Annotated in this window: 46 protein-coding genes (2 of these 46 running past the window's edge); 17 read left to right on the forward strand and 29 right to left on the reverse strand. The window is 50.5% G+C overall.

The window, feature by feature from the left end:
* The 5 genes from ACJJJA_RS17335 to ACJJJA_RS17355 form a co-directional block, all read right to left on the reverse strand.
* Nucleotides 1-81: the start of a DUF4389 domain-containing protein gene (locus ACJJJA_RS17335; RefSeq protein WP_444902884.1), read on the reverse strand. 438 nt of this gene lie to the left of the window's left edge; only the first 81 of its 519 coding nucleotides appear in the window; it begins with the start codon at nucleotides 79-81; its stop codon lies beyond the left edge, outside the window.
* Nucleotides 82-93: 12 nt separating this feature from the next.
* A complete protein-coding gene (locus tag ACJJJA_RS17340) occupies nucleotides 94-1,125 on the reverse strand; it encodes an NAD(P)H-dependent glycerol-3-phosphate dehydrogenase (RefSeq protein WP_252082853.1) in 1,032 nt (343 codons plus the stop codon).
* 252 nt (nucleotides 1,126-1,377) lie between these two features.
* The gene (gene htpG, locus ACJJJA_RS17345) at nucleotides 1,378-3,294 is read right to left on the reverse strand and encodes a molecular chaperone HtpG (protein ID WP_252082854.1); all 1,917 of its coding nucleotides are present in this window, start codon (nucleotides 3,292-3,294) and stop codon (nucleotides 1,378-1,380) included.
* Between the two features lie 261 nt (nucleotides 3,295-3,555).
* Nucleotides 3,556-4,767 (reverse strand): serine hydrolase domain-containing protein, encoded by a 1,212-nt coding sequence (locus tag ACJJJA_RS17350; RefSeq protein WP_252082855.1) that lies wholly within the window; start codon nucleotides 4,765-4,767, stop codon nucleotides 3,556-3,558.
* Between the two features lie 246 nt (nucleotides 4,768-5,013).
* On the reverse strand, nucleotides 5,014-5,616 hold the full coding sequence (locus tag ACJJJA_RS17355; protein ID WP_252082857.1) for a peroxiredoxin: 603 nt from the start codon (nucleotides 5,614-5,616) through the stop codon (nucleotides 5,014-5,016).
* A gap of 305 nt (nucleotides 5,617-5,921) precedes the next feature.
* On the opposite strand from ACJJJA_RS17355, the gene ACJJJA_RS17360 reads away from it, so the two are divergent.
* The 3 genes from ACJJJA_RS17360 to bfr all read left to right on the forward strand — a co-directional run bounded on the left by ACJJJA_RS17360 (nucleotide 5,922) and on the right by bfr (nucleotide 8,433).
* Nucleotides 5,922-6,164 (forward strand): bacterioferritin-associated ferredoxin, encoded by a 243-nt coding sequence (locus ACJJJA_RS17360; protein ID WP_435583619.1) that lies wholly within the window; start codon nucleotides 5,922-5,924, stop codon nucleotides 6,162-6,164.
* A 149-nt stretch (nucleotides 6,165-6,313) separates the two neighbouring features.
* Nucleotides 6,314-7,642, forward strand: a complete 1,329-nt coding sequence (locus tag ACJJJA_RS17365) for a DUF2254 domain-containing protein (RefSeq protein ID WP_444902885.1) — start codon at nucleotides 6,314-6,316, stop codon at nucleotides 7,640-7,642.
* Nucleotides 7,643-7,941: 299 nt separating this feature from the next.
* Complete coding sequence (bfr, locus tag ACJJJA_RS17370) at nucleotides 7,942-8,433, forward strand: bacterioferritin (protein WP_252082861.1); 492 nt, start codon at nucleotides 7,942-7,944, stop codon at nucleotides 8,431-8,433.
* A 112-nt stretch (nucleotides 8,434-8,545) separates the two neighbouring features.
* Here the strand turns inward: bfr and grxD are convergent, their stop codons facing one another.
* Nucleotides 8,546-8,878: a Grx4 family monothiol glutaredoxin gene (gene grxD, locus ACJJJA_RS17375; protein ID WP_444884108.1), complete on the reverse strand. Its 333-nt coding sequence runs from the start codon at nucleotides 8,876-8,878 to the stop codon at nucleotides 8,546-8,548.
* A 322-nt stretch (nucleotides 8,879-9,200) separates the two neighbouring features.
* Here grxD and ACJJJA_RS17380 point away from each other — a divergent pair, with 322 nt between their 5' ends.
* Together ACJJJA_RS17380 and argF are read left to right on the forward strand one after the other, a co-directional pair.
* A complete protein-coding gene (locus ACJJJA_RS17380) occupies nucleotides 9,201-10,385 on the forward strand; it encodes an acetylornithine transaminase (protein WP_444902886.1) in 1,185 nt (394 codons plus the stop codon).
* Nucleotides 10,386-10,407: 22 nt separating this feature from the next.
* Nucleotides 10,408-11,322: an ornithine carbamoyltransferase gene (gene argF / locus ACJJJA_RS17385; protein ID WP_444886903.1), complete on the forward strand. Its 915-nt coding sequence runs from the start codon at nucleotides 10,408-10,410 to the stop codon at nucleotides 11,320-11,322.
* A gap of 528 nt (nucleotides 11,323-11,850) precedes the next feature.
* Here the strand turns inward: argF and ACJJJA_RS17390 are convergent.
* The gene (locus ACJJJA_RS17390) at nucleotides 11,851-12,105 is read right to left on the reverse strand and encodes a hypothetical protein (RefSeq protein ID WP_444884105.1); all 255 of its coding nucleotides are present in this window, start codon (nucleotides 12,103-12,105) and stop codon (nucleotides 11,851-11,853) included.
* Nucleotides 12,106-12,144: 39 nt separating this feature from the next.
* Between ACJJJA_RS17390 and ACJJJA_RS17395 the strand changes: the two genes are divergently transcribed.
* The 4 genes from ACJJJA_RS17395 to ACJJJA_RS17410 all read left to right on the forward strand — a co-directional run bounded on the left by ACJJJA_RS17395 (nucleotide 12,145) and on the right by ACJJJA_RS17410 (nucleotide 21,340).
* A complete protein-coding gene (locus ACJJJA_RS17395; protein ID WP_444902887.1) occupies nucleotides 12,145-15,084 on the forward strand; it encodes a ribonucleoside-diphosphate reductase subunit alpha in 2,940 nt (979 codons plus the stop codon).
* Nucleotides 15,085-15,537: 453 nt separating this feature from the next.
* Nucleotides 15,538-16,785: a ribonucleotide-diphosphate reductase subunit beta gene (locus ACJJJA_RS17400; protein ID WP_444889675.1), complete on the forward strand. Its 1,248-nt coding sequence runs from the start codon at nucleotides 15,538-15,540 to the stop codon at nucleotides 16,783-16,785.
* A 1,800-nt stretch (nucleotides 16,786-18,585) separates the two neighbouring features.
* Complete coding sequence (locus ACJJJA_RS17405) at nucleotides 18,586-20,082, forward strand: hypothetical protein (RefSeq protein ID WP_444902888.1); 1,497 nt, start codon at nucleotides 18,586-18,588, stop codon at nucleotides 20,080-20,082.
* An 871-nt stretch (nucleotides 20,083-20,953) separates the two neighbouring features.
* Nucleotides 20,954-21,340, forward strand: coding sequence for a DUF2750 domain-containing protein (locus tag ACJJJA_RS17410; protein ID WP_252082877.1), 387 nt, complete (start codon nucleotides 20,954-20,956; stop codon nucleotides 21,338-21,340).
* A gap of 160 nt (nucleotides 21,341-21,500) precedes the next feature.
* On the opposite strand, the gene ACJJJA_RS17415 is transcribed toward ACJJJA_RS17410, so the two are convergent.
* From ACJJJA_RS17415 to ACJJJA_RS17425, 3 genes are all read right to left on the reverse strand, one after another.
* Nucleotides 21,501-22,031, reverse strand: a complete 531-nt coding sequence (locus tag ACJJJA_RS17415) for a redoxin domain-containing protein (RefSeq protein WP_444902889.1) — start codon at nucleotides 22,029-22,031, stop codon at nucleotides 21,501-21,503.
* 543 nt (nucleotides 22,032-22,574) lie between these two features.
* Nucleotides 22,575-23,792 (reverse strand): hypothetical protein, encoded by a 1,218-nt coding sequence (locus tag ACJJJA_RS17420; RefSeq protein ID WP_444902890.1) that lies wholly within the window; start codon nucleotides 23,790-23,792, stop codon nucleotides 22,575-22,577.
* A 1,015-nt stretch (nucleotides 23,793-24,807) separates the two neighbouring features.
* Nucleotides 24,808-25,383: a hypothetical protein gene (locus ACJJJA_RS17425; protein ID WP_444902891.1), complete on the reverse strand. Its 576-nt coding sequence runs from the start codon at nucleotides 25,381-25,383 to the stop codon at nucleotides 24,808-24,810.
* A 729-nt stretch (nucleotides 25,384-26,112) separates the two neighbouring features.
* Between ACJJJA_RS17425 and ACJJJA_RS17430 the strand changes: the two genes are divergently transcribed.
* Nucleotides 26,113-26,883, forward strand: coding sequence for an SIMPL domain-containing protein (locus tag ACJJJA_RS17430; protein WP_444902892.1), 771 nt, complete (start codon nucleotides 26,113-26,115; stop codon nucleotides 26,881-26,883).
* A gap of 93 nt (nucleotides 26,884-26,976) precedes the next feature.
* Here the strand turns inward: ACJJJA_RS17430 and ACJJJA_RS17435 are convergent, their stop codons facing one another.
* The 3 genes from ACJJJA_RS17435 to ACJJJA_RS17445 form a co-directional block, all read right to left on the reverse strand.
* Entirely contained in the window at nucleotides 26,977-27,645 is a 669-nt protein-coding gene (locus tag ACJJJA_RS17435; protein WP_444902893.1) for a DNA-3-methyladenine glycosylase I, read from the reverse strand.
* A 241-nt stretch (nucleotides 27,646-27,886) separates the two neighbouring features.
* Complete coding sequence (locus tag ACJJJA_RS17440; RefSeq protein WP_444902894.1) at nucleotides 27,887-28,162, reverse strand: hypothetical protein; 276 nt, start codon at nucleotides 28,160-28,162, stop codon at nucleotides 27,887-27,889.
* 149 nt (nucleotides 28,163-28,311) lie between these two features.
* Complete coding sequence (locus tag ACJJJA_RS17445) at nucleotides 28,312-29,691, reverse strand: SLC13 family permease (RefSeq protein ID WP_444902895.1); 1,380 nt, start codon at nucleotides 29,689-29,691, stop codon at nucleotides 28,312-28,314.
* Between the two features lie 400 nt (nucleotides 29,692-30,091).
* On the opposite strand from ACJJJA_RS17445, the gene ACJJJA_RS17450 reads away from it, so the two are divergent.
* The 3 genes from ACJJJA_RS17450 (at nucleotide 30,092) to ACJJJA_RS17460 (ending at nucleotide 32,115) form a co-directional block, all read left to right on the forward strand.
* Entirely contained in the window at nucleotides 30,092-30,763 is a 672-nt protein-coding gene (locus ACJJJA_RS17450) for an outer membrane beta-barrel protein (protein ID WP_444902896.1), read from the forward strand.
* A 209-nt stretch (nucleotides 30,764-30,972) separates the two neighbouring features.
* On the forward strand, nucleotides 30,973-31,572 hold the full coding sequence (locus ACJJJA_RS17455) for an SLATT domain-containing protein (protein ID WP_252082895.1): 600 nt from the start codon (nucleotides 30,973-30,975) through the stop codon (nucleotides 31,570-31,572).
* A 24-nt stretch (nucleotides 31,573-31,596) separates the two neighbouring features.
* A complete protein-coding gene (locus ACJJJA_RS17460) occupies nucleotides 31,597-32,115 on the forward strand; it encodes a TrmH family RNA methyltransferase (protein ID WP_444902897.1) in 519 nt (172 codons plus the stop codon).
* Between the two features lie 80 nt (nucleotides 32,116-32,195).
* Here ACJJJA_RS17460 and ACJJJA_RS17465 read toward each other — a convergent pair whose 3' ends face one another.
* From ACJJJA_RS17465 to purL, 3 genes are all read right to left on the reverse strand, one after another.
* Complete coding sequence (locus tag ACJJJA_RS17465; protein WP_252082898.1) at nucleotides 32,196-33,077, reverse strand: aldo/keto reductase; 882 nt, start codon at nucleotides 33,075-33,077, stop codon at nucleotides 32,196-32,198.
* A 300-nt stretch (nucleotides 33,078-33,377) separates the two neighbouring features.
* The gene (locus tag ACJJJA_RS17470) at nucleotides 33,378-33,701 is read right to left on the reverse strand and encodes a TfoX/Sxy family protein (protein WP_252082900.1); all 324 of its coding nucleotides are present in this window, start codon (nucleotides 33,699-33,701) and stop codon (nucleotides 33,378-33,380) included.
* Between the two features lie 464 nt (nucleotides 33,702-34,165).
* Nucleotides 34,166-38,032, reverse strand: coding sequence for a phosphoribosylformylglycinamidine synthase (gene purL / locus ACJJJA_RS17475; RefSeq protein WP_444902898.1), 3,867 nt, complete (start codon nucleotides 38,030-38,032; stop codon nucleotides 34,166-34,168).
* A 413-nt stretch (nucleotides 38,033-38,445) separates the two neighbouring features.
* Here purL and mltF point away from each other — a divergent pair, with 413 nt between their 5' ends.
* Both mltF and ACJJJA_RS17485 read left to right on the forward strand, forming a co-directional pair.
* Nucleotides 38,446-39,921, forward strand: coding sequence for a membrane-bound lytic murein transglycosylase MltF (gene mltF / locus ACJJJA_RS17480; protein ID WP_444902899.1), 1,476 nt, complete (start codon nucleotides 38,446-38,448; stop codon nucleotides 39,919-39,921).
* An 18-nt stretch (nucleotides 39,922-39,939) separates the two neighbouring features.
* Nucleotides 39,940-40,332 (forward strand): hypothetical protein, encoded by a 393-nt coding sequence (locus ACJJJA_RS17485; protein ID WP_444902900.1) that lies wholly within the window; start codon nucleotides 39,940-39,942, stop codon nucleotides 40,330-40,332.
* 93 nt (nucleotides 40,333-40,425) lie between these two features.
* Here the strand turns inward: ACJJJA_RS17485 and ACJJJA_RS17490 are convergent, their stop codons facing one another.
* Genes ACJJJA_RS17490 through mtnP form a run of 6 tightly spaced genes read right to left on the reverse strand, consistent with a single transcriptional unit; the run spans nucleotide 40,426 to nucleotide 45,832 of the window.
* Nucleotides 40,426-41,067, reverse strand: a complete 642-nt coding sequence (locus ACJJJA_RS17490; RefSeq protein WP_444902901.1) for a TIGR04282 family arsenosugar biosynthesis glycosyltransferase — start codon at nucleotides 41,065-41,067, stop codon at nucleotides 40,426-40,428.
* On the reverse strand, nucleotides 41,060-41,734 hold the full coding sequence (locus ACJJJA_RS17495) for a TIGR04283 family arsenosugar biosynthesis glycosyltransferase (protein ID WP_444902902.1): 675 nt from the start codon (nucleotides 41,732-41,734) through the stop codon (nucleotides 41,060-41,062). Before ACJJJA_RS17495 ends, ACJJJA_RS17490 begins: the two co-directional genes overlap by 8 nt.
* A gap of 42 nt (nucleotides 41,735-41,776) precedes the next feature.
* Entirely contained in the window at nucleotides 41,777-43,252 is a 1,476-nt protein-coding gene (locus ACJJJA_RS17500) for a dihydrolipoyl dehydrogenase family protein (RefSeq protein ID WP_444902903.1), read from the reverse strand.
* A gap of 7 nt (nucleotides 43,253-43,259) precedes the next feature.
* Nucleotides 43,260-43,943, reverse strand: coding sequence for a TVP38/TMEM64 family protein (locus tag ACJJJA_RS17505; protein ID WP_444900097.1), 684 nt, complete (start codon nucleotides 43,941-43,943; stop codon nucleotides 43,260-43,262).
* A 36-nt stretch (nucleotides 43,944-43,979) separates the two neighbouring features.
* Nucleotides 43,980-44,927, reverse strand: a complete 948-nt coding sequence (gene arsS, locus ACJJJA_RS17510) for an arsenosugar biosynthesis radical SAM (seleno)protein ArsS (protein WP_444900096.1) — start codon at nucleotides 44,925-44,927, stop codon at nucleotides 43,980-43,982.
* A gap of 5 nt (nucleotides 44,928-44,932) precedes the next feature.
* Nucleotides 44,933-45,832, reverse strand: a complete 900-nt coding sequence (mtnP, locus tag ACJJJA_RS17515; protein WP_444902904.1) for an S-methyl-5'-thioadenosine phosphorylase — start codon at nucleotides 45,830-45,832, stop codon at nucleotides 44,933-44,935.
* 256 nt (nucleotides 45,833-46,088) lie between these two features.
* Here mtnP and ACJJJA_RS17520 point away from each other — a divergent pair, with 256 nt between their 5' ends.
* Both ACJJJA_RS17520 and ACJJJA_RS17525 read left to right on the forward strand, forming a co-directional pair.
* Nucleotides 46,089-46,652 carry a DUF2239 family protein gene (locus ACJJJA_RS17520; RefSeq protein ID WP_444902905.1) on the forward strand — a complete coding sequence of 188 codons (564 nt, stop codon included), beginning with the start codon at nucleotides 46,089-46,091 and terminating at the stop codon, nucleotides 46,650-46,652.
* Nucleotides 46,653-46,664: 12 nt separating this feature from the next.
* The gene (locus ACJJJA_RS17525; RefSeq protein WP_444902906.1) at nucleotides 46,665-48,038 is read left to right on the forward strand and encodes an MATE family efflux transporter; all 1,374 of its coding nucleotides are present in this window, start codon (nucleotides 46,665-46,667) and stop codon (nucleotides 48,036-48,038) included.
* A gap of 176 nt (nucleotides 48,039-48,214) precedes the next feature.
* Here ACJJJA_RS17525 and ACJJJA_RS17530 read toward each other — a convergent pair whose 3' ends face one another.
* From ACJJJA_RS17530 to ACJJJA_RS17560, 7 genes are all read right to left on the reverse strand, one after another.
* Entirely contained in the window at nucleotides 48,215-48,934 is a 720-nt protein-coding gene (locus ACJJJA_RS17530; RefSeq protein WP_444884077.1) for a M12 family metallopeptidase, read from the reverse strand.
* Between the two features lie 465 nt (nucleotides 48,935-49,399).
* Nucleotides 49,400-50,272: a succinate--CoA ligase subunit alpha gene (sucD, locus tag ACJJJA_RS17535; protein ID WP_020412684.1), complete on the reverse strand. Its 873-nt coding sequence runs from the start codon at nucleotides 50,270-50,272 to the stop codon at nucleotides 49,400-49,402.
* A 2-nt stretch (nucleotides 50,273-50,274) separates the two neighbouring features.
* Entirely contained in the window at nucleotides 50,275-51,441 is a 1,167-nt protein-coding gene (sucC, locus tag ACJJJA_RS17540) for an ADP-forming succinate--CoA ligase subunit beta (RefSeq protein WP_252082922.1), read from the reverse strand.
* Nucleotides 51,442-51,603: 162 nt separating this feature from the next.
* Nucleotides 51,604-53,046, reverse strand: coding sequence for a dihydrolipoyl dehydrogenase (gene lpdA, locus ACJJJA_RS17545; protein ID WP_252082924.1), 1,443 nt, complete (start codon nucleotides 53,044-53,046; stop codon nucleotides 51,604-51,606).
* A 64-nt stretch (nucleotides 53,047-53,110) separates the two neighbouring features.
* The gene (odhB, locus tag ACJJJA_RS17550) at nucleotides 53,111-54,304 is read right to left on the reverse strand and encodes a 2-oxoglutarate dehydrogenase complex dihydrolipoyllysine-residue succinyltransferase (RefSeq protein ID WP_444884076.1); all 1,194 of its coding nucleotides are present in this window, start codon (nucleotides 54,302-54,304) and stop codon (nucleotides 53,111-53,113) included.
* Between the two features lie 46 nt (nucleotides 54,305-54,350).
* Nucleotides 54,351-57,179 carry a 2-oxoglutarate dehydrogenase E1 component gene (locus ACJJJA_RS17555; RefSeq protein ID WP_252082927.1) on the reverse strand — a complete coding sequence of 943 codons (2,829 nt, stop codon included), beginning with the start codon at nucleotides 57,177-57,179 and terminating at the stop codon, nucleotides 54,351-54,353.
* Between the two features lie 207 nt (nucleotides 57,180-57,386).
* On the reverse strand, nucleotides 57,387-57,671 hold the 3' portion of the coding sequence (locus ACJJJA_RS17560; RefSeq protein WP_252082928.1) for a succinate dehydrogenase iron-sulfur subunit. 420 nt of this gene lie beyond the right edge of the window; the window shows 285 of its 705 coding nt (coding positions 421-705); its start codon lies beyond the right edge, outside the window; its stop codon occupies nucleotides 57,387-57,389.

Below are 57,671 nucleotides of genomic sequence, written 5' to 3' on the forward strand. Positions count from 1 at the left end.
GATCGCAAACAGCACCATATAGATCAGCCGCACCCACTGGTTCCCGGAAGTCAGGTTGCGCTTTAAATCATCATTTTTCATAAGAGGCTTCCATCAAGGCTTGGCCGAGTAGGCCACATCAAAAGTTTGCGCGCCCGACATTAAATTGCGAATTACCTCAGGAATCGGTCGCTCTTCAAATAATATGGCGTGAATTGCGGAAACCAAGGGCATGTAGACGCCCATTTCATCCGCTTTCTTTTTAATCAGACGAACCGTATTCACCCCTTCGGCAACCTGACCGATTTCCGCGACAGCACGATCCAAAGGCTTACCCTTGCCCACCAAATAACCTACCCGGTAGTTACGGCTGAGGTCGGAGGAGCAGGTCAGGATTAAATCGCCAACGCCGGCGAGGCCGATAAAAGTCATAGGATCTGCACCCATAGCCTCGGCAAAGCGCATCATCTCTGCGAGCGAACGGGTAATCAGCAGGCTGATGGTATTTTGCCCCCGGTCCAAGGCCGCCGCCATACCGGTGACAATGGCATAAATATTTTTCAGCGCCCCCGCCAGTTCCACACCAAACACATCGTTACTGGAGTAAACGCGGAAAGTCTCGGAATGCAGTGCGGATTGGATATCCTTGCACAGCGCTTCATCTTCACTGGCAACCACGGTTGCTGTGTAGTGACCCGCGACAATTTCCTTAGCGAAGTTGGGCCCGCTCAGCACCCCCACGCGCATACCCTGGGTCTCCTCGCGCAGGATATCGCTCATCAAATGAAAACTATCGTGCTCTATTCCCTTAGTGGTGGAAATCAACATGGTGCCCGGTTTTAGCAGCGGGGCCACCCGGCGGACCACTTCACGGAAAGATTTACTGGGGATAGCGACAAATACAATATTGCAGTTCCGTACCACTTCCTGCAGGTCGCTGCTGATACAAAGCTCTGGGTGCAGGGCCACTCCGGGCAAATACTTGCTGTTCTCACGGGTTTCCCGACAGGCTTCCGCGCTCTCCGAATCCCGCATCCACTGGCGGGTATCGTGACCATTACCCGCAATAATATTAGCAATGGCCGTACCGAAACTACCGCCGCCCAATACAGCGATGGAGAGAGGGTTGGAAGTTTCCTTTTGCATATTGATACCGATAAAGCTTCTCGAGGGCAGGGATTATAGAGGTATGACCCGCTCATCCCAAAGGGTTCAACTATCAGGATCTTGCGCGTAAAGTTACAAATTAACACGCCAAAAACGGAAAACGGCCCCAGCGGGACAAGCTACCGGTTGCACAACCGGGCTGTTCCGCTGAGGCCGCAGAAATAAAGCGCAAGAACTTCCGAAGAAATCACCGCGCCAGGCTCCTGAAAGCCAATAACAACTGATTAAAACTTAGTCGTGCATTTCCAGCAGCAGTGTATTCAGGCGACGCACATAGTCGGCCGGATCTGTTAGCTGGTTGCCCGCCGCCAAGTTGGCCTGATCCATCAGAATATTGGTGAGATCGGCAAAGCGATCCTCATCCTGCTCCTGATCCAGGCGCTGTACCAGCGGGTGCGATGGGTTAATTTCAAAAATTGGCTTGGCTTCAGGTACCGCCTGTCCGGCCTGTTCGAGGATACGGCGCATCTGCGGACCCATATCCTGCTCACTCACCACCAGACACGCCGGCGAGTCCACCAGGCGAGTGGTAGCGCGTACAGATTCCACACGGCTATCCAGAACAGACTGAACGCGCTCAACCAGCGCACCAGACTCATTCTCAACTTTCTCGCGTTCGGCTTTATCCTCTTCGCTCTCGGCTTCACCCAAATCCAGCGCGCCTTTGGCCACGTCCTGGAACGGCTTGCCATCAAACTCGTTCATATGGCCCACGAACCACTCGTCCACCTGATCGGTGAGCAGCAGCACCTCGATACCCTTCTTACGGAATACTTCCAGGTAGGGGCTGGATTTCGCTGTCGCGAAATTGTCTGCGCACACGTAGTAGATCGCCTTTTGGCCATCTTTCATACGGCTGACGTAGTCTTCCAGGGACTGATCTTGTTTGTCGGTATCGGTATGCGTGGTGGCGAAGCGCAGCAGCTTGGCCACTTTCTCTTTATTGGAGAAATCCTCGGCCGGCCCCTCTTTCAGCACATTGCCAAACAGGTCCCAGAATTTCTGGTACTCGTCACCGTCCTTCTTCGCCAGCTTATCCAGCATATCCAGCACACGCTTAGTCAGTGCGCTTTTGATCGCATCGGTATTGCGGTCTTTTTGCAGGATTTCACGGGAAACGTTTAGCGGCAGATCGTTGGAGTCCAGCACACCCTTCACAAAACGCAGGTACAGCGGCAGGAACTGCTCGGCGTCGTCCATGATAAAGGTGCGTTGTACATAAAGCTTGAGGCCGCGGGCGGCATCGCGCTGGTACAAGTCAAAAGGTGCACGCGCCGGAATATACAGCAGGCTGGTGTAATCCTGCTTGCCCTCAACACGATTGTGGCTCCAGCTGAGTGGATCATCAAAATCGTGGGAAATATGCTTATAGAATTCTTTGTACTCCTCGGCTTTCACTTCGGAGCGTGGGCGGGTCCACAACGCCTGGGCCGCATTGACCGCTTCAAACTCGGGCGCCTTCTCTTCTTTTTCTTCCTCACCCTCTGCCGCCGGCATTTCCTCTTTCAGCATCTCTACCGGAATAGCGATGTGGTCGGAGTACTTTTTAATAATGGAGCGCAGGCGCCAACCATCGGCAAACTCTTTGGCATCTTCTTTCAGGTGCAGAACGACACGGGTACCGCGCTGGGGCAACTCTGCATTTTCTACGGAATATTCCGCTTCGCCGTGACACTCCCAGTGCACACCCTGATCGGCTTCTGCACCTGCGCGACGAGTAAACACATCCACTTTATCGGCGACAATAAATGCTGAGTAAAAACCAACACCAAACTGACCGATCAGGTGCGCGTCTTTTTTCTGGTCACCGGTGAGTTGCTGCATAAAGGCGGAGGTACCGGAGCGAGCGATGGTACCGAGGTTTTCGATCACTTCGTCACGGCTCATACCAATACCGTTATCGGTAATGGTCAGGGTGCCCGCATCTTTATCGAACTCGATACGAATACGCAAATCCGTATCATCGGCAAATAATTCTGGTTTGGACAGTGCCTCAAAGCGCAGTTTGTCAGCGGCATCGGAGGCATTGGATACCAGCTCGCGCAGGAAAATCTCCTTATTGGAGTAGAGCGAGTGGATCATCAGGTGCAGCAGTTGCTTGGCTTCTGTCTGGAACCCGTGGCTCTCTTTGTGGGCCTCAACGGTCATCTGTAGGTCTCCCCATACACGTCAATCGGAACAGGGAGCAAATATTGGGACCTGCTGACAGGTTTCAAGGGCAAAGCTGGAAATAGAGGATATCTGCATGATGCCGTAACGCAAACGGCGCTGACAGTAATTCGCTATTCAGCTGGGACTTTACGGGAAACGGTGGGGTTTCAAGAAGACATTTTAGAGTTGGGACTTCCCCTTAAAGCCCCACCAGCTGGGGCTTTAAGGGGAGCGCATTATTGACTATTGCACAATCAACTAACGCTTGCGACTGGCCTTCGCCTTGAGCGTTGCGGCTTTGCCCTTGCTGCCTGTCACGTCGATCACAAAGTTGGCGGTCATATCGGAGATCACCCGGGATTCGGCATTCAGCAAAATGGCGATACCGATTTTTAGTTTCTCCGAGTAGGCAACTGCCGCACGGAAACCTGCCACCCAGCCACCGTGATAGATAATGCGGTCATCACCAATGGTGTAGAGACGCCAGCCGAGGCCATAACCGGCATGAGATAGGTAATCCCGCCAGATACGATGGCGCATATGGCGCTGAGTGGACACTCGCTCGGTGGTCATATCCTCAATCATTGCGGGAGAAAGTACCTTGGGGTAGTAACCCATTTGTGCTTTCAACCACTGGGCCATATCCGAAATACTGGCGTTGACACCCGCCGCTGGGGCAGCGAAATAGTACTCTTTTTCCACCTTCACCGGACGCCAGCCACTGCCTGTTTGCACATGGGGCGCGGCGCGGTTGTCCGAGGCCATAAAGCTCTCCCAACCTACCGAGGCATTCTGCATTTTCAGCGGTACAAAGATTCGCGTCTTGAGTTGTTTGGCAAAGGTGGTACCTGTCGCCTCAAGAATCACATCTTCAATCAGGCTGAACAGCACATTCTGGTAGCCATAGCATTTTCCCGGAGTACAGCGTGGGTCAATATTCGCGAATTTCGGCAATATTTTGCTGAGCGGTTTATTGTCCTCCAGATAATCATCGTAGGCATTGGGCGTTAAGCCGGAGGAGTGACTGAGTAAATGCTCTACCTGCAGCTGGCGAGACAGGGACGGCGTCTTGAAGCTAAGATCCGGCACATAATTGACTACCTTGTCATCCCAATTAAAGCGCTCCTCATGCTCCAACAGAGTGGCCATACTGGCGGCAAAGGTCTTTGAGACCGAGGCCAGGCGAAAAACGGTATCCGAATCCACCTTACCTTTCTTTCCGCGTGTGCGCACACCGTAAGTGTCCATGGCCACCACCCGGTTGCCATCAACAATGACATAGGCACCACCGGGGATCGACTTGCCAGCCATCATCTTGCGGAAGTATCGATCGAACTCCTTGGCCCTGGCGTCTATATCCATCGCCCGCACAGGTAGCGCCACAGCGCATAGGAGCAGTAGTGAAAGAATGGTACACGCCTTCCAGGCACGTAGGTGGTAGACGATATTTGAAAGAATTGCAGGTCTCATAAGCAAATCGAGCCGCCAAAGCAATCCGGTACATGCAGATAAGACTAGCAGCCAACGGACAAAAACTCTATTTAGGCGCCACGCAGGACTGACTGCTGAATTCTAGTCGCTTGCCATTAGTCTTGTGTGAATCCCCATGCCACCCGCATAGATCTGCGTATTGGCACTCATTAAAACGAAAAAACCGCCTTTCGGCGGTTTTTTCTGCATCGGGACTAGCTTCGAGCTAGCCCAGCGATCTTGAGCTTACAGCTTCTCAGCGTTCTCGCTCAGGTAAGCCGCTACGCCTTCCGGAGAAGCGTTCATACCTTTGTCGCCTTCCTGCCAACCGGCCGGGCAAACTTCGCCATGCTCCTGGTGGAACGCCAGAGCATCAACCATACGCAGCATTTCGTCAACGTTGCGGCCCAACGGCAGATCGTTCACAACCTGGTGACGAACCAAACCTTCCTCATCGATCAGGAAAGAGCCACGGAAAGCAACGCCAGCGTCAGCTTCTACGTCGTACGCCTGGCAGATTTCGTGCTTAACATCGGCAACCAGAGTGTATTTTACAGGGCCGATACCACCGTCGTTGACCGGGGTGTTACGCCATGCGTTGTGAGAGAACTGAGAGTCGATGGAAACACCGATTACCTCAACACCACGCTTTTCGAACTCGGCAAAGCGGTGGTCGAAAGCGATCAGCTCAGAAGGACATACGAAGGTGAAGTCCAGCGGATAGAAGAAAACTACTGCTTTCTTACCTTTAATCGCTTCTTTCAGGTTAAAGGTATCGACGATTTCGCCATTACCCAATACCGCTGCAGCGGTGAAGTCCGGAGCCGGCTTGCCTACCAGTACTGCCATGAAAACCTCCTCAATCCAATAATGGGTTGTTGATAAAGAGAGTGAAGTGTTCAATTTATACGCAACAGCTATAAATTGAATAGGAATTGATAGTGGGCCGCTATGATACACATCCACTTATTGCAGGCCCATAGATTTTTTTAATGAGCCTGATAGCGGAAAAGCTATGCGTGAACCAGACCTCAAAATAGGAAAAAACAACCGGTAATTCGCACAAAAAAGAAACACAGGGGTCGTTTTTTAATCTTTCTGGAATCTTATTGACACTCATTCTCAATTGCAATAGGATTCACATCAGTCTAGTATTGAACAGAAATCGAGCAGAGCCCACCACGATGTATGTATGTATCTGTAAAGGTATAACCGACCGCCAAATTAAAGAGGCTGTCTACGATGGCTCCACATCAGTGAAGGCCTTAAGACGCCAGCTCGGAGTTTCTTCCCAGTGCGGTCGCTGCGCCGAGCAGACCAAGGAAATTATCAGTGAAACCCTGGGTACCGGAATGATTTCCTCTGCCACCAGCGGACTGTTTTACTCCGCCAGCTAAGTTCTCATTTTGGCCGCCGCGCACGAATAGATTGCCATGAATGGCGGCCAGTTGTACCTCAAGCCCTACCCCTGCAGCTTTCCCTAGACTTCTGGCAATCACACTCGGTGCGCTAAGCTGGGTGCACATCAATGTGCTCAGCTTTGCCCATGAAGAAGCACCTCTTACACCTCTATGAACGGCTTCGCTCCAGCTTTTGGAGTGTGCCACTCGTGATGATTCTGTCGGCGTTGCTGCTCGCCTACCTGATGCGTCAGCTGGACGCCCTTTTAAGCGCACTGCCTGTATTTGAAACAGGCCATATCGCCACTCTCGACTGGCTGCATATGACCGACGTTAACAGCGCACGCGCCTTGCTCTCGGTAATTGCCGGTTCAACTATTACAGTTGCCGGTACTGTATTCTCAATTACTGTGGTGGCCCTAACCCTTGCCTCCAACCAGTTTGGCCCTCACCTGGTAAGAAATTTTATCCGCGATCGCAGTACCCAGGGGTCCCTCGGGATCTTTCTCTCAACTTATGTCTATGCACTGGTCACAATGCGCGGTATTGAGGGTAGCACTGGGGAAATCACTACCTATGGCTTTGCTATCCAAGTTGCATTACTGCTCACTCTAATCAGCGTCGGCTACCTCGTTTATTTCATCCACAATGTGGCGCAATCCATCCAAGTGGATAACATCGCCCACCAGATCAACCTGGAATTCCACCAGGCAATAAACCGTGAATACCCAAGCTCAACAGAGCCCAAAAGCGGCGAGCACTTCGATACTGAGCGCCTGGCATTGGGGCCTGGGTGGATCCCCTTACCCACTCCCCGCGGGGGCTATATACAAATCATCGATCGGGAAAAAATGATTGCCATTGCGGAAAAATTTAATTGCTGTGTGCAGGTCCATTGTCACCCAGGCTCCTATGTGCATCACTGGGGACACATCGGCAGAATTTATCAGGGCGACAACCCTGAAAAGATAATTCCACCACTGCAGTCCGCCCTACAAATTGGCGCATTGCCCACTGCCGAGCAGGACATTGTTTTTTCAGTGCGCCAGTTATCACAGATTGCTGTACGTGCACTATCCCCCGGTATTAATGATCCTTTCACAGCCTATTCCTGTGTTGACCGCCTCATTGAGGGGCTGGGTACTGTGCTGCAAAGACCGGAACCTGCGAATTGTTTTACTGACTCCAGCGGAGCTTTACGCCTAATCAGCTGCAAATTGGAATTTGCTCAGCTGCTTGATGCTTCACTGGATGAAATCGTCGAACACGGCCGCGCCAATGGCGTTTTTATGCGCCACTTACTCAACGCATTGGAACATCTCGCCGAAGTTTGCCAAAGGGAAAAAGACAAGACTGCACTATTTAATTATCTGCAACGTCTGGCCAACGACAATAAAAACTTTATTAGGAGTGAAACCGATTCCACTGAAATTCAGCAAATAATATCTGCTATTCAAAAAAAGCTCGCCAGCTGACACTGCAACCTAAACAAGAATCATTTTCGTTGCTATTTTCGGCCAAATTCGTGTTAAAAACCGTGTTTTTTCTGCATTCCGCAGCTAACAACTTCTTCTTGACTTGCCGCAAATCGCAACGCAAACTCGGCCCGGATTGCAGCTATCACCCTAAAATAAATTGTGGGAAATCGGTCAGCTGCAGACATAAGTGACTAACACAATTTAGTGACTTTTTATTGCTACTTATTTCAAGTAACCAACAAATAGGAATTCTCTGAGGGTGTTATCTAGCTCGCAGGGCCACAGGAGCAAAAGCTATGAAAGGCGATCCCAAGGTTATCGAACATTTAAATAAAGTACTGGGCAATGAGCTGGTAGCTATCAACCAGTATTTTCTGCATGCGCGCATGTACGACAACTGGGGTTTAAAAGAGCTGGGCAAACAGGAATACCACGAATCCATCGATGAAATGAAACACGCCGATTGGCTGATCGAGCGTATCCTGTTCCTTGAGGGTATCCCCAATCTGCAGCACCTGGGCAAATTGATGATCGGTGAGAATACCGAGGAAATGCTCAAGTGCGACTTGAAGATTGAATCCAAAGCAATTCCCGATCTGCGCGAAGCCATCGCCTACTGTGAATCGGTACGCGATTACGGCAGCCGTGAATTACTGGAAAAAATTCTCGACTCCGAAGAAGAGCATGTCGACTGGCTGGAGACTCAGCTCGAACTGATTGACAAAGTGGGCATTCAAAACTACCTGCAAACTCAAATGGAAACTGCAGCCGGCCACTCTGGCAAATAATTAGAACAACCTTAACAGGTATAAAAAAACCGCAGTTTCAACTGCGGTTTTTTTATTCTCAACCATGTACTGCCGCTTTCACCAGGCAGATACATCGAAGCAAAAACGAAAATTAACCTTCGCCTTCACTCTCCGCCGATGCCTCATCGATCAGGGTTTTCAGCTCACCATTTTCATACATTTCCATAATGATGTCGCAACCGCCGACCAACTCACCCTTCACCCAAAGCTGAGGGAAAGTCGGCCAATTGGCATACTTGGGCAATTCAGCGCGAATATCTGGATTAGCCAGGATATCCACATAAGCAAAGCGCTTACCGCAGGCCATCATCGCCTGGGAGGCGCGCATGGAAAAGCCGCACTGGGGCGCGTTGGGGCTACCTTTCATGTAGAGCAGAATGTCGTTGTCAGCAATCTGCTGTTTGATGTTCTCCAGTGTATCCATAAGCGTGAGAAACCTCAGGTGGTGGAAGCAAATTTATTAACGTGTATCGCATCGGCACCCAGCCATTGCGCACGGTCGGCCATTGTACCTCAGCGCAGGGGGGAATAAGTACCCGCAGCAGTGCATAGCCAAAAAATGCGCACCACTCCCCAATGGCCCCATCCTTTACAAAGAGAAATCAAATAGATGGCCCACACGCCGTAAAGGCTGTGTTAGCATTAGTTCAACAATATAATTTGCAGATTAAAATACATCAAACAGAATTATCTGCGGAAACGACTTCTATTAAACAAACCCAATGATTAAATAAGGAGGCGTCTCAGTGCCCCCCCACACACTGATGCACAACTATGGCGAAAGGACCCTGACCCTGGTCCGCGGCGAGGGAAACTACGTGTGGGATGATCGCGGCCACCGCTACCTGGACGCTATTTCCGGTATCGCCGTCTGCGGTCTTGGCCACTGCCATCCAAAAGTCACCGAAGCCCTACAGGAGCAGGCCAACACCCTGCTGCATGTATCCAACCTGTACAACATTCCTCCCCAGCAGCAGTTGGCCGACCGGCTCGTATTCCTATCGGGTATGGATAATGTATTTTTCTCCAACTCCGGTGCTGAGGCCAATGAGGCCGCTATCAAGCTAGCGCGTAAACTCGGTAATGAGCGCGGGCTGGTGACACCGCAAATTGTGGTTATGGAGGGCGCTTTCCATGGGCGAACCCTCGCCACGCTTACGGCAACAGGCAATGAAAAGGCACAACAGGGCTTCGCCCCCTTACCCGAGGGTTTTTTGCGGGTGCCTTTCAACGATGTGCAAGCCATTGAAAACCTGGCAGAACAGCACAGCGATATCGTCGCCATACTGGTGGAACCAATACAAGGGGAAGGCGGTGTCCGCGTACCAGATACCGACTACCTAAAACAACTTCGTACACTCTGCGATCGACACAACTGGCTGTTAATGTTGGATGAGATCCAGACCGGCAACGGTCGCAGCGGCAGAATGTTTGCCTACCAGCACGCCGACATAGTGCCAGATGTATTAACCACCGCCAAAGGGCTCGGCAATGGTGTCCCTATCGGCGCCTGCCTCGCCCGCGGCAAGGCTGCCAGCCTTTTCACCGCTGGCAGCCACGGTTCGACCTTCGGCGGCAACCCTCTCGCTTGCCGTGCCGGTCTTGCCGTGCTGGAGACTCTTCAGGGCGAGTGGTTAATCGAGCGCGCAGAAAAACTGGGCGAACAATTACTACACTCCCTGCGCATGCGACTGGGCGATTGCCCTGGGGTAGTGGATATTCGCGGACAGGGTCTGATGATCGGTATTGAACTCAACCACCCTTGCGCTGAGCTGGTTGAGCAGGCTAGGGAGCAGGCGTTGCTGATCAACGTCACCGCCGTCAATGTGGTGCGGCTACTGCCTCCACTCACCCTTACTGACGAGGAGTGCCAGCAACTGGCCGTCGATGTCAGCACTCTGATTCAACAATTTATCCCGCAGGCAGTCTGAAGCACTCAAAGGAGAACAATTTATGGCAACCAGGCATTTCCTCACCTTAATGGATCTCTCCGCAGAGGAGCTAAAACAAATTATCGAGCGCGCTATCGAATTAAAAACCTTACGCAACCAGGGCATTACTACCGACCTTTTTCGCGGCAAAGTGCTGGGGATGATTTTTGAAAAGTCTTCCACCCGCACCCGCGTCTCTTTTGAAGCTGGCATGGCGCAGATGGGTGGCAGCGCCCTATTCCTATCGCCGCGGGATACTCAGCTGGGGCGCGGTGAACCCATCGAGGACAGTGCCCGAGTCATCTCCCGCATGGTCGACATGGTGATGATCCGCACCTTCGGCCATCAAAATGTGGAGCGCTTCGCAGCCCACTCACGAGTGCCCGTAATCAATGCTTTATCTGACAGTTACCACCCATGCCAGCTGCTCGCCGATATCCAGACTTTCGTCGAACACCGCGGCAGCCCCGCGGGCAAAGTGGTGGCCTGGGTGGGCGACGGCAACAATATGTGTCACTCCTATATCAATGCGGCGCGGCTTTGCGACTTTGAACTACGTATCTCTTGCCCCCAAGGATATGCTCCAGATGCCGATATTGTCGCTGCCGCCGGCGATCGGGTAAAAGTTGTGCATAACCCTATGGAGGCCGTGCGCGATGCCGACTGGGTCAGTACCGATGTATGGGCTTCCATGGGCCAGGAGACAGAACAACAAGCCCGCAGCGAAGCCTTCGACCGCTACCAAGTGAATCACGAGCTGATGAGCCACGCTAACGAAAACGCAATTTTCATGCATTGTCTACCAGCGCACCGCGGTGAGGAAGTCAGCGCCGAATTACTGGAGGACGAGCGTATTTCCAAGGTGTGGGACGAGGCGGAAAATCGCCTACATGCACAAAAAGCACTCATGGAGTTTTTACAGGAGCACAGCCAGTAAGGTTTTTTATGCGTCGGTCGATGGCGTTATTTACAACCTGTCGACTGGCCCATCCTCCACCCTACCACCCCTCCACCAACTGACATCCGTATAAAAAACGACCACGCACTTTTTTCGTGGCATCAAAATACAGGTTCAGACGAAACAATACGGATGAACAAATAATAACCAAGCATGTTGCAACAAAAAAATCACGCCACAAAACTGATCATCTTAGTACCAACTTGCTCAAATTGCGCACATTCGCAAATGGTTATTGCCGTTGTTAATTTAGAACGCCCCGGCTATTAAAAAAAATTGTAAGAGCTTGTATTACCCTTCTCCCTTCACTGACAAATGCCATGCAGCCCAGCTGTGGCGGGACCTGCCGCGGAAGTGGCTACTGACTCAACACGCCTACCCACAATTTATCCACAAACAACCACAAAGTTATTCGGCTTGAACTGACCCGCCTACCGCATTATCTTGTAGCGCGCTCGAGGCATACCCCCTATATATTGGGGTAAGGGACCTTGAGCATCCCCAAATCTAGGGGCGAATCCCGGCACTCCGCCACACTTTTTGGCGGCCGGTGCCAGACGCTGCTTTTTTCAAAGCAGAATCAGAGGTAAGCGGGCGGAAAGGAATGATCCGCCACAGGCAGCAGCCGGCAAAGCTTAACTGAATGCCGGCCACCGAGCCGCCTGTTTCCAGTGCCTTCACGGTGTGGGAGGAATCACTGGCCAAGCGATGGACTCGCTCCGCACATGCCACGCAGTCCAGTGGCGCTGTTCTGGTGAACACACGCGGACAGACAACAATACAAACCTTTCGGAGATTTACATGCACACAGAGACAGGGCGCTCTCAAACCGTGCCTGCGGCAAAATCAGGCACAACCAGCGACCAGGCTACTGACGGCACCACTCTGGCCGCCACCGCACCGGGCCAGATCCGCGTCATCAAGCGCAATGGTACCGTTGTCCCCTACGACGATGGCAAAATTTCCGTTGCCGTTACTAAGGCCTTTCTCGCTGTTGAAGGCGGCACCGCCGCTGCGTCCAGCCGTGTACACGAGCAAGTCGAGGAGCTGGTTGGCCAGATCAGCGCCACCTTTAAGCGTCGCATGCCCTCTGGCGGCACTATCCATATCGAGGAAATTCAGGACCAGGTGGAACTGGCCCTGATGCGCGCCGGTGAACACAAGGTTGCCCGCGACTACGTACTCTACCGCGAAGAGCACGCACGCCTGCGTGCGGAAAAAGAAAAAAGTGCCAGTCAAACCGAACAGGCTGTCGATGCGCACCCCAGCATCCGCGTTAAACTCGACGACGACAGCCTTGTTCCCCTGGATATGGAGCGCCTGCGCACTGTTGTCAGCGAAGCCTGTGAGGGTCTGAAAGACGTCAACGCCGAGGCCATCCTCAGCGAGGCCCTGAAGAACCTTTACGACGGCGTCTCCGAAAACGATATCAATACCGCCCTGGTAATTACTGCGCGTACTCTGGTTGAAAAAGAGCCAAATTACACTTACGCCACGGCCAGCCTACTGCTGGACAAGCTGCGCTCCGAAGCCCTGCGCTTCCTCGATATCGCCGAGCGCGCCACCCAGCACGAGATGGAAAAACTTTACGCTTCCACTCTGCCCGCTTACGTGAAAAAGGGTATCGAGCTGGACCTGCTGGACCCGGCCCTGGCCACCTTCGACCTGGAAAAACTCGGCGAAGCTTTAAAAGGCGAACGCGATCACCAGTTTACCTACCTGGGCCTGCAGACTCTGTACGACCGCTACTTCCTGCACAGTGACGATATTCGTTTCGAGCTGCCGCAGATTTTCTTTATGCGCGTCGCCATGGGCCTCAGCATTAACGAAGAAAACAAGAACGAGCGCGCGGTAGAGTTCTACAACCTGTTGAGCTCTTTCGACTACATGAGCTCCACCCCGACCCTGTTCAACGCCGGCACCCTGCGCCCGCAGCTGTCCTCCTGCTACCTGACTACAGTACCGGACGACCTGCACGGTATTTACGGTGCTATCCGCGACAACGCCATGCTGTCCAAGTGGGCCGGCGGTCTCGGTAACGACTGGACGCCGGTGCGCTCCCTGGGTTCCTATATCAAAGGCACCAACGGCAAGTCCCAAGGTGTTGTGCCCTTCCTGAAAGTGGCCAATGACACCGCAGTAGCCGTCAACCAGGGCGGTAAGCGCAAAGGCGCTGTGTGTGCCTACCTGGAAACCTGGCACCTGGATATCGAGGAATTCCTCGAGCTGCGCAAAAACACTGGTGACGACCGCCGCCGCACCCACGATATGAACACCGCCAACTGGGTCCCCGACCTGTTTATGAAGCGCGTGTTCGAAGACAAAGAGTGGACCCTCTTCTCCCCGGCCGATTGCCCGGACCTGCACGACCTGTTCGGCACCGCCTTTGAAGAGCGCTACAACCACTACGAGCAACTGGCTGCCGAAGGCAAGCTGCGTCTGTTCAAGAAGATCCGCGCACTAGACCTGTGGCGCAAGATGCTGGGCATGCTGTTCGAAACCGGCCACCCCTGGATCACCTTTAAAGACAGCTGCAACCTGCGCAGCCCGCAGCAACACGCCGGTGTGGTTCACAGCTCCAACCTGTGCACCGAGATCACGCTCAACACCAAGGCCGACGACGAAATCGCCGTGTGTAACCTGGGCTCTGTCAACCTGGCTCAACACATTGGTGAAAACGGTGAACTCGACCGCACCAAACTGGCTAATACCGTAAAAACCGCGGTACGTATGCTCGATAACGTTATCGACATTAATTACTACGCGGTTGAAAGTGCACGTCAGTCCAACATGCGTCACCGCCCTGTGGGCATGGGCCTGATGGGCTTCCAGGACGCGCTGTACAAAGCCGGCATCGCCTACGCCAGCGATGAAGCCGTAGCCTTCGCCGACAACACCATGGAAGCGATTAGCTTCGAAGCCATCTCCGCTTCCAGCGACCTGGCTGCCGAGCGCGGCAAGTACCAGACCTACGAAGGCTCCCTGTGGAGCAAGGGTGTTCTGCCACTGGATTCCATCCAGATCCTGGCTGAGCAGCGCGGCCAGCAATTTATCGATCAGGACACCAGCTCCTCTCTGGACTGGAACGGCCTGCGCGAAAAAGTAAAAGCCCAGGGTATGCGCAACTCCAACGTGATGGCGATCGCCCCTACCGCGACCATTGCCAATATCACCGGGGTTTCCCAGTCGATCGAACCGACTTATCAAAACCTGTATGTGAAATCGAACCTGTCCGGCGAATTCACCGTAGTAAACCCCTACCTGGTACACGATCTGAAAGATCGCGGCCTGTGGGACCAGGTCATGGTTAACGACCTGAAATACTACGAGGGTTCTGTACAGAAAATCGATCGCGTACCAGAAGACCTGAAAGCAAAATACCGCACCGCGTTTGAAGTGGAACCGCGTTGGATTGTGGATGCCGCCAGCCGTCGCCAAAAGTGGATCGACCAGGCCCAATCCCTGAACCTGTATATTGCCGGCGCTGATGGCAAGAAGCTGGACCTGACCTATCGCATGGCTTGGTTCCGCGGTCTGAAGACCACTTACTACCTGCGCGCCCTGGCTGCCACTACCACAGAGAAATCCACTGTAAACAGCGGCACCCTGAACGCGGTAAGCGCACACGGCAGCAGCAATGGTGCCGCCGCCGCAGCGCCTGTAGAACAGGCTGCACCCGCACCGGCTGCAGTGCCGCAGGCTTGCTCTCTGGACGATCCAGACTGCGAAGCCTGTCAGTAAAAATTTGGCCCCTCCTGGGGCCTGTACTCACTCTCGGGGGAGAGCGTCGTAACCGCAAGTGCGGGCATGACCATGCGCAACGACCCCGGCCCACCCGGTATGCAAACACCGGGAAGAATTTTCGGGCCGGGGATCGTCTGCGTTTTTTCCCAACTGCGTTTTCAGTAACCCGCACAAACTGTGCGGCGTATGAAAACCACGAAAAAAACTTTGCCACAAACCTCACAGCCGTGCGGTGAAAACCCAAAAATAAGTTTTGGCTAAAAGCAAAGTGATAATTGATCTGGCACAGAAACTTTGTGCCCCGCTGGGGTAAAAATACCTGCAGCGATTGACCACTGCCGGAAAATTCCGGAATAGCACCCCTGGCCTCGCTCTGCAAATGTAGCGCCAGGAAGAACACAGAAATTAATATCGAATTTTCGATAACGAGACCGATTAAAAGGGCCGACTATGCTGAGCTGGGACGATTTCGAGACAAAGCCCCAACAACCCGAAAAAGCCGTTAAGGCGCAGACCGCAGCGGAGCCCCAGGCGAAATCCGTACAAGAGCCCAGCGCTTCTTACTCTGCGGAAGCTCCAGCGAGCTCCACCACAAAAAATGGCTCCGCCGCTGTTGAAGCTGCACGTGCAGCCGTTGCCAGCCTGGACCCAGCGCCCGGCCTGGAAGAACTGGAAATGGGCGCAGCCCGCATTCAGGTGGATGAAAAGCGCATTATTAATTGCCGCGCCGACCTCAACCAGCTGGTCCCCTTTAAATACGACTGGGCCTGGCAAAAATACCTGGATGGCTGCGCCAACCACTGGATGCCCCAGGAAATCAACATGAACAAAGACGTGTCCATGTGGAAAGACCCCAACGGTCTGACCGAGGACGAGCGTCGCATCGTAGAATACTCCCTGGGTTATTTCTCCACCGCAGACTCCCTGGTTGCCAACAACCTGGTACTGGCGATCTACCGTCATATCACCAACCCAGAGTGCCGCCAGTACCTGCTGCGCCAGTCTTTTGAAGAAGCCATCCACACCCACGCCTACCAGTACTGTGTAGAATCCCTGGGCATGGATGAAGGCGAAGTCTTCAATATGTACCGCGAAGTACCCGCCGTTGCCAAAAAGGCGGCCTGGAGCCTGTCCCACACTCAGGCCATTGGCGATCCCAACTTCAAAACCGGCACCGTTGAATCCGACCAGGAGCTGCTGCGCAACTTGATCGCCTTCTATGCCGTTACCGAGGGTATCTTCTTCTACTGTGGCTTCAGCCAGATTCTGTCTATGGGCCGCCGCAACAAAATGACTGGTGTTGCCGAGCAGTTCCAGTACATCCTGCGCGACGAGTCCATGCACCTGAACTTTGGCATCGACGTGATCAACCAAATCAAGCTGGAAAATCCACACCTGTGGACGGCGGAATTCCAGCAGGAAGTGACCCAGATGATTCTCGAAGGTATGGAGCTCGAAGTGGCCTACGCCCGCGACACTATGCCCCGCGGCGTACTCGGCATGAATGCAAATATGATGGAGGAATACCTCCAGTTTATCGCCAACCGGCGCCTCAGCCAGCTGGGCCTGAAAGAGCAATTCCCAGGCGCACAGAACCCATTCCCGTGGATGTCTGAGATTATGGACCTGCGCAAAGAGAAAAACTTCTTTGAAACCCGCGTTATCGAATATCAAACCGGCGGCGCACTGCAGTGGTAAGAGAGGCTTCCGGCCAGTGAATTACTACAAAAGGAAAAAGTAGTCGCTCACAGGAAGAGAAGTATTGAAAACGGGCTTTCAGCCCGTTTTTTTTATCCGATTCTGAATAGTTTAAAACCGAAGCGTAAAAAAGGCTTCCCCTACCTTTCCACAGGCCCCCACCAAACTCAACACTCATTGCAATACACTCTGCCCCCTCGGAGTCTATTTTTAGTGGAGAGTGCTTGCCCCCCCTTAATGAGTAATTCATTAACTTTTTAGCAGAGCCTGGCCCTCTCCCACCCTAATCAAGTAGCTTCTTACTGCGAATCGCTAACCGTCACCCAGCCAATAGGGCTCCAAAGAATAATTCCCTAGCGTGCTAAACCAGTTCCAGTAGTTTTCTGAAATCAAGGACCTAAGCAAAGAGAAAAACTTCTTTGAAATCCGGATTAACTAATATCAAAACAGCCGCACAGCGCAGGGGAAGAGATGTGTAAGTCTCAATATTAAGTGACTAAAATCACACCATCTGGCAACTTTGAGAATACTTCTTATTTGTCGAGTTAAGCGTAAAGCAATATAAAAAAGGTTTATCCATACTAATAGCGAGTTTTCGCTATTTCGGAACCCTCCCTAATAGGCTGTTGCAATGGAGTTACTATAAAAATAGTCGCTCACAGGCAGAGATGTATTGAAGTGAGTGGTATGTAATTTTTATGTTTAGCCGTTTACTCGTCGAAATATTTTATGTGCCTTCAAAATTTTAGTGACTTTGATAAAGTTAGGTGTTATGTAAAAGATCTAAAGAATTCCAATCCTGTTGAGCAAAACAAATGATTTAGCAAGAACACTTCTAAAATTGCATAAAATTACTTTTTATGGAGCCGAATACCTTGCCAAGCTTAGGCAAATCTGCCAGGAAAATTTTCTAGCTAAAATGGAAAATATCTTACCTTAGATTACCTTCTAGTCCATAACACACTTTACAGCTAAAAGATAACCAAAGCATTAATCCACGATCGCTGAAGCTAACAACGTGCACTCACCATCTAAAAAAATTTCAACCTTAATGATTCAGCAACGGAAAAAACACTCTGCGAAATGACCTTGCATCTAATTTTTCGGGACTGGCACTTGCTGAAAACACTCCTAGTTAGACGACGACTTTTAATATCATCATCTTCTGCAAGAAATGGCCTTGGTAAATATTCCTAAACATAATCAATACCTATAAAAGGGATAAGGCATTTTGCAATTTCAAAGGAGCTATCCAGCATAGCAGCCCCACTAAACATCCTTTACCCATAGCTCGGACTGATAAAACAGCTATGGAAGAGCTGTATTTATTTACTAAACATGTAATTTATCTCGTGATTTAACAGCCTTAGAGAAAAGAACAATGTCGCTGAGTACGAAATCGGCTAAATCCGCTTTCGTTTTGGTGGTCAAGCCTCAGGGAGTGCTCTTCGTGAAGCTACTTGAACTGGGGGAGTAGCAATGACTTGTACGACTCTATCCTGTTGGAATCCAGCGTACTCGTAGAGGAGGGCTAGCTTTCGACAAAATTTCATAGTTTCTTGCAAATAAAATGGCGACGAAAAGGTGCGCTCAAGCCTGCCATGTCATCGCATGAAAAATGTCGCGTAAAGCAAGCATAAATCTAAATTTCTATGCTATAGGTTCTCACTCTGTAAGTGAGCCTAATTCACTTGATGTCCCCCCTGATAACAAAATGACACGAATAAAATTCACACACAAACGCTCTGCCCAGGAGCCCTAGGCTACTGGCCGAGGCGCAGCATCACTTGGAGACTCCCCATGAAGAACGATGAAGTGACACCTGAGCGCACGGAAGAGGTTGAGCCGACTACCTTACCTGGCGACACGACTGCACTCACGCCGGTACCCATGACTGTTGTCGAGGTCACTAATTGGCGATACCAGCGCTTAAGCTGCTTCTGGGGAGGGCCGAAGGGGCTCGATTACGGTCTATTGCGCGGACACCAGGATATTCAAGTCGCGAATGCCTACCCGGATCAAAATTCCACTTATTTCGTCGGTCAGTTCAAATTGCCAAAAGGCGCTTACCTGAAGCTGCGGGGACATTACGGTCACCTGCGTTATTTCTCACTCACCATCGCAAACAATTTGCCGGGCGGAGTACAGGGGAACGGTAGTTACCTGCGTGACGACCAAATCGTGCCCGATGAGGGCTCAATCAACCCTTTTATGTCGCCCAATAGACGCGATGTGCCGACAGAACGCCGACGCTACACCGTATATATCCGCTCGGGGCAGGCTCCTCACAAGCCGCGCCCCAATACACTTTATACCGGTACCAACTCTGAGCGAGCCGGCATCCACCTCGCGTTTCGTAACTATATGCCCGACAACGGCTATGATGGCACAGGCAACGTGCGCATGCCGCCACTTGAGGAGGGTGGATTGCCAGTTGAGCTGGGCCTACCAACAGTCACGCTGCACCTTCCGGAGACCCCGATCCAGGGCGAAGAGGGTTTGTATAACAGCGACGATATGGTGCTAACAGGCGAAAGAATGTGCCGTGCATTATTGGCTTCTAAGGAGGGGCAGAAGCAGGAATTCCCGACTAAAGAATGGCTTCAATTGATCGAGGACTCCTGGGACCGGGTCAATGCACCTGCTATGCCCGCCCCCATGTTCCAGCGATTCTGGAATATGGATTACAGTGTCAAAGGCGCCTTCATCCCCGATCCGATCAAGCGGGTTACCCGTTGCCCTGCAAGCAATGACGGAGCATGGCTGAACAACCCCGACACTGTATACATGGTTGGCCTGTTCTCGCTAGCTTTTGGCGAGGTCGTGGTGATCGAAGGTAAGATGCCAACTTTTCCTAAAACCAAGCATGGTCAGGTGAGCTGGCCCGAAGAGCAAACCCAGGTACGCTACTGGTCTCTTACCACCGGGGGCACGGCACCGTCGGGTCTGGGCTGGTCAACAATCTTCGATGAAGAGATACCACTTGTTGAGGATCGTAAGTTCACTATCGTCATGAGCCGGGCGATTGATCGGCCCAAAAATGCAGACCGCGAGCACGGCGTCAAATGGATAGAGTTCGGAGCCGGCGAGGGGCACTATATCGGCGCTCGCAGCTGGGTCAACTGCGTCTACATACGCTACCAGGCGTCACTGAGCAACTACGACTGGCCGAACTCCCCCCTCAATATTCCGGTACCTACTGAGGAAAATCCCGCGCCTATGGACAGCCTGGTCATGGGGCCCTACTACCCTACTGCGAAGTACATGTCGAAGAAAGAGTTTGAGCGGCTTGCTTAAAGGAACTGCAATTCCTCGATAGTAATTCAACTTTGCCAAACTCCAGAAAGCGAAACTGGCCCGCCATGTCTTTAATGAAACCAGGAGTAGCCACATAACATGGCCAAACGATCGCCGGTAGGCGCGATCTTTTCGGTAACCGCTTTCGCGGTTACCAGGCCATCACAAGAACTTTACCGAGGAAATACTCGGCACTGGTCTCGATGCTCTTATGGCTGCCCCGAATTTCAGAGTCACAGGCAAAAGCCCTTTTCGATACCTTTCTTGATCACAGCTTTGTGACAAGAGCAGTAACAGTGGAAACTGAAGCTTTATCGACTCATGACTTAAATTGCACAATGATAAACTGCCCCTAGCTTGTATAAACAAGCTCCAATATTGACAGAGCTTCTCTAATAGCAACTAGAGACTCTAGGTCAAAAATAGGCTAAGCCAACAGATAATGTACCTATCTTATTTAAACGTCGTTAGATAGAGTAAATCTGAGCGTTATCTGCTATAAAAATCAACCCGTAACCATTTGATTTTATTGAAGTTTTATAATGTATTATATGGTAAAGTTCGCAACAGGTTTCGGGCTAATGAATTACCACAAAAAGAAAAATTGTCGCTCATAAAGAGGGTTGTTGGAATAAGCCTTCAAGCCGATTTTTATTGAGAGTACTTCGATTTACTCTCCAAACCAGTCATAGATTTATATTCTATAGAATCCCTACCGCTCCTATCTACTACCAGGCAACACATCAAACCATCTGGACAGTATCTTGTATTCGCGCATAATGCCTCGCATTGACTGTGTTACTGTTACACACTTATTCGAGCAGGCCTGTAAATATCAGCCTGCTAACAATCAGCCATTGCGAATTTATATATGAGTACTCCCAATCTAAATGAAGTAATTAACCAGAGTTGTGAAGACCGATACGAATATTTCCTGAGTGCAATCGGTGAAGAGCGGGAAATTTGGATATTAGTCGACAACCAAAACTGCTTCCTCAAAATACATACCGATGAGGACGGAGGTTTTGAATATTTACCCGTATGGCCTACGTCAGAATTTGCTAGCGCTTATGCTAAAGATGAAACCGAACTCACGCCTAAAAGTATTCCCCTCCCACAGTTTCTGAAGAAATGGCTCCCCGGCTTGAGAAAAGATAATATTGAAGTTGGTGTATTCCCCGCACCAGATAAAAGCGTATGGATTACTGGCACTGAGGAGCTGGAACACGACCTACGTGAAGAGTTGAATAATTTCTAATGTCACTGGCCTCAAACTGGGTTCTATGGCAAACCTCTGACACTCTAAAAAGAATTGATAAATAGCTACAAAGTTAACCGTTAACTCGCAATAAAAATCTCACATCCCAATGGGGTTTTTATTGCGTTTTTCTAGGAAACTCGGCCCCAGCTTAGGGACTTTAGTAGGTTCCCCGAATTGGATAGTTATGCTCCGGATTTCGAATAAACTCGATCCCCATCAACAAAGTCTGCAAGTCTGGTCTGGCGAAGGGTGCATTAGAAATATCAACGATTTGCAGCTTACCAGCCTCATTAATCACAAAAATCCCGGGTTCGGCAAAAGGCTTATCAGTTTCCTGTGGAGACCTGGGATTGGAGATATAGACTCCAAGTTGCTGCATCTGAGGGATGGATAAATTGTAACCTATCGGAAAATCTGGTTTGACCTCCTTCATTTGTTCAGACGCTTTCTCGGCGCTATCCGCTGACACAGCTGTCACATAAACGCCCTCTTCATGATATCTCGGCAGCAGCACATTCAATTCCCGTAAATACTTGGTACAGAGCGGACAGTGCTTACCTCGATAAACCACTACCATTTGCCAGGGGAAGCTCCCTTCCATTTTACCCAGCTGAATTTTCCCACCACCCAGCTTGGCCACTTCAATAGCAGGGATTTCAGCACCCGCTGCCAACTTAAGATTGCCCATAAAGCCGCTCCATAAGACTACTGCCAAAGACACTCTATCAAGACTAGCCCTTTAGAACACGGCTGACTTGAGAAGCCAAATGTAAGGAGGACTACATCGCCCACTCTCCAATGATAGAAGCTATAGTTATGACTAATCGGACAAAAAAATCAAATATTAAATACAGGTGAGTATATGAAGTAACTCTTATCAGTTTTATTCTATTTGATACTCTTTAAAGGATATATTTGCACTGAGCGAGACTATCTGGAGAGATTACTGACTGACAATGCCAGATATATATTTCCCAGGAATGAGTTCTTCGAACTATTCCGGTAAGCCCCATACAATAAACAATATAGATAGTTAACGTTTTGGAATACGCACCATTTCCAAGGAAAAGATGACCGAATGGCACTGGTAAGTAACAGCGGTTGATACCACCCACCTTGAACTTTCCCTAAAAAAAGCCCGCTATAAATAAGCGGGCTTTATCCTGTGAGGAAGCAGGAAGCGATTAAGCCCCCTAATGTGCCAAAAAAGGCACAAAAGTAAATCTAAAAATTACTGAGTACAGGCAGCAATACGACCAGCGCTGTTCTTACCAATACCGCAGTTCAGACCATTAGGAATGCCGGTATAATCTGGGGACATAATGCCACCATTACGCTGTGCATCGTGGTCAGTATAGAGGCTTGCCAGGTTATATGAACGCGCTGTGCCCTTGTGATCGTTGTCACAGGAGAAGATAGCGCTGCCATAGGCAATGCCCAGGAAGGTTTTGTATTCCTTCAGGTCTGAATAGAGATTACGCTTGGCAGAACCGGAGCAGTTCATCTGGGATGCGAGATTAATATAACCATCGTCCTCACCAGCAAGCAATATAGAACTTGCGGTTGCAACACCAGGGAAACCAGCATAACCACCAATGGTATATACGGGCGATGCCAAGTTAGTGCCCACATAGTTGCGCACGGAGTACACATCATTAGTTTGCAGATAACGTACCGCTGAGCATTCACGACCGATAAATAGGTCGTTAACCACGCTTTCGATCCAGCTACCATTACACAGGCGATCGACGAACTCGGTGCCTGTAATAGCCCCTCCAGTGGTAAAGATCGCAGCAATACCATTCATAGCTTTGTCGAAGTCGACCTCTACAGCAAAGCGGTCATCTAAACCGGCAACATTTCTGGTTTTGGTTTCCGTTTTACATCTCTTCCAAAACCAGCGACCAGTACATACCTTATTGCTCTCAGTAATAGTATTACTATCAAACTGATTATAAGCACGATTGTAATAAGGAGACCCAGGCACTGCGTTACCAGATAAGTACATCATTTGTGCAGCGCCCTGGCTATGGGCAATCACCCAAAAAGTATCATCGGCTTTACATTGATTCTCATGTTGATAGCCATCTCCCTTACCGCTGCGAATATCGATAATCTGCCTGGCAATTTCGCCAGCTGTGCCATCATGCCAGTAAGGCATTTCACCTTCATCGGTGGAGTTATAACCTACAACTCCATAGTTGCCGCCATTGATTCGCAGCTGCTCAATAAAATTACTGCCGTTATATTTATCAAAGAAAGCTTCACTCCAATAATCTAGGGCTGGTTGCTCTAACTTACCCTGGGAGTTGGTGCGCTGTTTTATATGCCCTTCGGTACCATGTCCGTGAACCAGGATATAGCAGTTATCTGCCGCAGCAGATACGGAAGCAAATAGGCCAGCCAGTGCGAGTGAGAGACTCGCACCTAGTCGTTTACAAAGAGTCATTGTTGTTTCCTTATATTTATTTCCCGGCTCTAGATCACACTTCCCAAAAAATTATTTTTATTGGCCGGAGTCATTTTTGGACAGGGAAAGTTATCCGGGGATGCTCAACGGATATAGGACTTAGGGCGCCAAACGAGAACCGGGGGCGACAGGCTTGCGGACTAGCCAGTCACATACATTTGACTACCAGCTGCTAATCGAATTAACTCAAATCAAAATTGCCTTGATCGGTACTGATCCATAAACCCAATGCAAGGAATGTTGAAGTTACTACTCCCCTCTATTCCCCTCTATTCCCCCCCCTCTCTCAAGAAAGAAAGTCTGCCCAAGCCTATTGAGGCTCACCCTCCACCAGGCCCATTTAGTAAAGATTACGAGGTATCATCAAGTCATTTACATCCTTAGACTTCTCAAAAAAACGCTATAGAAATTAGGGCAACTATGCATTCCCCTGAGGAAGATATTCAAGACGGGGTAAAGGTATGGGGTGTTAGGCAAACGCTCTATATGGATATAAACCCAAAATATGAGATGAATTACATCGCAGACGTCTGTGCAAAATCGAAGTATTCGATTCCATAGCTGGAGTCTATTTTGTTCCAGGAGGTACTACCCGCCTGCCGCTTTAACTTAATGATACCAGCAGCTCCAGAAAGGAAAGGATTGGAGCTTCACGGGCTAATACAGTAGATATTCAGCAGGCACCGCTTTGGCAAAGGAAGGCCAGTCTAATTTAGAAAATATACCTTGAGTCTTTGCTTACCTATTAAACAAAAAAATAAGTTTTGCAGAGTTCAAGCAGAAACATGAAACTTATTCCACCATTTATAGAAAATGACCCAGCAACATTACTGAGCACAAACTTACTATCCTTTTTGACGGAGGGGCTTAATTAGTACTCTTGGAATGATAAATTATCGCCTGCCACACATTCTGCTGACCACCACCATAATTTTCAATTTTCGGGTTCTTAATGTAGCTCCAAGCTACCTCACCATCACCTAAATACATCGGTTCATCTAGCCCCCCAACCATGGTTGGGAAGTTGAACTGGGCCCTCAAAAATATTCAAGTCCGAATCGATATCTAAAACATAATACGCTTTTGGGACTAATAACCGCAGAGAGTTAGGGCTATTAATTCGATCAAATTTCAGATTATCCGAGATACATTGAAATTTAGCATAACCGAGTAAATAACGACCATTTCTTAAGCCAATCAACTGAGGATCACTAATTTGGCAATTATTATCCTCAACCAACCATTTAAAGCCCTCACCATCAATGCTGCCACTACCATTAACCTTGGTAATTCCCACACGAGTTAAAAAAGAGGAATCCAGTCCGTTACCGGAATAAAGAGCCTGGCGCTCTATAATGGGATAATCATCATTATCATATTCACTCTTATGGGCCCTATAAGAGAGAAAACAATTAACCTCCCAATTTGAACTACATCCCTCATCAAAAGCATCTACATCATTAAGATCAGCACCAACCTCATCACGAAGGTAGCGCTCCATATCTGAATCTTCTATGTATTTAGGAGAAACAATAACTGATAGGTTGGTCTCCGCATCTAGAGGTACCACCGTATGGCCTCCTCCATTGGATACCATCGCTAAAGTAGAAGTACAAAATGATTAAAATAGCCTTCGAGTGAATCACTCCGCTCCATTTTTATCGCAATTGTACCCAAATGACCACGTGACCATTGCCCCAGCCACGGTTATCTGAGCCACTCACTTTCAAAGACCAATCATTTCTATTAATGATTGTTAAGCCCGCAGAGTAGTAAGAGCCAGGGCCAATATTTTTTTGTTAAAAAAAATTCCCATGATTTTTCTTCACCCCGTAAGTCGCTACAAATATAGTCATTATTTGGTTTGAGATACACGTAAGCCAACGCGACCTTATTAGCTATGCAATCGATTTTCCGTGATGCATCCACCGCAAAAACCGTGACATAGATCAAACTGCAAAAGACAAAAGGTCTTGATAAAGCAACATGAGAACAAAAATACTACGCAAAGTATTGAACATTGATGCGAGCAGTCACCAAAAGAGAACTTATTAAAAGATCATAGATACAATTCAATAAAAGTGTAGACAAACAAATAATCAAGGTATTTCTTATTAATGTTCAGTAAGCAAGCTATATACTTTGATTGAGATAGAAAGCTGCTAGGTTATACAGCTTTTAACAAAAATTATCATTCTTCAAGCTATTAGGGCCTGGCAACAATATACGCCTATGAAATAAATCGATATTCCACCGCATAAGTAGTACACCTGTAAAAACCTAACAAGGATATAGTGAAATGAAACTACCACTACTAATTATCAGCTTGCTCTTATCTAGTGCTTGCCTGGCAGCTCCAGAAATTAGAGGTACACCCCAGGACCTACGTGGACTCCTCCACCCGGCGGAGAGTATTGTTACCATCCGTGGCAGCGCGGAAGAAACCGCCTACTCCGATAAGGCCATTGTCAGTTTGATTGTCACAACGGAAGAAGAGCTACTATCAAATGCAATTGACGCCAATCACAGGCTCCGTTCCAAATTGCATCAGAGCCTGACAGAGGCTGGAATCAAGGGAGCAAATATTAAAAGCTCAAAATTTTCCTCCTCACCCCAATATGGCTGGATGGGCAAGAAACCCAAGAGCTATAAGGTTGTTAACCGCGTAACTATTTCAATCAACGAGGAAAGCCAACTCCACAGTATTGCGCAGCTCACAGATCAAAATAGAGAAGTTGAAATAGCAAACACCACATTTGAGCATTCAGAAAAGCATTTGTTTAACAAAAAAGTTAAATCCAAGGCTCTGCAAGATATTCTGGAACAGAAAGCAGATTATGAAAAGGCGCTTGGTGTCCAGCTGACACCGATAGGCATTCGCGGTGATAACATACACTACCGAGCCACTGAAGGCGCCATGGCTATAGAAGAGGTTGTTGTTACCGCTTTCCGTGACTCCAGCAGTAACTTTGAGAGCAATTTTATTGATTCTGGCCAGGATAAATCATTTGATGAGGTTATTTATGAGGCGGAGCTCTCTGTAGACTTTCGAGTTCGTCCTCAGCCATAGTTAAGCCAGTTCTAGTGTTATTACAATTCTGATGATCTGAGCCCACTCTTTAAACTGCTTAAGCAGTGGGCTCCATCTACCAGGCTTAACCAACTACCCAACAGATAAGGATAATATCTGGCTAATCTCATTTAAGCTGCGGTTCGACTGCGCCTGCCAAGTTTCAATAGCCGCTTGCAGTGCGGCCCAGTCTTTTTTTGAAGAGGGAGATTTATCTACTACCCCCTCTCTCACCAGAGCACGAATAGTATCGCTGGCAAAGACCAATGTATCCACCCCCATACGACGCAAAAAAACCTGAGCGGTTTTGCCTCCCAGTCGGTCTCCACCTTTGCGTAAACTCTGGAGATTCTCTACGTAGTTTTTCGTATTCCAGCTAGCAAAATACTCCCCCAGACTCCCATTCTTATTGGATAAATGCCAGAAGAAGTCTGCATTCCGGGAGATTGAGCGGGTTTTGGTCCAATGCTTAATCATGCCCTCCTGGCGCATTAAGTCATCCAGCGCTTCCTCAGAGAGATATCGGCAAAAGGACAAATCAAAACCATAAAAAATATGCTCTATCCCCGGCCATTTTTTCTCCACGACTTTCCAACTAAACCCCGCCTGAAATACAGCCCGAGATGCCGCTGACAACCATTGATTGTTGGGTATTGCTGAGATTTCTTTAGCGGGTTTAGGCTTTGTGAGTCTGGCCGTAAGGCCTTTCTTTCCGCCGAAACGGTCAATGACGGGGGCTTCAATATCGAGAAAATTTCGCATTTATGCTTAATATCCTTTAATAGCTAAAGCATGTCGTACGAGTGATGAAGTTAGCGGTGAAAACATTTGACAGGACCACAGTGTGTCCAGGCTATCGGAGTGAGCCTATCATAGCCTCTTCTCCCACCTTTTTTAGAAGGCCGTTAATCAGTAGGGGAGCTCTTACAATTGGCTTGATCACCGCAGGGATGTAAAGTTGCCTCCATACATCAGCGCATAACAATCTACGAATCAATCAATCTCAGGTGAGCTCATCAATCATACGCATCGCATCCTGAGCACCATAGGATTGCCTTCTGGTAGGTTCAGCTTCAGATGGCGCTTGGGCCTGGCTCTGTGAATGGCCAGAAGGCTTGGCAACATTCACCACTCGCGCCATCGCTTGGTAGGGGTAACCCGCATTAAACGCCAAGCCACCAATCGGCTTCCAGCCCTCATTCAGCAGCTGGGTAACTTCCTCTTCCAAACTGGAAAAGCCAGACTTCCCGACGGCAATTTTATACTCAGCTTTCTTCACATCTACCTCCTGTACCGCATGTTTTTCCGATTACGCCATTCACACTCTGTAACCGGTACATAACCTTATTAGGCTCAAAGGGGCGGAGTTTAAAACACTTACCACCCACTCTAAAGTAATGGATACCAGCCCTAGAGAAACCTGTGAACTCAACCCGGTAAAATCAACCAGCTCATCCCCGCAATAATCAACGATGCGGTCACGCTGAGTACCGCCCCCTCGCGAACCATATCCTGTATCCGCACTTTACCAGTCCCGTAAGCAATGGCATTCGGGGCCGTGGCAACAGGCAACATGAAGGCACAGCTGGCACTCATAGCAGCGGGGATCATCAATACCATAGGTTCAAAGCCCGCAGAGGTCGCCGCCACAGCGAGAATGGGCATGAGTAGAGTCGCGGTAGCTGTATTACTGGTGATCTCTGTAAGAAAGGTAACTCCCAAACATAGAATCACCAACATCAGCCATAGTGGCATGGCAGTAAGAAAGGACAATCCATTACCGAGCATGTCGCTTAAGCCAGAAGTTGAAAATCCTTTAGCCAGGGCAATACCACCTGCAAATAACAACAACATACCCCAGGGAATGGTTTCCGCTGTCTGCCAGTCCAGCAAGCGCCCTCCTTTGCCATTGGGTACCAGGAACATTGCCACCACTGCAGCGAGGGCTACGGTACTGTCTCCCGCCGCTCCTATCCCCAGCCAGTCGCTCCAGCCACCAAACGGTGCATTACGGGTTACCCAGAAGAAAATAGCGATGGCGAACACTAGCAAAGTGCGTTTCTCCTCAGCCCGCCACTCACCGACTTGGGGCGGCTCAATTTTATTCTTCAAGTGAACATTGCGGGTAAGCCAGAGGGCCATTATCGGTAAAGTTACCAGGGCAACCGGTACCCCGATCTTCATCCAGCCAAGAAAGCTAAACTCCCGACCGGTGACCTCTTCATATATTCCCATGAAAATGACATTGGGCGGTGTCCCCAGAGGCGTCCCCACACCTCCAAGGCTTGCTCCATAGGCAATCCCCAGAACCAGGGCAACAGTGAGGCGCTGATTATCAATACGAGAGAGAATTGCCAGAGCAATGGGTAACATCATCAGGGTTGTGGCGGTATTGGAAATCCACATACTGAGGAAACCAGCGGCCAGCATAAAACCGAGCACCAAGCGCCTACCGCTAGATACCCCAAAGATACGCAACATATACAGAGCCAATCGTTCGTGGGCACCACTCTTTTCAAGGGCTTTCGACAGAATAAAAGCGCCCATCAAAAGCAGAATCACATGGCTACCGAGGGATGCCGCAACAGTCTTATGATCCGTCACACCAAATAGGGGTAAAAGCACAAATGGCACCAGAGAAGTGGCGGGAATAGGAAGCGCCTCTGTTACCCACCAAGTCACTGTTAGCAGGGTGATCGCTGCCGTTACTGCCGGAAGATACTGCATCCCCAGTAGAGTCAAAAAAATGTAAAACGCTACAGCCAGTAACGGCCCCAAGACGATAAATTGTTGCCGCGCAATCGACATACCAGCTCCCAATTCACCCCTAGCCAGAAGGGTTAACTTTCTTATTGATTTATTCCCCAGGTGAATTTGGTGAGCAGTGCTACCCCTCTCATCTGGAGCTGCACAAAATACAAGAAATCGAGGGGCTTTCGCAGCCTTGACCTGAAGAAAATACTCCAGGAAGGGGGCATATTTAAATAAGCAGACCTAATAGTCATGGGGGAAGAGCTCAACCGCCGTCACCAAAAGACAAGCCCAGTGTCATAGCAATGAGAATTTTCGCTCCAATCCAGTAATGAAGGACCCTTTCTACTTAACGCTTAATTTGTACAGATGTACAATGCGCGCCAATCATGACTTTACGACCTTTGCTGCTTGCTAACACCCAAGCGCCTGTCGACTGACTGAATTGAGGTACCCCTTGAATCATATCGCTCTCACCGCCCTAATCGCATTAGTTAGTAGCGGCGTTTACGCAGAGGAGAAGCCTTTTTACCTAAAAGCCTCACTGGGTAATATGCAGTTTGATAGCGAAGACTCCACTGCGATAAGAGAGGACCTCCACTCAACCGGCTACGCATTGACTGTTGGCTATCAGGTAAATAACTATATTGCCTTCGAAGGCGGTATAGCGAATCTCGGCAATATCCACAGAGACTATGAACAGAGCGCTCACGGCCTCGAGTGGCACAATGAAGATGAAGTATTAATAGAAAACTACGATTTCAGAAGTCAGCAGGAATCCAAATACAATTCTTATAGCTTAGGATTAACCCTTTCGACGCAAATTCAACAAAACTTAAATGCCGGAGTTCGCTTTGGTGTACACCAGTGGAATGAAAATAACAGCGGCCAGGCTGAAGACACCGGCAACCGCAGCGTATACAGCCTAGACCGCGAGCTCTTGTATGCAGAGTCCTACGATAGGTCTTATAGCTGGAGCAATGAGAAGGACAGCGGCAGCAACCCATACTACGGTGCTGAAGTTAAGTGGAAGAACGGTGACTGGGGCATCAACCTGGAACACACCATCTACGAGATTAAAAAAGAGAAGGCCAACCTGTCTTCTGTCGGCGTAACGTATAGCTTCTAGGCAATTCACTGCCAGCTCCTATTTGAAGCCCTCAAATTGAGGCCTTGTAAGGCGGGTGCTCACTAACCGCCAGCACAAGGCCCACTAAACCCTCAGTGTGTAAATTAAACACCTCAATCCCAATCTTCCCTGCTCCACCCTGTACATCTCATTTTTATCCGGCAAACTATCGCCCTCCAAAAATAACACTAAAGGGGCAGAAGGGATTCATGAGCACGATACCGAATACCGTGGCAGTACTGGACAAACTGCGCTGGAATGCCCATCTGTGTAAGCACAGCCACTTCCGCGCCTCTATGAAGGGGCGCAATCTGCATGTGCTCTGCGGAGTCCCCATAGTGGTGGTCAACTTATTCCTCGGCTCTCTATTCTTTTCCCTAATCAATGCGGAGCTTCCTGACTGGACCAAGTGGAGTGGCGCCGCTTTAGCCTTGCTGGCTGCTTTACTGGGGGGAGTACAGACTTTCTTCAACTTCAAGAAAAACTATGAGGGACACCGCCAGGTGGGTAATGAATACCTAGCCATTGCCAGAGAATGTGAACGGTTAATTGCCCTCTACTTTGATCGCATTCTCGACCTGGAGCACCTCTCCAATAAAATTTCCGAACTCAATACCCGCTACAGTGAAATTAATCAACGGGCCGAAGAATTTATTGTCTCCGACAAGGTTTATCGCCAAGCGATGCAGATACAAAGCCAAAAGGCCAGCAAGGAGCCTTCTTTAGTGGAGCGCATGAGGAATACTTCTTTCGAAGAAGCTAAAATAGGCTCACAGGTAGAGAGTTCCCAAGAACCTCTCAACAGTTAATAGTCATTTTCAGCAGCGGTAACTATGCAGAAAGAGCACAGCGATCATTCACCCAGCAAACACAATTTTCCCCTTTGCTATTTGGCCACTGATATTCGCACACCCAGCAATATCGGTGGACTCTTTCGCATTGCCGATGCCCTGGGCGTAGAGAAAATTTACCTGGCTGGAGATAGTCTGCTACCACCAAACTCCAAGATCCGTAAGGTATCCCGCTCAACTGAGCAGCACATTCCCTATCAACACGAGGAAGATGCCCTAAAAGCCGCCTTAGCACTACGGGAAGAGGGATACCGGATAATCTGTTTAGAGATCACATCCAGAAGCGTTGAACTGGGTCAAGCCCCTGTCGTTGAGGGAGATAAGGTCTGCTTGGTTTTGGGGGCTGAAAAAGATGGAATTGCCTCCGAAATACTGGAAATAGCCGATGCAACGGTGCACATCCCTATGCATGGGGTTAATTCCTCAATGAATGTCACTTCGGCCTGTGCTATCGCAAGTTATGAGCTATTAAGAAAGATGACTTCCTCTCGGTCCGCTTAAAACAACAAACTTCTTTACAGAGTTATAGACACAACGGCAGGATAAATAATTTATCTCCTTCCGTTATTTAAATTCTGCCCTCAATCCGGTACTTTTAAAGTTATATTTTTCTTGTGTACATAATCCGGATCACCGCCAAGCCGCTTGTTACAATTCAAGTTGTTAATCGACTGGATATCGGAGTTACTCAGATTAAAATCGCTTAGTAAGAAGTTAGTTCCTATATGCTCTAAAGATTCCGATTTAGGTATAACAATACGATGCTGCTGAATATTCCACTTTAAGATGACTTGTGCCGGCGTAGCTGAATGCTTTTCAGCAATTTCAGCGATCACCGGGTCCATTATCGGCTTCTCAGCCAAAGGCACCTCTGCCCAGCCCCCGGTACCCAGTGGGGACCAACAACTAATTGCAATTTTATGAAATTGACAATAGTCAACTAGTGGTTGCTGGGTGAAATATGGATGCAACTCTATTTGGTTAATAACCGGGCGAACTTCGGCAAAAGATGCTATTTGCTCAATATCTGATTTGCGGAAATTTGATACCCCTAAAGCTCGAACTTTTTTCTGTTGGTATAGCCCCTCCATCGCCTCCCAGGTTTCCCGTGTATAAGCGGGAACGGGCCACTGGATTAAATAAAGATCCAGGTACTCCAGTTTCAAACGCTCCAAGCTTCGTGCAAAAGCATCGTGAGTCTTCTTTCCTCCCTGCTCGGTATCCCAGACCTTACTGGTAATAAACAGTTCACTCCTGGGGATACCCGACTCCTTGATAGCTCGGCCCAAGGCGCGTTCATTGCCATATAAAGATGCCGTATCGAAATGCCTATAGCCAATTGCCATGGCCTTTAGGATTACCTCGGTGACAAAACCATCATCTTGCTGCCAACTACCTATCGCAGCCATCCCCATTCCGATTTGGGGAATCTCCACGCCATTATTTAATTCGATAAAATACATACTCGATCCCTTGCCAAATGCTGCAGTCTCTACCCACAACAAACAGCCACCCTTGTTCTAATTACGCCCGGCGCTGAATATAGGTGATACAAGTTGTTAGCGACGAAGTTTTCAAATAAATAGACATTTAATTAAAAAGAAAAAAAGAAATACACCACTCTCGATTGCATAAACGATCTCAATGTCATTTGTCGAAATATTTCGAGAATAGTGCACTCTTTTTTGCGAATCGATATAAAAACCCAAGTGCAAAAGCCAGGAAATCTTGGCTACCATTGCATCTCTATTCTTTGCTTTATGTTATTTAGGCGGTAGAGACCCCGCGAATTCCACCCCCCGATTTACCCACTCATCGAGGTCCTGCTCCACTGCATCTTCCTCCACATAGACCATCCCCTTTAGAGGGCGACCGGTATAATCCATAGGGCGAGTATAACGCTCAGCCAAAGCATCCTGATAATTATCCGGCCCCACCCGCACCATCAACTCTTCACCAACCACACCACAAGCCATATTGCCATTTAACATAAATGCGAGGCCACCAAACATCTGCTTTTCAGAGAGCCCCTGACTTCCCTGTAATAAATTGCGCACTTTTTCTGCTAGTGTTTCGTTGTACGCCATGACAATCTCCTTAGTCACTGTTGCTAGGTAGGAAAAAGAATTTTTGGTACTGCTGGGATCTGCGCCAATAAAAACGCGACAAGCGAAAGATCAGTCGAAGGGAATTTATGAGTAGCGCCCCATGCCGAATTTCTGCATAGAAGCCAATTAAAAAATTGTGAATCGATACAGATAACTGCACCATAGCGAGAAAAGTTATTTCGAATAATCCTTTAAGTGTAGCAGGAAATATCCAAAGCGCCCCAAAAAGTAAATCGTGCCAGATGCAAACACTGACAAAACCATAAAAAATCAATTAATAGTAAAAATACACTCGACACTGAATTCGAAGAATCACTATCGATTTTGAAGGGCGATTTAACAGCTGATACAGGCGGCATATCCTTATGCCACAAAAATCCATTTACCTGCCTAGAGAATAATTTGCACCCCGACAGAATTGTGAGGTGCAGAAGAGAATCGGCTTAGTCGACAAATACCCGTGCATTGCGGAACAAGCGCATCCAGCCGGAATCTTCTTTCCACTCATCTGGATGCCAGCTGTTGCTGACAGCTCGGGCAACACGCTCAGGATGCGGCATCATAATAGTCACGCGGCCATCCTCAGAACTTAGGGAGGTAATACCATTGACCGAGCCGTTGGGGTTGGCAGGATAAGTTTGGCTGATTTCCCCTTTGTTATTCAGGTAGCGCATCGCGATAGTGCCAGAAGCTTCACACTTCTCCAGCGCCTGCTGATCGGCAAACTCCACGCGCCCCTCACCGTGAGCAACGGCAACCGGCATGTAAGTACCCGCCATACCTTTAAACAACACGGAAGGTGAGTCTTCAATGCCTACCAATGCGAAGCGCGCTTCATACTGCTCAGAGAGGTTGCGCACAAAGCGCGGCCAGTGATCCGCACCAGGAATCAGCTCTTTGATCACTGAGAACATCTGGCAACCGTTACACACCCCCAAGCCGAAGGTATCGTTGCGATTGAAGAAGCCTTCAAACTGATCGCGAGCACGATCATTAAACAGAATGGTTTTAGCCCACCCCTCACCGGCACCCAGTACGTCGCCGTAAGAGAAGCCACCACAGCCCACCAAACCTTTGAACTCGTCCAAAGCGATACGGCCGGACAGGATGTCACTCATATGTACGTCGACAGCGTTAAAGCCGGCGCGGTGGAAAGAGTGCGCCATTTCCACTTGGCTGTTCACACCCTGCTCTCGCAGTACAGCAACTTTCGGGAGAACACCTTTAGCGATATAGGGCGCACTGATATCTTCGTTGATATCGAAAGTAAGATTTACTGTCAGGCCCGGATCTTCCTGGGCGATTGCGGCAAATTCCTGCTCGGCACACTCAGCGTTATCGCGCAGGGATTGGATACGGAAGCTGGTTTCCGACCAGATCTGCTGCAATTCAGCACGGGAGCGCTTGAAGATTTCAACACCGTTATTGGTGATGCACAGGTGTTCGTTATTATTCAGGTAACCGATCTTGTGGGTAGGTACACCGACAGCGGCAAAGCGCTGTACCAGCATATCCGCTTCACAAGCGGGAACCTGTAATACTGCACCCAACTCTTCACTGAACAGCGCGGCAATCGGGTCTTCACCCAATTCATAGATTTCCACATCCATACCCACGCGGCCGGCAAAGCCCATTTCCGCCAGGGTTGTGAATAGACCGCCGTCGGCGCGGTCGTGGTAGGCCATGATCAGGTCTTCGTTCAGAGCCTGCTGCACCACCTCGAAGAAACTTCTCAGCTTCTTGGCATCATCCAGGTCTGCGGGCTTGTCGCCCAACTCGTTGTAGACCTGTGCCAGACAGGAAGCGCCCAAACGATTTTTGCCAGCACCCAGATCAACCAACAGCAGCTCACTCTCACCTTTATTGGTGCGCAGCTGCGGGGTCACTGTTTTGCGTACATCGGTAACCGGGGTAAAGGCAGAAATTACCAGAGACAGCGGTGCGGTGACTGCCTTCTGCTCGCCCTCTTCCTCCCAAGCAGTGCGCATAGACATGGAGTCCTTGCCCACTGGGATGGTAATGCCCAACTCGGGACACAGCTCCATACCCACCGCTTCTACGGTGCGATAGAGTTTTTCCTCTTCACCCGGGTGACCCGCAGCGCACATCCAGTTGGCGGAGAGTTTGATATCGGACAGCTGCTTCACTGGGGTACAGGCGATATTGGTAATTGCCTCACCCACGGCCAGGCGACCAGAAGCCGGTGCATCCAACAGCGCCACCGGGGTGCGCTCACCCATAGACATGGCTTCACCGGCGTAGCTGTCATAGGCAACAGTAGTCACCGCACAGTCCGCTACAGGTACCTGCCAGGGACCGACCATCTGATCGCGGGATACCTGGCCGGTTACAGTGCGGTCACCAATGGTAATCAGGAAGCTCTTGCTGGCCACCGTAGGCAGGCGCAGCACACGCTCAGCCGCTTCGTTCAGGTCGATATCCGCGGTGGAGAAAGCCTTGGCTTCAACCTGGCGAGTCTCTGCTTCGCGGTGCATGCGCGGCGGCTTACCGAACAGTACCGACATCGGCAGATCCACAGGCTTGGAATCGAACTTCTTGTCATTCAGCAACAGGTGCTTGTCTTCGGTAGCCTCACCAACAACAGCGTAAGGCGTACGCTCACGCTCACAGATTTGCTCGAAACGCTCCAGGTCTTCCGGCATAACCGCCAGTACATAGCGCTCCTGGGATTCGTTACACCAGATTTCCAGCGGGCTCATACCCGGCTCATCACAGGGCACATTGCGCAGTTCGAAATTACCGCCGGTACCGCCATCTTTCACCAACTCGGGGAAAGCATTGGACAAACCGCCCGCACCCACATCGTGGATAAAGGCAATCGGGTTGCTCTCACCCAGCTGCCAGCACTGGTCGATCACCTCCTGGCAGCGACGCTCGATTTCCGGGTTCTGGCGCTGTACTGAAGCAAAATCCAGGTCTTCAGAGCTGGAGCCGCTGGCCATACTGGAGGCCGCACCACCACCGAGGCCAATCAACATGGCCGGGCCACCCAGGACTACCAGCTTGGCGCCGGGGGAAAACTCGGGCTTTTCTACATGCTCTTCGCGGATATTGCCGTAGCCGCCGGCCAGCATAATCGGCTTGTGATAGCCGCGACGCTCGCCATCGAAATTCTCTTCAAAGGTACGGAAGTAACCGCAGATATTCGGGCGGCCAAATTCATTGTTAAATGCTGCGCCACCGATGGGGCCTTCGATCATAATGTCCAGAGCTGTAACGATACGCTCGGGCTTGCCGTAATTGGACTCCCAGGGCTGTTCCCAACCGGGGATCTGCAAGTTGGAAACGGTAAAACCGGTCAGGCCCACTTTCGGCTTGGAGCCGCGGCCCACCGCGCCCTCATCGCGAATTTCACCACCGGCACCGGTACCAGCGCCGGGGAAAGGAGCAATTGCGGTGGGGTGGTTGTGCGTCTCCACCTTCATCAGCAGATGAATGGCCTCATTACTGAAACCGTATTCCTTGCTTTCCGGGTCTGGGTAGAAACGTCCAGCCACGTTGCCCACCACAACTGCGGCATTATCCGCATAGGCAGACAATACGTTGTCGCCGCCTTTTTGGTAGGTATTCTTAATCATGCCAAATAGAGAATGCGGCATTTCTTCGCCGTCGATAGTCCAGGAGGCATTAAAGATTTTATGGCGGCAGTGCTCGGAGTTCGCCTGGGCGAACATCATCAGCTCCACATCGGTGGGGTTGCGATCCAATTCCTGGAAGCTGGTGAGCAGGTAATCAATTTCGTCTTCGGCCAGGGCCAAGCCCAGTGTCACATTGGCAACTTCCAATGCCTCGCGGCCACCTTCGAGAATATCCACACCACGCAGCGGGCGGGGCTCTTCTTCTATAAACAGCTGCTCAGCCTGTTCGAGCTCGGTAAAGACCACCTCGACCATACGATCATGTAGTTGTGAGGCCAGCGCCTGGCGCTCGGCCTCGCTAAGCTCAACCCCACTCAGATAGTAGGCAACACCACGCTCAAGCCGATGAATTTGGGTGAGACCAGCATTATGGGCAATATCAGTGGCCTTGGAAGACCAGGGAGAAATAGTGCCCGGGCGCGGCACCACTAGGATCAGCTCGCCTTTCGGCTGGTGCTTCTCTTCGCTGGGGCCGTACTGGAGTAGCCGCTCAAGCAGCGCCATCTCCTTGTTATCCAGTGCGTCGCTATCGGCGAAGTGTACGAACTCGGCGTAAAGATCGTCGATGGTCGGTAGCAGCGCGCGCAGTTGGTTGAGTAGTTTTTTATGGCGGAATTTCGACAGTGCGGGAGCACCACGCAGAACTAACATTGCGGGAGATAGCCTCTTGTCTAAATGAGAAAGATTGCGCGAAAGAAGAATCGCACAAGGCCCCGGAAATTTGAGAGGCGCAATTGTACCCGAAGCGCCGCAACTCCAACACACCCGCCCGTCACTTGAGTACACATGAACTAAATAGCAATCAATGTGTTCAAAAGGCGAACAAAACCAATCGTAAATTCACCGATTTTATTAGGGGGTTAAAACTCCCTACAAAAGTCTTAATGGCATTTCAAGCGCCCATGTCACAGTGTCCTAAAGCCAAATTGGGCAGATTGTCGTCAAATAATGTAAAATTGGCAGACTGTGCCATCATTGGCGAGGAAAGCCCTGGCGGAAATACCCGCAGCAGGCCTTAGGCATAACAGCGATAAAACCAACGGACGAGCTAGAGGGGACAGCCTATGATGATGAGAAGCCGAGCGCTGCGCTATGTCCGCCGCGTGTGCAAAGGTATCGCGCTATCCTGCTGTGCCTCCCTATTAGTTGCCAGTAAAGCACCGAATACCCTGGAGCGAATTAAAGCTTCCGGTGAACTTGTTGTCCTCTCGCAAAACGGCCCCACCACCTATTACGAAGACGCCTCTGGCAATCCCACCGGTTTTGAGTACGGCATGCTGCACGCTTTTGCCGAAGAGCTGGGAGTCAAGCTGGTGATTCGCGATGTGCACAGCCTGGATGATATGTTCGCTCGCCTGCGCGATCCCGAAGAGGGTGCCCATTTTGCCGCCGCCGGGCTGACAGTGACCCCGGAGCGCCGTGAACAAGTGCGTTTCTCCCCTTCTTATTTCGAAGTTCGCCAACAGATTATCTACCGCCTCGGAGAAAAACGTCCTCGCAGAACCAGTGACCTTGAAGGTAAGACCATTGCGGTTATCGCCGGCAGCGCCCATGCCGAAGAATTAAAAAAACTCTCACAGCGTTACCCCAATTTGCGCTGGGAAGAAGTTTCTGATGTCGACGCTATGGAGCTGGTAGAGATGGTACACCAGGGCCAATATAGCTATGCGGTGGTGGATTCCAACGCCTACGCTGTGCACCGTGGGCTCTACCCCAAAACTGGAGTGGCTTTTAATCTCAGCCAGTTCCAACCGGTTTCCTGGGCTTTTCCCAAGAGTGACGACGACAGCCTCTATCAGCGAGCACGACTGTTTATGTTGCGTGCCAATACTAACGGCATGATCGCACAGCTGCGCGAGGAATTTTTTGGTCACGTCAGCGAACTGAATCCCGGTGGTGCCCAGGCATTCGCCAGGCGTAGCCGCGAGCGACTGCCCAAGTGGCGCGGAGTTATGCAAAAAGTGGCCGATCAATACGAGTTGGATTGGCATCTGTTGGCTGCACTCAGCTACCAGGAGTCCCACTGGAATCCCCGCGCTCGCTCACGCACTGGGGTTCGTGGCCTGATGATGCTTACTTTGAATACCGCCAAAGAGCTGGGGGTCAACCGCCTCAACCCGGAAGAGAGTATTGAGGGCGGCGCTCGCTATATCGTGCATATCCGCAACAAGCTACCGGAACGCATCCGCGAGCCCGACAGAACCTGGATGGCTCTGGCCGCCTACAACGTGGGCTACGGTCATCTGGAAGATGCCCGCGTACTCACCCAGCGCATGGGCGGCAACCCGGATCTGTGGCCGGATGTACGCGACCATCTGCCACTACTGGCCAAGCGCCAATATTACAAATCTACCAAGCACGGCTACGCACGCGGCTGGGAGCCGGTCACCTATGTGCAAAATATCCGCCACTACCAGGCTCTGCTGAGCTGGACCAGCCGTATCGAAGAACAACGCCTGGCGGCCAATGATGAAAACGGTGGGATTCTTGCAGAAAACAGCGCAGTGGAAACGGAAGGTAGTGCCGCACCCGCGCTATAAATTACAGGCGCCAGAGAGATGGAAGACACTGTTAAAGAGATCGAGAAGTTTATCGATTATCTTGTACAGGCAGGAGTCCACTGCCGAGTGGATGAGTTGGAGAGCGTCTACCACAGGAATATGCAGGTCTTCATGCTCGATGATTCTGACCAGTTGACCCTGGCCGATAAGAGCGCATTTATCGATTTATTCAAACACAAGCGCGATGCCGGTGAATTGCCACTGAACAGCTGGACAAAAATTCACCATGTGGCAGCGAACAACAACTCTGCGCTGGTAATATTTTCCCGAAAAAATAACTTAGCTGGCCAGGAAAGAAAATTAAGGCTGGGCATCGACCTAGTTTATGAGGATGGGCGCTGGCAAGTCATTCGGGAAATCATCTTTCTGGAGCCCCCCTACCCTAGCTAACTCCTTCGTAGCAGTTACACTGGCCGCCCCCTATAAAAGGCCCACTGTACAACGGATAATTTGTTGAATCCCCACCTGGCTAGTAGAAACCAGCTAGCTTTCCGCTTGAGACACTCCCCAGGCACAAGGCAAAAACTGCAAGTCCTCTGGCTCATCAATATCTGGTAGCACTTCCAAACACCGGCAGAGCATTGCACATTCCTGTAGGCGCTCCAGGGTTTGCTGGGCAACCACCTCCGTGCTCCAGGAAATGTCCTCAAACAATCTCCAGTGCACCCACTTGAGCCCCAACAGGGTGTATCCACCATCTTTTGCCGGGTACATAACTGCATCGGCATTCTTTAGCGCAACGGCCGCCTTACGCAGACGCGCGGCCGTTAATGCAGGGCAATCTGTGCCCAGTAATAAAAGTCCCTGGCCCGCCACCTGATAAGTATTGGCCGCTTGCCACAAACGCTGGCCTAGGTCGCCTTGCGTCTGATTATGCAGAGTTACCCCCCTGGGTAGGGCTAGTGTTTGCCAGAAGGGATGCAAGGAGTCCGGTGTAACATGTAACTCTACTGGGCCGAGGTCGGCTTTTACTGCTTCCATTAATGTCTGCTGCAACAAACGCTCAGCCAAAGAGGCAGCACCCTGCTCCCCAAGAGCTGGAATCAAACGGGTTTTTGCATAGCCGGGAAGGGGCGCCTTAGCCATTACCACCAAACGCAGAGAGGGCAGAGAAGAGTTACTCATAGCGTTTTGCCAGACACTCCGCCGGAACGCCGCGCCAGTAATCGAAACGCAAACGCCACATTAACAAGACTGTGCGCCAAATTCCGAACTTTTGCCAGCGGCGCCCAGAGGTAGTGACTCTCTGACGCAGACAGTGGGGCCGCACTATTTTTAACAGTTGCCGGCTCAACTCAATATCTTCCATCAGTGGTTGCCGGGCATAACCTCCCACCTCATTGAAGAGGGAGCGGCGAACAAAAATCGCCTGATCACCTGTGGCGATCCCACTCAAACGAGAGCGCCAATTAATCATGGTAGAAATCAGGGGAAACCACAGGCTGTCTCCACTGATACGAATATTAAAACGTCCCCATTGTGCCCCCCTAACCGAGGCAGAGGCAATGGCACTCAGAGCACCTTGCGGTAGGCGAGTATCCGCATGTAGGAATAACAACCAACTGCCACAGGCAACCGAAGCACCCGCATTCATTTGAAGCGCGCGTCCACGTTGGGATTGAATTACCCGCAACCCGGCTGCAGCGGCTATCTCTGCACTACCATCACTACTGCCACCATCAACCAGGATTATTTCACAACTGCTGTATGCGACCAGCTCCCTCAGTTGCGCTACCAGCTTGGGTAACTGCTCCCGCTCATTTAACAGGGGCACAATAACACTGTATTGCACTATCTTGCCTCAACTCCGCCTCATCCCTTTTTTACTTAGGCCTTACCCCAGTCTCCACTGGTGAAATTTTTCCAACCAGCGCAGCAAGCGTTTGGGTGCATTGGCCCGCTTCCAGTTTCCTGCAACAAATTTATTGCCTTCGGTCATTGTCGGATAGATATGAATGGTGGATAGGATTTTATTCAGCCCCAGCCCCTGCTTCATAGCAAACACAAACTCGGCGATAAGCTCTGCCGCATTTTCACCAACAATTGAAACGCCTAATATTTTATCTTTACCTGGTACTGTTATTACTTTAATAAAACCCTGTGCCGCCCCATCTACAATAGCCCGATCCAGATCATCAAGATTATAACGAGTTACCTCATAAGCAATATCATGTCGCTTGGCCTCGAGCTCACTGAACCCAACACTGGCCACCTCAGGATCGATAAAAACTGCCCGAGGTACCAGCGAATAATCTACGGCAAATTTCTTGATATCACCAAAAAGGCCATTCACTGCAGCATACCAGGCTTGGTGCGAAGCCATATGGGTAAACTGATAGGGACCGGCAAGATCCCCAGCCGCGAGAATATGGGGGTGGCGAGTGCGCAGGAAAGTATCGGTTGTCAGTTTACCATCCTGTAACAAATCCAATTTTTCTAGCCCGAAGCCCTTGGTGCGAGCGCGCCTGCCAAGTGCCAGGATAACCTCATCAAATGTCACCTGTGTTTCACCCTCGGCATTACGTAAATGTAATGTGCTCTCCTGGCGATCTTTATTGCCACTAAAAGAAACTGCCTCATGCCCAGTGAGAAGACATACCCCTTCAGATTTCAATGCCTTGGCAACAGCCTCCGATACTTCGTGGTCTTCCTGGGGGAGTAGACGTTCATCCCGCTCAATCAAGGTCACCCGAGACCCCAAACGGGTAAATGCCTGGGCCAGCTCACAACCAATGGCACCGCCACCCAGTAATACCAATCTATGCGGAACCTTATCCAGTTCAGCAAACCTATCCCAGAGTGTTTCACTCGTCAGATAATTAACTGTATCAAGGCCGGGGAATGGCGGCACTATAGGCTCGGCACCAGTAGCCAGGATAATGGCACGCCCACGCAAAGATCTTTCACCGCCACTTTTCAAAGTGATATCAACTGTCCAGGGATCAACCAATCGTGCATAGCCTTTTATCACTTCCACACCGAGCTCTGAATAACGCTCCACGCTGTCATGAGGCTCTATCTGCTGGATAGATTCACGCACATGCCGCATCACCCCAGGAAAATTAATCTCCGGTTCCGGCAGCCGCACACCGAAATTACCCGCAGTACGTGCGGAGTGCGCCACACGAGCACACTTGATCAATGCCTTACTGGGCACACAGCCGGTATTCAGGCAATCCCCCCCCATGTCCCCAGACTCAATTAATGTCACCTTAGCTTTTACTGCCGCAGAAATATAAGCACTGACCAACCCTGCAGCACCTGCTCCGATAACAATAATATTACGGTCAAACTTTTTAGGTTTTTTCATTGGAGTCTCACTTGGCCTCGCGGCGACGTTTAAGCCAGTTGAGGAAGTATTTTGCCAACAGAGGGAAAATACCCAGCAGCGCAAAGGACAAAAGCAATTGAGGAGAAGCGATATCTTTAAGGCTTTCTATTCGGGCGAGTTGCGTTCCCGCATTCACGTAGACAATTGTGGCCGCAAGCATGCCTAACTGGCTCACCCAATAAAATGTCCAGACTCTCAGGTGGGTTAACCCCATCAAGATATTAATCAGAAAAAACGGGAAAATAGGTACAAGGCGCAGGGCAAAAAGATAAAATGCGCCTTCCCGCTCAATACCTTTATTCACAACTTGGAGGCGTACCGCAAACCTTTCCTGAATATAATCGCGAAATAAGTAGCGGGCCATAAGAAAAGCCAGAGTGGCACCGATACTGGAAGCAAAAGACACAATAACAGTGCCCCACAACAAACCAAAAATCGCACCAGCGGCTATGGTGAGAATAGCCGCGCCAGGCAAGGACAAGCCGGTCACCAAAATATAAAAAATTAAAAACAGGAAACTCACTAAAAATGGTGAGGCCGCTTTCCATTGCTGGAACTGCTCTCCGCCTTCCTGCAACTTGTCTAGACTCAACCAGTGATGTAAATCAAGTGCGTAAAAAGCAATCACCAATACCGCGATAACCACCAACAGCAGTATTTTTTTACTCATAGTATTCCTGCCCTATGGCTATAAAACCCTTTCCTCTTACAGAGCTCCACCACAGCTACTACCCTGCCCCGCAGTACAGCCATAGCAGTGATCTGCCACTGCAATCGCGCTCCCCTGCAGATTCTCATCGAGTAAATCATGCAGGTGCGGCCTACCTGGCACAGGAATATCTAGCTGCTGATTAAAATCGCAATCGAATAGATTCCCCTGCCAGTCAACACTCACCAGGCTGCGACACATAACGCCATCGAGATTTTCAGCGCTATAACTGTCACGTAATAAAGTCATATAATCTTTAAACTGCCCCTTGGAAATCAACATGGAACCAAAGCGCTTGATGGGCATATTAGCGAGCGCAAACAATTGATTGAACTCAATATTAAATTGCCTTCTCAATTCTCTGCGATAGTCCGCCTCCAGGACACTCTGCTCTGGGGGTAAGAAGGGGCCTTGAGGGTTGTATACCAAATTTAACTGCAAACCACTGTCTGGCTTGCCATAACCCAGTTCATTGAGCTTTTGCAGACCGGCAATACTCTTGTCAAAGACCCCTTTGCCCCGCTGTTTATCGACGTTATCCATGGAATAACAAGGAAGGGAAGCGACCACTTCCACATGATTTCGGGCGAGAAACTCCGCAGTATCTTCCTGGCCTGGCTCGAACAAAACTGTGAGATTACACCGATCAATAACCTGCACTCCCAATGCCCGTGCAGCACTGACCAAGCCGCGAAACCCCCAATGTAATTCCGGTGCGCCACCAGTGATATCCAGTCTCCGAATACGGCGCTTCTCAATGACCTCCAACAGCAGTGCCAGGTTTGCATCCGACATCATTTCCGTGCGATTGGGGCCCGCGTTTACATGGCAGTGCACACAAGACTGATTACAGCGATAACCAATGTTGAGCTGCAGGGTTTCGATAGTACTGCGGCGTATTGCCGGGAAATCAGATATTTCAAGTAACGGCAGTGTTTCATGCATATGTCTCAGTGCTCCACTTCTTCCAACACTGATTGTGTCGGTTCAAGCAGTGGTTTTATTACAGCGAGCTGGCCCTGCGGCATTGTTTCCACAGGTGTGACCAATCCACTGGTCAATGCCGTATGGGCAATGGAGTCAGGTTTCTCCATACCCAATAATCGAATGGCCTCTGCTGCTATCAACTGGGCACGCGCAGCATTTTGCTGCAGATTGGCGATCGCCACTTCCGCGGTAACCGCTTGCTCACGAGGGTGCCAACAGTCGTAATCGGTGGCCATTGCGAGTGTGGCGTAGGCAATCTGCGCCTCTCTCGCCAATTTTGCCTCTGGCATATTAGTCATACCAATAACCGACGCCCCCATGCTGCGATACCAATGGGATTCCGCTCGCGTTGAGAACTGTGGCCCCTCAATGCACAAGTAACTACCACCCCGATGTAACTGCACCGGCTGCTCGGCCTGGGTGGAAGCAAAGGCCCGCGCCAGACAATCCGCCACTGCGGAACATACGGGGTCTGCCATAGAGACATGGGCTACAGCGCCACCACCAAAAAAAGTGCCCTCACGCTTGCGCGTCATGTCGATAAACTGATCGGGAATCAACATATCCAGTGGCCTGACCTTCTCCTGCAGAGAGCCAACCGCAGAGAGAGAGAGCAGATAGCGCACACCCAACTGACGCAACCCATGGATATTTGCCCTGTAGGGCACCTCAGAGGGGATCAGCCTATGACCGCGTCCATGGCGGGAGAGAAAGGCAACCGGGATACCCTGCAGCTTGCCACACAGAATCGGATCCGATGTCGGGCCAAATGGGGTCTCCACTTGAACCTCTTGCACATCAGTCAGCCCCGGCATTTCATAGAGACCACTCCCCCCAATCACACCAACCAGTGCTCTAGCCATGTTCACTCCTAAGTAGTTAGTTTTTCCGCAGTATAGAATTGAGCAATGACCCTGTATATCGCCAGATAGGGTGCAAAATACTCCCTAAGAACGCACCTAGAGCCAGAAATACTCACGGTAATCCCACCGATAGTAGTCCTTCAGCACATACCAGTAGATTTTGCGAGAGACCTTTGCTGTACATAGACAAATTGATTGCCTATATTTACCCGGGTAATATTATTTTGCCCGGATAAATTAATAGGAGACTTTTGTTGTGCCAGAATACGTAGCCATTGAGCGACAACAACTGATTGCACGGGGCACACTGGAGTCGATCGTTCGCCAGGTAAAATCCCGTGAAACACCACTTGAACCCATGGTTTTTTCAACCGATAACTGCCAAAGAATCGAGATCGATTGGCAAGGCGATATTGAGACGGTACTAACCAGATTGAAGCCCAGCACAACACCTACCAGTGCAAAGCGAGGGCGCCCAAAGTTGGGAGTCATTTCCAAGGAAGTCACATTGTTACCCCGTCACTGGGAGTGGCTGAGACAGCAACCAGGCGGAGCCTCCGTAACCCTGCGCAAGCTGGTGGAGCAGGCCCAGAAAGATATTTCACTCGAAGAGCGTATCACCACAAGCCAGCATCAACTCGATAGATTTATGCTGCAGGTTGTTGGTGACGCCCCAGGCTTCGAAGATGCCAGCCGCTCCCTCTATCGAAATAGCAAAGTAAGCTTTGAAAAAGCCATCCGAGCCTGGCCAGAAGAAATCAAACACTTTGTTTTGGCCAAATTTAATGATATTGCAGAGATACATAGTGGAAATAAGTAATAGGGATCGTATATGAGCGAACAACAAGACAACATTTTCCTCAAGGGTGCACTTTTACCGGTTTTCTTCAAAACAGCGGCACCGATCATTTTTATAATGTTGGTAAACGGCTCTTTTACCCTGCTGGATGCTTATTTCCTGGGGGAGTATGTAGGCCCTGACGCACTGGCAGCTGTCACCCTGACATTTCCAATGTTTATGTTGCTAGTGGCACTATCCTCCTTAATATCGGCTGGCTACTCCAGCGTTCAGGCCAGACTCTTGGGCGCGGGAAAAACAGATAAGGCAAAACAGGCTTTCTCTCAGGCAATCACCTTGGCACTGTTAGTTTGTGGCCTTCTTATGGTGCTGTTTACTCTTGGGGGTAAACAATTGACGATGTTAGTAGCCAATGGCTCCCAGCCGTTGGCGGATATGGGCTACACCTATTTAACAGTTCTTGTTTTCCTATCTCCCGCCCTATTTATTGGTTCCGTAAACTCCGACACATTACGCTGTGAGGGGAAACTATCGTTGATGGCGATAGTTTCTTTAAGCTCCATACTTCTTAATATCGTTTTTAACTATATTTTTATTGCCCATTTTCAAATGGGAGTAGCGGGCTCCGCTTATGGAACAGCATTGGCTCAATCAATCGCCCTGATGATAGTGGCCGGCTATCGTCATTACGGAAAAACAGTCATTGATACACAGGTCATCCGCCTCTCCTATGAGAAACAATATTGGAGAGAGTTTCTGTCCTTGGGCTTACCGGCTAGTTTGAGCTATATCGGCGTTTCCCTCACCTCTATGGCAGTTATATTCAGCCTACAGGCATGGGGAGCGGAAAACTATGACGCTACCGTTAGCGCCTACGGTATTACCACTCGGATTATGACTTTTATTTTTCTACCCCTACTCGGCTTAAGCCAGGCTTTTCAAACGGTGGCTGGAAATAATGCTGGCGCAAAGATCTGGTCGCGAATGGATAGTAGTATCAATATCGCCCTGACTGCGGCATTCGGCTACTGCCTGCTGCTTCAACTAGCTGTCATTATTTTTAAAGACACTTTAGGTGGGCTATTTGTTAACGATCCTCTGATCATTGAAGAAGTAGCGCGTATCCTGCCAATGATGACTCTGGTTTATTTCTTGGCTGGCCCCCTCATGATGGTTAATACCTTCTTCCAGGCGATTGGTGACGCCAAACGAGCAGCCATTCTCGGACTGGCAAAAACTTATATATTTTTACTGCCTTTGATAGTGCTACTACCTCTGGCCGTTGGTGAAGTTGGAATCTGGTATGCAGGGCCCATTGCTGAGTTATTACTACTTAGCCTGACGGCTTTTATTCTTTACCAACGCAGTCGCACACACGGTCACAAATACGGTTTGTATAGCACCTAGCAGTACCGAATACTTCAGCGGCACTGATAGAAAATGTAATTTATCTTTTAGTAAATTTTGCGCCTAAGCCTAAAGAGCCAGAAATTTAGAGGGTACGTTTAGAGAAGAAAATAAAAACGTAAAAAAGGGAGGTGCTGACTCCCTTTTTTAAGTCACCTTCGCAGCAACAAACTGATCTACACCATTGGCATCGCAAAAGATCTTGGTAAGGTCAAACGCCTGCCATCGTACAAATAGGAAAGCATATTTAAATCACCCGCGCTGGGATTCCAACTTGAATTATTTACCTGGTTGGGGGTAATTTTACAACCGCCTGTCCTGGTATTTTCCCTGACCCCCAGCGCTTGGGCTTGAGCATCGTACATCATGATAGACTGGCCATCGAATGACGAGCCATGAGTCATAAAGCGTGCCATTGTCTGGGTGCGGGTTTGCACTTGTAAAGAGTCCAGAGTGCTCTGCACTGCCATGGGAGCATCTGAACGCATATGCTCGTGGGCCAATCCCAGGGTATGACCAATTTCATGTGGAAGCGAGGCAATCGCAGCCCGATTCCCTCTCCAATTAACACCGCAATACTGATTTGTTGTATTGGTATAACCTACGGTGGCACTACTATCATTATCCCGGATAGTAATCACACCCTGCCCGGCCGCTCCCACCTGCAAAAATTTAATCGCCGCAAACTGAAACGCCCGATAAATACACAACTCCCAGCGGGACATGGCTTTCTTAACCGCCGTTACATAGCCAGCATCAAGATTATTCGGTACGTAATATTTAACGATCCCATTGGGCCAGACTCCGCCAACATCCTCATTTCTATCCAAAGAAAAACCACTAAAGACCAACTTATATGAAATATTTCGAATATTTTTATCTATTGATAGTCCCATGCTGTGAACCTCCACATTTATTAGGTCATTATTTTGAGAGTTAATAAATCCTTTATCTAACTTACAACCGGACTCTTAAAAACCAACCTCCGCATTTGATCCCAACAAGGAATTTATACCCCAACAAATTCACAACACCTAGAAAAAATTAAATAACCCCTAAAACACCCCAAGAAAAAATAAAAATAAGATACTTTCTCAAACAACAATAAATATCATTCAATATTTAATTGCATAAAAAAGAAAAAATATGAAAAAACCACAAGACAGAAGAAAAATATCAGCAAAATGCACAGAAATAGCGAGTAGCCTGATAATTAAAATGGCTGCGCAGAGAAATTAAGCTGGCAACAAAAGAAGCCAGGGGAAAGATTGGCTCGGAATTAGGATGACGGTTGAGTTTAATAAACAAAAAAAGGCCACCCAAAGGGTGGCCTTTTTTTGTGCTAGCCGGCTAGTAATTACTTACCAGCCAGTAACTTCCTTCAGAGCGTCGCCGATCTGAGCCAGGGAGCGCACGGTTTTAACACCAGCGTCTTCCAGAGCAGCGAACTTCTCGTCAGCGGTGCCTTTACCACCGGAGATGATCGCGCCCGCGTGACCCATACGCTTGCCGGGAGGAGCAGTTACACCAGCGATGTAGGAAACTACAGGCTTGGTAACATTTTCCTTGATGTAAGCAGCGGCTTCTTCTTCAGCAGTACCACCGATCTCACCGATCATAACAATCGCTTCGGTCTGCGGATCATTCTGGAACATTTCCAGGATATCGATGAAGTTGGAGCCCGGGATGGGGTCGCCACCGATGCCCACACAAGTGGACTGGCCAAAGCCGTAGTCGGTAGTTTGCTTAACCGCTTCATAGGTCAGGGTACCGGAACGGGAAACGATGCCCACTTTACCCGGCTTGTGGATGTGACCCGGCATAATACCGATCTTGCACTCACCCGGAGTGATAACACCCGGGCAGTTCGGGCCGATCAGGCGCACGCCCAGCTCGTCGCACTTCACTTTAGCGTCGAGCATATCCAGAGTCGGGATACCTTCGGTGATACAAACAATCAGCTTGATACCAGCGTTGGCCGCTTCCAGGATGGAGTCCTTACAGAAAGGCGCAGGTACGTAAATTACGGAAGCTTCAGCGCCGGTCTTCTCTACCGCTTCTTTAACGGTGTCGAATACTGGCAGGCCCAGGTGAGTCTGGCCGCCTTTACCCGGAGTTACACCACCAACCATCTTGGTGCCGTAAGCAATCGCTTGCTCGGAGTGGAAAGTACCCTGGGAGCCGGTGAAGCCCTGGCAGATTACTTTAGTGTCTTTGTTAATCAATACTGACATGATTATTTACCCTCCGCAGCTTTAACCACTTGCTGAGCCGCATCGGTCAGGCTGGTCGCCGCGATAATGTTCAGGCCACTGTCGCTCAGAACCTTGGCGCCCAGGTCTGCGTTGTTACCTTCCAGGCGTACAACAACCGGTACTTTAACGCCAACTTCTTTTACTGCGCCCACAACGCCTTCAGCGATCATGTCACAGCGAACGATACCACCGAAGATATTGATCAGTACGGCTTTTACGTTCTCGTCAGACAGGATGATCTTGAACGCTTCAACAACGCGCTCTTTGGTCGCGCCGCCACCAACATCCAGGAAGTTAGCTGGCTTGCCGCCGTGCAGGTTGACGATGTCCATGGTACCCATGGCCAGACCAGCACCGTTTACCATGCAACCGATGTTGCCATCGAGAGCTACGTAGTTCAGGTCGAACTTGGCAGCGTGCGCTTCACGGGAATCTTCCTGGGAAGGATCGTGCATTTCGCGCAGGTCCGCGTGGCGGTACAGCGCGTTGCTGTCGATTACCACTTTGGCGTCCAGGCAGTGCAGGTTGCCTTCGGTAGTAATTACCAGTGGGTTGATTTCCAGCAGGGCCAGATCTTTTTCTTCGAACATTTTCGCCAGGCCGAGGAAGATCTTGGTGAACTGCTTCACCTGAGTCGGGTTCAGGCCCAGTTTGAAAGCCAGCTCGCGCGCCTGGTAAGGCTGAGCGCCTACCAGCGGGTCGATGGTGGCTTTCAGGATTTTTTCCGGAGTCTCTTCCGCTACTTTCTCGATCTCAACGCCGCCTTCGGTGGAAGCCATGAAAACGATACGACGGGTGGAGCGGTCAACAACGGCGCCAAGGTACAGTTCTTGGTCAATGTCGGTGCAGCTTTCAACCAGGATACGGGAAACAGGCTGGCCATTTTCGTCTGTTTGATAAGTTACCAGGCGCTCGCCCAGCCACTTCTTGGCAAACTCTTCAATTTCTGCCTTGGAATCTACCAGCTTTACTCCGCCAGCCTTACCGCGGCCACCAGCGTGTACCTGGGCCTTTACTACCCACTTATCACCGCCAATTTCGTCAGCCGCTGCTACTGCCGCTGCCGGGGTTTCCGCTGCAATGCCTTTGGAAACCGGCAATCCGTATGCCGCAAACAGTTGTTTGCCCTGATACTCATGCAAGTTCATAGTCAATACCAATTCACATGTGAAATGTGTTTATTAATTGCAGATCTCTCTGCACCTGAAAGACAAAACTCAAAATTTCCGTCGTTGCAAATTTTGAATTCCGCAAATGAAACCGGGGCGCTAATTAATCAATAATTAGTGCCCCGACATCGAAAAAACTTCTTACTTGCGCTTCTTGCGATTTACGGTGTGAATCGCATGACCGTTCACGCCCAGTGCCGCTTCTTTCACGGTCTCAGACAGAGTCGGGTGTGCGAATACGGTCATACCGATATCTTCGGCGCTGGAGCCGAATTCCATCGCGATCGCCACTTGCTGAACCAGATCGGCAGCAGACGGGCCAACGATGTGGGCACCCAGTACACGGTCAGTTTCCGCGTGAGCGATGATTTTCACAAAGCCCTGGGTATCGTTGGCGGCCATAGCGCGACCGTTGATAGCAAACGGGAAGCTACCTACGTTGTAGGGCTCGCCATCGGCCTTCACCTGCTCTTCGGTGCGACCAACCGCAGCGATTTCCGGGTGGGTGTAGATCACGTTGGGGATCACGTCGTAGTTCATCATTGGCTTCTGGCCGGCGATGCGCTCAGCGACTACAACGCCCTCTTCAGAAGCCTTGTGTGCCAGCATCGGACCGCGTACCACGTCACCGATCGCCCATACGCCCGGTGCAGAAGTCATGCACAGGTCGTTGACGTAGATAAATCCACGCTCATCCATCTTCACGCCGGCATCTTCAGATAACAGGCCTTCGGTATAAGGACGACGGCCAACGCAGACGATCAGCTTGTCGAAAGTTTCCTGGTGCTCTTTACCATCTTTGTCCTGGTAAGTAACAACCACTTCCTCGCCCTTCACTTCAGAGCCGGTTACGCGGCAAGCGAGGCGGATATCCAGGCCCTGCTTCTTGAAGATCTTCTGGGATTCTTTGGCAACCTGTTGGTCCATGATCGCCAAGAACTTATCCATCGCTTCCAGAACAACCACTTCGGAGCCCAGGCGATTCCATACTGAACCCAGTTCCAGACCGATAACGCCGGCACCGATAACGCCCAAACGCTTGGGCGTTTCAGAGAATTCCAGAGCGCCGGTGGAATCGACAATAATTTTGTTGTCTACCGGAGCGGGCGGAATATTTACCGGTACAGAACCGGAAGCCAGAATGACATTTTCGGCTTCGTAGACAGTGCTGTTGCCTTCGTCGTCAGTGACTTCCACTTTTTTGTTGGCCAACAGTTTGCCGGTACCGAAAATGGAGGTCACTTTATTGGCGGTGAACAGGCCCGCTACACCGCCGGTCAGTTTCTTAACGATCTCGCCCTTGCGCTCGATCATCTTGCTCACATCCATCTTGACCTTGCCGACTTCAATGCCGTGCACGTCGAGAGCGTCTTTGGCCTCGTGGTACTTCCAGGAGCTGTCCAGCAGTGCCTTGGAGGGAATACAACCTACGTTCAGGCAGGTACCGCCGTTAACGTATTTACCTTCCTTGTTTTTCCACTTTTCAATACAAGCAGTCTTCAGGCCCAGCTGAGCGGCACGGATGGCAGCGACATAACCACCAGGACCAGAGCCGATTACGATTACGTCAAATTTTTCCGACATGATCAGTTCCAGATATTTCTAATGCAGTGTGATCGAGGGGCCCGCAGGCCCCAGAACTTATTTTTTAAACTTCGAGCAAGATACGCGCTGGATCTTCGATCATTTCCTTGATCGCTACCAGGAAGCCAACCGCTTCTTTACCGTCGATCAGACGGTGGTCATAGGACAGCGCCAGGTACATCATCGGCAGGATTTCCACCTTGCCATTTACCGCCATCGGGCGCTCCTGGATTTTGTGCATACCCAGAATTGCCGTTTGCGGCGGGTTCAGGATTGGAGTGGACAGCAGGGAGCCGAATACACCACCGTTGGTAATGGTGAAGGTACCGCCAGTCATCTCTTCGATAGACAATTTACCATCGCGGGCGCGAACACCCAGATCGCGGATATTGTTTTCCATATCCGCCAGGCCCATATTTTCCGCATTGCGCAGAATCGGTACAACCAGGCCTTTCGGAGAGGAAACCGCTACACCGATATCCTGGTAACCGTGGTAAACGATATCGTTACCATCGATAGACGCGTTCACCGCGGTGTAGCGCTTCAACGCTTCTACCGCAGCTTTCACGAAGAAGCCCATAAAGCCCAGACGAGTGCCGTTGTGGGTTTTTTCGAACAGGTCTTTGTAGTTCTTGCGCAGGTCCATAACCGGCTTCATGTTCACCTCGTTAAAGGTGGTGAGCATGGCGGTGGACTGGGAGGCATCCAGCAGGCGTTCAGCAATACGCTTGCGCATGCGGGTCATCGGCACACGCTTCTCCACGCGCTCGCCCGGAGCAACAGCCACTTCGGCAGCAGCGGCGGGAGCAGCAGCGGCGGGCGCAGTGCCCGCCTTCATTACGTCTTCTTTGAGAACACGGCCACCCTTGCCAGTGCCTTCAACACCCGCCAGATCGACACCCTTCTCAGCGGCCATTTTCTTGGCGGATGGCATGGCAATTTTGTCGCCAGCAGCGGGGGCAGCCGCTTCGGCAGCCGGAGCTTCTGCTTTTTCTGCCGCCGGGGCAGCGGCCGCGCCAGCGCCCGCTTCAAACTTGGCAATCACTTCATTGGAGAGGACGGTATCGCCCTCCCCCTTGATGATTTCAGTCAGCGCACCATCGGCAGGTGCAACAACTTCCAGCACAACTTTATCGGTCTCGATGTCCACGATCAGTTCATCGCGGGACACAGCTTCACCGGGTTGTTTATGCCAGGTGGCGACAGTTCCGTCCTGAACAGATTCAGGGAAAGTTGGCGCTTTAATCTCGATCGTCATTTTTTCTGTTTCCTGAGATTGACTCTTCACTTATTACTGCCGCCGGTTACTTGACGGTCAGCGCCTCGTTGATGAACTTATTCTGTTCTTCAAGGTGCGTGGACATGTAGCCCGCCGCAGGTGCTGCGGATGGGGCGCGGCCCACGTATTCCAGATCCAGCTTCGGATGGGTTTCCGACAGTAGACGACGCAAGTGGTGCTGACTGGAGTACCAGGCGCCCTGGTTCATGGGCTCTTCCTGACACCAAGCAACACTCTTGATCTTCTTGAATGCGGATACCGCTTCCACAAACTCTTCGTCTGGGAATGGGTACAGCTGTTCGATTCGTACGAACGCAACATCTTCCTGTTCACGCTCCATACGGGCTTCCAGCAGGTGGTAGTAAACCTTGCCGGAGCACAGCACCAAGCGTTTCACTTTTTCTGGGTCTACGCCCTGGTCCTGGATCACGTTATGGAAGCGGCCTTCGGCCAGCTCTTCCAGGCTGGAGGTGGCCAGCTTGTGACGCAAAATCCATTTCGGGCTCATAATCACCAGCGGACGACGCATCGGGCGTACCGCCTGACGACGCAGCAGGTGGAAGATCTGTGCCGGAGTAGTGGCATTACACACCTGAATATTGTGCTCGGCACACAGTTGCATAAAGCGCTCTAGACGTGCGGAGGAATGCTCCGGACCCTGGCCTTCGTAGCCGTGCGGCAGCAACATTACCAGGCCACACATACGGCCCCACTTGTGCTCACCGGAAGTGATGAACTGGTCGATTACTACCTGGGCACCGTTGGCGAAATCACCGAACTGAGCCTCCCAAACCACCAGGGATTTTGGTGTAGTGGTGGCGTAGCCGTATTCAAACGCCAACACCGCCTCTTCAGACAGCAGCGAGTCGTAGATGTAGAAAGGCGGCTGGTCTTCGAACATATGCTGCAAAGGCACATAGCTCTGGCCATCTTTCTGGCTGTGAATCACCGCATGACGGTGGGAGAAGGTTCCGCGACCCACATCCTCACCGGTAAAGCGGACCATAAAGCCCTCTTCCAGCAAAGTGCCATAAGCCAGTGTTTCCGCCATGCCCCAGTTCAAGGGCAGTGCGCCACCGGCCATCTTGCGGCGGTCATCGTAAATCTTGGAGACCTGGCGCTGCATCACAATGCCATCGGGCACAGCGGTCATACGGTTGGCCACATCCTGCAACTTCGGCAACGCATAGCCAGTATCTGCAGCTACTTGCCAGTCGTGGCCCAGGTAGGGGCTCCAATCTACAAACATGGAGGAGTCCGGCTGCTTCACCAAGCCGGTGGCCACGTCCTCACCCGCATCGAGTTTATCGCGGTAGTCGTTGGCCAGCTTGTCCGCGGCAGCCTTATCGAGAATGCCCTCACCCACCAGCTTCTCGGAGTAGAGGGTACGGGTAGTTTTATGCTTGCGGATAGTCTGGTACATCAGCGGCTGGGTACCAGAGGGATCATCGGTCTCGTTATGGCCGCGACGACGGTAGCAAACCAAATCGATAACGATGTCTTTCTTAAATTCGTAGCGGTAGTCCACCGCCAGCAGCGCGGCCAATACGACCATTTCCGGGTCGTCGCCGTTTACGTGCAGCACCGGCGCATCGATCATCTTAGCCGGATCGGTAGAGTACTCGGTGGAGCGAGCATCTTCGCGCTTGCTGGTGGTAAAGCCCACCTGGTTGTTCAGTACGATGTGCACAGTACCACCGGTGTAGTAACCGCGGGTCTGAGACATCTGTAGGGTTTCCTGCACCACACCCTGACCGGCAAAAGCCGCGTCGCCGTGGATGTTAATCGGCATTACTTTCTCACCAGTCCCGTCTTTACGACGGTCCTGGCGAGCGCGTACAGAACCAACCACCACAGGCGCACTGATTTCCAGGTGCGACGGGTTAAAGGCCAGCGCCAGGTGTACTTCACCACCGGGAGTCATTACGTTGGAGGAGAAGCCCTGGTGGTATTTCACGTCGCCGGAGGTATCCAGAGTTTTCTTGCCCTCGAACTCTTCGAACAGGTCCGATGGGTTTTTACCGAGGATATTCACTAGGGTATTCAGACGGCCACGGTGGGCCATGCCGATCACGATTTCCTTCACCCCGTAGGTACCGGAGCGGCGGATCAGGGCGTCCATCATCGGGATCAGACTCTCACCACCCTCGACACCAAAGCGCTTGGTACCCGGGTATTTGGAATCCAGATGGCGCTCCAGGCCCTCTGCTGCAGACAAGCGCTGCAGGATTTCAATCTGGATATCGGTGCCGAAGTTGGCCTTGGACTGGCTGCGCTCCAGGCGCTGCTGAAACCACTGCTGCTCTTCCAGATTGGAGAGATGCATGATCTCTGCACCCAGATTGCCACAGTAGGTGCGCTCCAACCCCTCTACGATCTCACGCAGGGTCGCCTCTTCTTTGCCGAGGAACAGGCTACCGGTATTGAAGGTGGTATCGAAATCACCCTCAGTCAGGCCGTGGTAGCTCAACTGTAAATCGGGCACCTGCTCGCGGGCCATCAGGCCGAGCGGGTCCAGGGTCGCTTTCTTATGGCCGCGATGGCGATAGGAATCGATCAGCTGCAGAACTTTAATCTGCTTGCGCTCGTGTTCGATATTGACGGAGCCGGAACCGGGCGCCGCTACTGGGCGCGCGCGGTGTTTGCTGAGCAGCTCGAAGTGCTGGCGCACTGCGGCGTGAGAGACATCGCTGCTGCCCTCAACGCGGGGGAGGCTGTCGAAGTAATTGCGCCACTCCTCCGGTACACCGTTGGGGTCGTGCAGATAGGTCTCGTAAAGCTCCTCCACATAGGCAGCATTGCCCCCGGAGATATGGGAGCTACGCCACAGCTGCTCCATGGTACTTTCGTGCATTTTGATGCCTACCTCGATTGCAGTGGACTCTCATCGCTACAGCCACTGCGCTTTCCTTCACTCACAAAAGGGGAGGCGCACAAAGCCACCTCCCCTTTTTAATTTAATACCGACCGGAGCCGGCTTTTGTATTAGATAAGCGCCCTACCTGGCACCGGGCCCACCAAAGGTGAGCCCTGAAGACTGCTTTGCAGCCTTCATTAATCCCTATACAGCACGCGTCAGCAGCATATTGCGAATATGGCCAATGGCGCGAGTCGGATTCAAACCCTTAGGACATACGTTGACACAGTTTTGAATACCGTGACAACGGAACACACTGAAGGGGTCGTCCAGGTTGGATAGACGCTCGTCAGTGGCCAGGTCGCGGCTATCCGCCAGGAAGCGGTAAGCCTGTAGCAGGCCGGCCGGACCGATAAACTTGTCCGGGTTCCACCAGAAGGACGGACAGGCGGTGGAGCAGCAGGCACACAGGATACACTCGTACAGACC

It is taken from the genome of Microbulbifer mixtoriginis (SeqCode) (assembly GCF_052466865.1).

Bases quoted from the DNA above. Each gene is read 5' to 3' on its own strand.
- ACJJJA_RS17485 (WP_444902900.1), top strand. From the start codon at position 39,940: ATGGAAGACACTGTTAAAGAGATCGAGAAGTTTATCGATTATCTTGTA.
- ACJJJA_RS17340 (WP_252082853.1), bottom strand. From the start codon at position 1,125: ATGCAAAAGGAAACTTCCAACCCTCTCTCCATCGCTGTATTGGGCGGC.
- ACJJJA_RS17470 (WP_252082900.1), bottom strand. From the start codon at position 33,701: ATGGCGTACAACGAAACACTAGCAGAAAAAGTGCGCAATTTATTACAG.
- ACJJJA_RS17505 (WP_444900097.1), bottom strand. From the start codon at position 43,943: ATGAGTAAAAAAATACTGCTGTTGGTGGTTATCGCGGTATTGGTGATT.
- ACJJJA_RS17410 (WP_252082877.1), top strand. From the start codon at position 20,954: ATGAGTACTCCCAATCTAAATGAAGTAATTAACCAGAGTTGTGAAGAC.
- mltF (WP_444902899.1), top strand. From the start codon at position 38,446: ATGATGATGAGAAGCCGAGCGCTGCGCTATGTCCGCCGCGTGTGCAAA.
- mtnP (WP_444902904.1), bottom strand. From the start codon at position 45,832: ATGGCTAGAGCACTGGTTGGTGTGATTGGGGGGAGTGGTCTCTATGAA.
- ACJJJA_RS17365 (WP_444902885.1), top strand. From the start codon at position 6,314: ATGAAGAAGCACCTCTTACACCTCTATGAACGGCTTCGCTCCAGCTTT.
- ACJJJA_RS17415 (WP_444902889.1), bottom strand. From the start codon at position 22,031: ATGGGCAATCTTAAGTTGGCAGCGGGTGCTGAAATCCCTGCTATTGAA.
- ACJJJA_RS17530 (WP_444884077.1), bottom strand. From the start codon at position 48,934: ATGGGACTATCAATAGATAAAAATATTCGAAATATTTCATATAAGTTG.
- ACJJJA_RS17420 (WP_444902890.1), bottom strand. From the start codon at position 23,792: ATGACTCTTTGTAAACGACTAGGTGCGAGTCTCTCACTCGCACTGGCT.
- arsS (WP_444900096.1), bottom strand. From the start codon at position 44,927: ATGCATGAAACACTGCCGTTACTTGAAATATCTGATTTCCCGGCAATA.
- purL (WP_444902898.1), bottom strand. From the start codon at position 38,032: ATGTTAGTTCTGCGTGGTGCTCCCGCACTGTCGAAATTCCGCCATAAA.
- bfr (WP_252082861.1), top strand. From the start codon at position 7,942: ATGAAAGGCGATCCCAAGGTTATCGAACATTTAAATAAAGTACTGGGC.
- odhB (WP_444884076.1), bottom strand. From the start codon at position 54,304: ATGACGATCGAGATTAAAGCGCCAACTTTCCCTGAATCTGTTCAGGAC.
- sucC (WP_252082922.1), bottom strand. From the start codon at position 51,441: ATGAACTTGCATGAGTATCAGGGCAAACAACTGTTTGCGGCATACGGA.
- grxD (WP_444884108.1), bottom strand. From the start codon at position 8,878: ATGGATACACTGGAGAACATCAAACAGCAGATTGCTGACAACGACATT.
- ACJJJA_RS17350 (WP_252082855.1), bottom strand. From the start codon at position 4,767: ATGAGACCTGCAATTCTTTCAAATATCGTCTACCACCTACGTGCCTGG.
- ACJJJA_RS17430 (WP_444902892.1), top strand. From the start codon at position 26,113: ATGAAACTACCACTACTAATTATCAGCTTGCTCTTATCTAGTGCTTGC.
- ACJJJA_RS17405 (WP_444902888.1), top strand. From the start codon at position 18,586: ATGAAGAACGATGAAGTGACACCTGAGCGCACGGAAGAGGTTGAGCCG.
- ACJJJA_RS17445 (WP_444902895.1), bottom strand. From the start codon at position 29,691: ATGTCGATTGCGCGGCAACAATTTATCGTCTTGGGGCCGTTACTGGCT.
- ACJJJA_RS17455 (WP_252082895.1), top strand. From the start codon at position 30,973: ATGAGCACGATACCGAATACCGTGGCAGTACTGGACAAACTGCGCTGG.
- ACJJJA_RS17395 (WP_444902887.1), top strand. From the start codon at position 12,145: ATGCACACAGAGACAGGGCGCTCTCAAACCGTGCCTGCGGCAAAATCA.
- ACJJJA_RS17355 (WP_252082857.1), bottom strand. From the start codon at position 5,616: ATGGCAGTACTGGTAGGCAAGCCGGCTCCGGACTTCACCGCTGCAGCG.
- ACJJJA_RS17555 (WP_252082927.1), bottom strand. From the start codon at position 57,179: ATGCACGAAAGTACCATGGAGCAGCTGTGGCGTAGCTCCCATATCTCC.
- ACJJJA_RS17525 (WP_444902906.1), top strand. From the start codon at position 46,665: ATGAGCGAACAACAAGACAACATTTTCCTCAAGGGTGCACTTTTACCG.
- ACJJJA_RS17465 (WP_252082898.1), bottom strand. From the start codon at position 33,077: ATGTATTTTATCGAATTAAATAATGGCGTGGAGATTCCCCAAATCGGA.
- argF (WP_444886903.1), top strand. From the start codon at position 10,408: ATGGCAACCAGGCATTTCCTCACCTTAATGGATCTCTCCGCAGAGGAG.
- sucD (WP_020412684.1), bottom strand. From the start codon at position 50,272: ATGTCAGTATTGATTAACAAAGACACTAAAGTAATCTGCCAGGGCTTC.
- ACJJJA_RS17460 (WP_444902897.1), top strand. From the start codon at position 31,597: ATGCAGAAAGAGCACAGCGATCATTCACCCAGCAAACACAATTTTCCC.
- ACJJJA_RS17500 (WP_444902903.1), bottom strand. From the start codon at position 43,252: ATGAAAAAACCTAAAAAGTTTGACCGTAATATTATTGTTATCGGAGCA.
- ACJJJA_RS17400 (WP_444889675.1), top strand. From the start codon at position 15,538: ATGCTGAGCTGGGACGATTTCGAGACAAAGCCCCAACAACCCGAAAAA.
- htpG (WP_252082854.1), bottom strand. From the start codon at position 3,294: ATGACCGTTGAGGCCCACAAAGAGAGCCACGGGTTCCAGACAGAAGCC.
- lpdA (WP_252082924.1), bottom strand. From the start codon at position 53,046: ATGTCGGAAAAATTTGACGTAATCGTAATCGGCTCTGGTCCTGGTGGT.
- ACJJJA_RS17490 (WP_444902901.1), bottom strand. From the start codon at position 41,067: ATGAGTAACTCTTCTCTGCCCTCTCTGCGTTTGGTGGTAATGGCTAAG.
- ACJJJA_RS17435 (WP_444902893.1), bottom strand. From the start codon at position 27,645: ATGCGAAATTTTCTCGATATTGAAGCCCCCGTCATTGACCGTTTCGGC.